We start from the raw sequence: 46,881 nt of genomic DNA, 5'->3' as shown, positions 1-46,881 counted from the left end.
ACAGGACCGTGAAACGACTCCACGCCGATGATAGTGCGGATTGCCCGTGTGAAAGTAGGTAATCGTCAGGCTCCTTACCCAGACCACAGCCCCGCCCCTCAAAAGGCGGGGCTTGGGCGTTTACGGCGCCCCACTTTTACCTTCTCCGGCTGGCTCACCTCCCACGAGCTTGAGGCGGCGAAAAACCTGCTGCTGTCGCCGTCTCGGCGGATAGAGCGTTCCTGTTGGCCCCACCGTACCCGGGTAGCTCAGCCTCAGCTGCAAGTCGCGAGACTTGGACACCTTGGCTGATACAACTGACCTTGCCCGGCGAGTACACCATTCGCAAGTTAGCTAACTCGCCGTTTCTCGGTTGATGCAATCACCGGAATTGATTCCGCGCCGGTTGTCACGACTCACCCGGGACCAACAAACACAGTCCGTTCGAGACGCGTTTGCCTGTGCTCACCATTCGTCCGCAGTGGTCCGTTAAGACGCTGCTGCGTCTCATCACGCAGGATAATGACAGGCGCCCGCACATTTTGATGAGCGCCACCCGCACCCAACCTCCTCACTCCGCAGCCAAAAATCTCTGCGCCAACCGAACCCAGTAAGTAGACCCGACCGGAAGCAAATCATCGTTGAAGTCATAGCTGGCGTTATGGAGCATACACGGCCCGGCGCCGTGACCCGATTCGCGATGCCCACCGTCCCCGTTGCCGAGAAATGCGTAGCATCCCGGCTTCGCCAGCAACATGAATGAGAAGTCCTCGGCGCCCATCGTCGGCTCGACGGCATCGTCGACGTTTTCGTCGCCGACGATTTCCTTCATCACCAACGCCGCGAACCGTGCTTCCTCGCTGCTGTTGATCGTAGGCGGATAGTTGCGGTGAAACGTGATTTCAACAGAGCAGTCGTACGCCTCGGCCGTGCTTTGGATGATTTTCCGCATCCGGGTTTCGATCAGATCGAGCGTTTCAGTGGTGAAGGTCCGCACCGTGCCGGCAATCCAGGCCTCATCCGGCACGACGTTTACGGCATCGCCGGCATGGATCTGGGTGATCGACAGCACCGCCGTATCGAGTGGCTTCTTGTTACGCGTGATGATGCTTTGCAGGCCATTGGCGATCTGTACCGCGGTGAATACAGGATCGCGGCCATTGTGCGGCAGCGCCGCGTGCGAGCCCACGCCTTTGATTTCGATGCGAAATTCGTTGCTGGAAGCCATGATCGGCCCTTCCGTCACACCGAAATTGCCCGCCGGCATCCCAGGCCAGTTGTGGATACCGAACACGGCATCGACGGGAAAGCGCGTAAACAGCCCATCGTCGATCATGGCCTTCGCGCCCGCGCCGCCTTCCTCGGCCGGCTGAAAAATGAACACGATCGTACCGTCGAAATCGCCTTCCTGCGCCAGATGCCGCGCCGCGCCGAGCAGCATCGCCGTGTGTCCGTCATGCCCGCACGCGTGCATTTTCCCCTCGTTTTTCGAGCGATGTTCGAACGTGTTCAGCTCGTGGATCGGCAGCGCATCCATATCGGCGCGTAGTCCGATCGACTTCGTTCCCGTGCCATGCTTCAGTACGCCAACGACGCCGGTTTTCCCGATGCCTTCATGCACCTCGATTCCCCATCCAGCCAGCGTCTTTGCGACCAATGACGCCGTTTGCGCCTCCTCGTATCGCAATTCCGGATTAGCGTGAATCGTTCGTCGGAGAGTCTGAATTTCGCCGCGTGCGGCTTGGATTTCAGGGATCAGTTTCATGATGGATTGAGAAAGTGGCAGTGAGCTGTGTGATCCGGACAGTCGATTCCGGAGAGATTGATAATTGATTCTACGCCCATCGCTATTTTTGACGGTCGCGTGTCAGATCGGATGAGGGGAACGTAATAGAATCAGGGCCTTCACTCGCGCAATCCCCGCTCGATATCAATATGAACGCTCCCGCTGAATTCGCTCGCGCCGTCTGCCCGCACGATTGTCCCGATACCTGCGCAATGCGCGTGACCGTCGAGAACGGCCGCGCCGTCAAGGTCGTCGGCGACCCGGATCATCCGCCGACACAGGGCGTCCTGTGTACGAAAGTGAGCCGTTACGCGGATCGCGTTCATCATCCGCGCCGGCTGACGACGCCGATGCGCCGCGTCGGCCGCAAAGGCGAAGGACGATTCGAGCCGATCAGCTGGGACGAGGCGTTGCATCTCGCCGCGGAGCGGCTGTCGGAGATCGCGGGCCGCGCGCCCCAGGCGATTGTGCCGTACAGCTACGCCGGCACGATGGGTTTCGTGCAGGGCGACAGTATTGCGCAGCGCTTCTTCCACAAGCTCGGCGCGTCGCAACTCGACCGCACGATCTGCGCAGCGGCGGGCGCTGCGGGTCTCAAATATACGTACGGCGCGAGTCTCGGCATGCTCACCGAGTTTTTTGACGAGAGCGAGGTGATTCTGATCTGGGGTGCGAACCCGATCGCGTCGAATCTGCATTTCTGGACGCGCGCGCAGGAAGCGAAGCGCCGTGGAGCGCGTCTGATCGCCATCGATCCGTACCGCTCGCTTACTGCCGAGAAATGCCACCAGCACGTTGCGCTGAAACCCGGCACGGACGGTGCGCTGGCGCTCGCCATGATGCATGTGCTGATCACGGAAGACATGCTCGATCACGCCTACATCGCCGACCATACGCTCGGCTTCGAGCAATTGAAGGCGCGCGCGCTCGACTATCCGCCTTCGCGCGCCGCTGAAATCTGCGGGATCGATGCGCAGACGATCATCGATCTCGCACGTCTTTACGGCCGCACCAAAAAGGCGGCGATCCGCATGAATTACGGCATGCAGCGCGTGCGCGGCGGCGGCAACGCGGTGCGGGCGATCGCATGTCTTCCGTCGCTGACAGGCGCATGGCGCGAGCGTTCGGGCGGTCTGCTGATGTCGTCGTCGGGCTGGGCGCCAGTCGATTCGCGCGCATTGGCGCGACCCGATCTGATGCCGGGCTGGCCGTCGAACCAACCGCGCATCGTGAACATGAACGCGATCGGCGACGCCTTGTGCAATCCAGGCGACGCCGGGTTTGGCCCGAAGATCGAAGCGATTGTCGTGTACAACTCGAACCCCGTCGCCGTTGCGCCGGATTCGGAGCGCGTTGCAGCGGGCTTCGCGCGCGAAGATCTGTTCACGATCGTCCTCGAGCATTTCCAGACCGACACCGCCGACTACGCCGATTTGCTGCTGCCCGCGACCACGCAGCTCGAACATCTCGACATTCACAAGTCGTACGGGCACACGCACGTGATGGCCAACCTGCCCGCGATACCGCCCGTCGGCGAGGCGCGCCCGAATACGGAGATTTTCCGCGGCATCGCGCGCGCGATGGAGCTCCAGGAACCGGCGCTGTACGAGAGCGATGAGACGGTCGCGTCGTCTGCGTACCGCTGGGACGATCCGATGCTCGACGGCGTCACATGGGAAACCTTGAAGCGCGACGGCTGGGCGAAGCTGAACGTTCCCGATGCGCCATTCGCGAACGGCGGCTTTCGCACGCCCTCAGGCAAATGCGAGTTCTATAGCGAGCGGCTCGCGCAAGCCGACCTCGAACCTGTGCCCGATTACTTGCCGCCTTACGAGTCGGCGGACGGCTCGCCCGAACTGGCCGCGCGCTACCCGCTCGCGATGATTTCGCCGCCGGCGCGCAACTTCCTGAACAGCACATTCGTGAACGTCGAAAGCCTGCGCGCGACGGAAGGCGAACCGCATCTCGACATTCATCCCGCCGACGCTGCCGAACGCGGCATCCACGACGGCGATCAGGTCCGCATCTTCAACGATCGCGGCTCGATGCAGGCGCGCGCCCGTGTCACCGACAAGGCGCGCGCGGGGCTCGTCGTCGGCCTGTCGATCTGGTGGAAGAAGCTCGCTCCCGACGGCCGAAACGCCAACCAGGTCACGAGCCAGGCGCTGACCGATCTCGGCGGCTCGGCGACTTTCTACGACTGCCTCGTCGAAATCGAGCGAGTCTGAGCCACTTCCGAACGCGCAGCGGCGTTTCCGCTGCGCCACCCCTTTCCCGGTCCCCGGTCGGCGCTTTCGAGTGCCTCGTCTAACTGGGGGCTAACCCCGAATAGTCACGCGTCGGCGCATGCTACGATGCGATTTTTAGCACGACCATTCGAAAATCACGGAGGAGACGCCGTATGGAAAAAGTCTGGCTGAAATCGTATCCGCCCGGCGTGCCCAAAGAGATCGATCCCACCCAGTACGAGTCGATCACAGCGATGCTGGAAGAGAGCTTCCGTGTGAACCGCGCGAAACCGGCATTCGCGTGCATGGGCAAGCAGATCACATATGGCGAACTCGACAGCCTCTCCATTCGGCTTGCCGCATGGTTTCAGTCGAAGGGCATCGCGCGCGGCGCGCGCATCGCGATCATGATGCCCAATGTCCTGCAATATCCTGTCGCCATCGCTGCGATTCTGCGCGCGGGGTATGTCGTCGTGAACGTGAATCCGCTCTACACGCCGCGCGAACTGGAACACCAGCTGAAAGACAGCGGCGCGGAAGCGATCATCCTGCTCGAGAATTTCGCGGTTACGTTGCAGGCGATCGTGCGCAATACGTCGGTCCGGCACATCATCGTGGCGTCGATGGGCGATCTGATGGGCGCAAAGGGTATGCTCGTCAATTTCGTCGTGCGCCGTGTGAAGAAGATGGTGCCGGCCTGGAGTCTTCCCGGGCACGTCCCCTTCAACGACGTTATTTCCGAAGGCTCTCGCAGCCGGTTCACGCCCGTCAAGCAAGGCCCAGATGATGTCGCATTTCTTCAGTACACGGGCGGCACGACGGGCGTCGCGAAGGGCGCGACACTTCTGCATCGCAATCTGGTTGCGAACGTGCTGCAGTCGCACGTATGGCTCGAACCCGCGCGCTCGAAGCGCCCCGACATCGACCAGTTCGTGACCGTCGTCGCGCTGCCGCTTTATCACGTGTTTGCGCTGACCGTGTGCGGTCTGCTGACGATCCGCACGGGCGGTCTCGGCGTGCTCATTCCGAATCCACGCGACATCGCCGGGATGATCAAGTCGCTGCAAGGCTACAAGATCACGACGATCCCGGCCGTCAACACGCTATACAACGCGATGCTCAATCATCCGGACTTTTCGAAGCTGGATTTCTCGAATCTTCTGGTCGCGAACGGCGGCGGGATGGCCGTGCAGGAAGCCGTCGCGAAACGCTGGTTCGAGCGCACGAACGCGCCGATCGTCGAAGGCTATGGCCTGTCGGAGACGTCGCCGTGCGTGACGTGCAATCCGGCGATCGTGACCGAGTACAGCGGCACGATCGGTCTGCCGCTGCCGTCGACGGAAGTGTCGATCCGCGACGACGACGGCAACGAACTCGCCGTCGGCCAGGCGGGCGAGTTGTGCATCCGGGGTCCGCAGGTGATGGCGGGTTACTGGAACCGTCCGGACGAAACGGCGAAGGTGATGACGGCTGACGGCTTCTTCCGCTCGGGCGACATCGCGATCATCGACGAAGACGGCTTCGTGAAAATCGTCGACCGGAAGAAGGACATGATTCTCGTGTCGGGCTTCAACGTCTATCCGAACGAAATCGAGGATGTGGTCGCGAAACATCCGGGCGTTTTCGAAGTGGCGGCAGTCGGTGTGCCGGACCAGCATTCTGGCGAAGCGGTGAAGCTCTTCATCGTGAAGAAAGACGAATCGATCACCGATGCCGACATCTTCGCGTTCTGCAAAGACCAGCTGACGGGATACAAGAGGCCGCGCATCGTCGAATTTCGCAAGGAGCTGCCGAAGAGCAATGTCGGCAAGATCTTGCGCCGCGAGTTGCGCGATGGTCGGGCTTGAGCGCGCGCGGCGCGTGAAGAACCGGAAAAGCGCGTAGGCGGGCTACTGAAAGCAGCCGAGCGCCGAGTGAAAGCACGGCCCAATGGACGCTACGTCATTGGGCCGTTTCCATTTGCGCAGCGGCAAACTCTCGGTTGCCACGACGGTAGCGCACACATCACGAGCAGCACAACAAACGCCGCGCAAATAAAAAAGGGCGCCCGAAGGCGCCCTCGAGGGTACTACGCATTCACAACTTATTAGAACTTGTGGCGGATACCGACGCGAGCCGTGAACTGGTTCTCGTTCGACGAAGCCGACAGGCCGTTGATTGCTGCCACTGCCTTTCCGCCCGTCGAATCGTTGCCCGTAGCGTGCTGGTATACACCGATCAGGTAGACGTCCGTACGCTTCGACAGGAAGTAGTCGACGCCAGCCGAACCCTGGTGGTACTTCGCAGCGTCGCGACCGTTCAAGCTGCTGCCGTGCGTGTAGTCATACGCGGCACCGACCAGCAGAGCAGGCGTGAGCTGGTACTTGAAGTTGAGTTCCGCGTTGTTGAACAATGCCGTCTGACCCGTGAGGCCCGGTGCTGCGAACGACGAGCCGAGGTCGTAGAAGCGGGTGTACGAGTAGGTTGCACCAACCGTCGCTGCGCCGAACGTATATGCACCGCCCGCGCCGATCACCTGATAGGTGTGAGCCGAACCGTAGCCGCTGTAGACCGGCGACGAGACGTTCGAAACCGCCGGGTTGACCGTGCCCGACGTGCTGTTGCCGAAGAACGAAACGTTCGGGTTACGAACGTTCAAATAACCAACGCCCAAGACCAGCGGACCGTTGTTGTAGCCAGCGCCCAACGACCAGACCTGGTTACGCGAGTAGTCGCCCGCAACGCCGCCCAGGCTGTACAAACCGCCGAACGTCAGGCCAGCGTAGTTTACGCTCGTGAACTTGACGGCATTGTTGGTACGGTACGCATTGTTGAAGTTGTCCAGGTCGCCCGGGTGAGCAGCGATGTAGCCGCCCCACTGGTCGCCCGCTTCCAGCGGACCGACGTAGTCGACGACGGAGTCGTACTGGCGACCCAGCGTGACCGTGCCGAACTGGCTGCCCAGGCCGACGTAAGCCTGACGACCGAACAGCAGGCCGCCTTGACCCGCCTTGCCGTTGTTGACGTCGAAGCCGCTTTCGAGCACGAAGATCGCCTTCAGGCCACCGCCGAGGTCTTCCGTGCCGCGCATGCCCCAACGGCTGCCTTGCAGAACGCCGCTCGACAGGTTGTACAGGTGCTTGCCGCCCGAGTTGGTATTGATGTTAAAACCTTCGTCAATAATGCCGTACAGCGTCACGCTGCTTTGCGCATGAGCGACGCCAGCAAACGCGCCCAATGCTGCCAGAGCGAGAAGCGACTTTTTCATCGAAAGATCTCCAAGGATTTGCGAATTATTTTCAAACAAGGCAAATATTTATCTGCGTTGCGGCCTTGCGTAACTTCGTCAAGAAGTTGCACGTAATGTAACAAAGACACCTAAGTGAACAAAGAAAAAGCAGGACGCCCGCCGGACCGCTGTTTCGTTTACGCAACATGGTCTAAAATCGAAAACCGGCCGTCGGAACCACCCTGAAGAATTTTTTGCCGTCAGCCGCAAACCCTTGATGTACAAGGCTCTGCGGAGAGTGGTGCGAGCGCCGCGTCGTGGAGGCCAAGATGCTGATTGATGAGTTGATTACAGAGTTTGATCGGGGTTTACGCTCAATAAACGGGGTGTCGCGGATGTCGCGTCCGCTGCCTGTTCCCCCTGCGTCTGTCGAGCCCGTCGAACTGACTGATGAAGAGCGCGCGCATGCAGCGGGACTCATGCGCGTCAATCATGTCGGTGAGGTGTGCGCACAAGCGCTTTATCAGGCGCAAAAGCTGGCGACGCGCTCGCCAGCGCTCAAGCAGGCATTCGAGCATGCCGCGCGCGAAGAGGAGGACCACCTCGCGTGGACCTATAAGCGCCTCGAAGCGCTCGATTCGCGCCCGAGTCTGCTCAATCCACTCTGGTATGCTGGCGCCCTCGCGATCGGCTTCGCGGCTGGCCGCCTCGGCGATCGGGTGAGTCTCGGCTTCATGGCCGAGACGGAGCGGCAGGTCGAGTTGCACCTCGGCGGCCATCTCACCACGTTGCCGGAAGGCGATCACGAGTCGCGTGCGATCGTCGAGCAGATGCGCGTCGATGAAGTCGCGCACGGCAAGGCCGCGACGGATGCGGGCGGTGCCGAATTGCCGTTCCCGGCGCGTGCGCTGATGCGTGCCGCGTCCAAAATCATGACTCGCACCGCGTACCACGTTTGACCTGATTTAACGCTATTCGCCTGAAGTGGGCGGCGCTCTCGGCGCCGTCCGCAAAATCGCTCCAAATCCTCAGCCGGCCCGCGCCTTTCGTCCTACCAGAACGCTTTCCCGCCACGCTTTTCCTTCGTACTTTTCACGTATCACCTTCACAAGTTTCACTAGCTCATTCATTTATAACGGTTTTTCATTTTGCATGCTGCGTGAGCAAGCGGCGCTAAGTCCTTGTTCTTGCAAACAAAATTCGTCAAAAAACCGTGCGTCTCCCTTGACCCGTGTTGGGGGTTACTCTAAAGTGGGAGACAGTGTGAGAAAGTGTTTTTTTGTGTGATCCCACGCGCTTTCTCCGGTAAATTTCCAGAATCGGGCGGCATCTTTCAGCGCCCCGACAAAAGGGGAGCGAAGTGTTCCAAGGGGCGTCAGCGCTGACACTCGATGCGAAGGGGCGGATGTCCGTCCCGGCTCGCTATCGGGACGCGCTGCAAGGGCAGGCAGAAGGACGGGTGACTGTGACCAAGCACCCGGACGGCTGCCTGTTGCTGTTTCCGCGCCCCGAGTGGGAAGTCTTTCGCGCGAAGATCGCCGCGCTCCCGATGGAAGCCAAGTGGTATCAGCGGATCTTTCTCGGCAGCGCTGCGGATGTCGATATCGATACGGCCGGCCGCGTGTTGATCGCGCCGGAGCTGCGCCAGGCGGCGTCGCTGGAAAAAGACGTGATGTTGTTGGGAATGGGTAATCGCTTCGAACTGTGGGACAAGGAAACGTACATCGCGCAGGAGCAGGCGGCGATGGCGCAGGGCATGCCCGAGTCTCTGAAGAACTTCACATTCTGAACGCAGGTAATCGGAAATGGCGCCTGCGATGGGAAACGAATTGCAGCATCGCACGGTGCTGCTCGAAGAAGCGGTGAATGCGCTCGTCACGCGCGCGGACGGCGTCTATGTGGACGGCACGTTCGGGCGTGGCGGCCATAGCCGCGCGGTGTTGGCGAAGCTGGGTGAGGCGGGGCGTCTGATCGCTTTCGACAAAGACCCGCTCGCGATCGCCACCGCGCAGCAGATCGCCGATCCGCGCTTCGAGATCGTGCATGAAAGCTTCGCATCACTGCGCGACGCGATGAGCGCGCGCGGGGTAGGGCGTGTGTCGGGGGTGTTGCTGGATCTGGGCGTGTCGTCGCCGCAGTTCGACGATCCGGAGCGGGGTTTCAGTTTCCGCGCCGACGGCCCGCTCGACATGCGGATGGACCCGACGCGCGGCGAGTCCGCGGCGGATTGGCTGGCGCGGGCCACGGTGCAGGAAATGACGGAGGTGATACGGGATTATGGGGAAGAACGGTTTGCTTTTCAGATTGCAAAGGCGCTTGCTGCTCGCCGGGCAGAGTCCGACCGTCTTGGGCCTCTCGTCAGCACGGGCGAGCTTGCCCAAATCGTGGCTAACGTCGTCAAAACCCGTGAGAAGGGTAAGGACCCGGCAACCCGCACCTTTCAGGCTATACGGATTCACATCAATCAAGAGCTTGCGGAGCTGCAAGTCGTACTAGAAGCAGCATTGTCGTTGCTGGAGCAAGGGGGGCGGCTGGTCGTGATCAGCTTTCATTCGCTCGAAGACCGGATCGTCAAGCGGTTCATGCAGGCGCAGTCGAGCGCGCCTGCTGTCGACCGCCGCCTGCCGATCCGCGCCGTCGATCTGCCGAGCCCTCCGCTCAAACTGCTAGGCCGCGTATTCGCGAGCGACGCCGAAGTCGCCGCCAACCCGCGCGCCCGTTCCGCCGTGATGCGCGTTGCGGAGCGGATCGCGCCATGAACCGTCTCAACATCTTCCTGCTGATCGTCGTAATGGGTTGTGCGCTTTCCGTCGTCAAGGCGACGAACCAGCAGCGTCAGTTCTTTATCCAGTTGCAGCGCGCCCAATCGCAGGAGCGCCAGCTGCAGCAGGACTATTCGCAGCTTCAATATCAGCAGAGCGCGCTGTCGAAGACTTCGCGCATCGAGCAGATCGCGACCGACTCGCTGAAGATGCAGGGCGCGACCACGGGGCGCACGCAATATCTGACGCTCGACGCCGGTTCGGCGAAGGCCGAGGACGCACCGATTCCCACTTCCGCGCCGGCTTCGGCGCCCGCCACGAACGTTCGTGGAGGCACGCGATGAAGAAATCGTCGAACAAGAACAAGAGCGTCGCGTTCTCGGCGAATCCGATTCTTTCGGTGCGCCTGCCGATGTGGCGCTCGAAGCTCGTCGTGTTCCTGCTCTTCATGGCGTTCGTCGCGCTCGCGGGGCGCGCGTTCTGGATTCAGGGTCCGGGCAACGCGTTCTATCAGAAGCAGGGCGAAAGCCGCTATCAGCGCCGGCTGGAGTTGCCCGCCACGCGCGGCAAGATTCTCGACCGTAACGGCCTCGTGCTCGCGACGAGCCTGCCCGTGCGCGCGATATGGGCGATTCCCGAATCGGTGCCGGACGATCTCGGCGCGGACAAGCTCGCTCAGCTCGCCAAGCTGCTTGACATGACGCAGCCGGAACTGCGCAAGAAGCTGTCGGAAGACAAGACGTTCGTCTACGTGAAGCGCCAGGTGCCGATCGAGGTGGCCGCGAAAGTGGAGGCGCTCAATATTCCCGGCGTCTATCAGCGCACGGAGTACAAGCGGTTTTATCCGGAAGGCGAGATCACCGCTCACCTGATCGGCTTCACGAACGTCGAAGACGAAGGCCAGGAAGGCGTCGAGCTCGGCGACCAGAAGCTGCTCGCGGGCGTGGCGGGGAGCCGCCGCGTGATCAAGGACCGCATGGGCCACATCGTCGAGGACGTGGACGAGCAGGTCGTGCCGCACAACGGTCTGGACGTCGATCTGTCGATCGACAGCAAGATTCAGTACATCGCGTACACGAACCTCAAGGCGGCCGTGCAGAAATTCAAGGCCAAGGCGGGCGCCGCGATGGTGATCGACGTGCGCACGGGCGAAGTGCTCGCGCTCGTCAATTACCCGACGTACAACCCGAATGACCGCTCGCACCTGACGGGCGACCAGCTGCGCAACCGCATCCTCACCGACACGTTCGAGCCGGGCTCGATCATGAAGCCGTTCACGGTTTCGCTCGCGCTCGACCTGCATCGCGTCACGCCGACTACACTGGTTGATACAGGCGGCGGCCGTTTCGTGCTTGACGGCGCGCCGATCACCGATGACTCCGCTTTCGGCGTGCTGACGGTCGGCGGCGTGATCCAGAAGTCGAGCAACATCGGCGCGACGAAGATCGCGATGCAGCTCAAGCCCGAAGAAATGTGGAACATGTACACCAGCATCGGTCTCGGCCAGGCGCCGAAGGTCGGTTTCCCGGGCGCGGCGGCGGGCCGTCTGCGTCCGTGGAAGAGCTGGCGGCGGATCGAGCAGGCGACGATGTCGTACGGCTACGGCCTCTCGGTGTCGCTGTTCCAGCTCGGGCGCGCGTACACGGCGATTGCGCACGACGGCCAGATCATGCCCGTGTCGATCTTCCGCACGCCGAAAGATCAGCCGACGACGGGCCCGCAGGTTTTCTCGCCGACCACCGCGCGTGAAGTGCGCGCGATGCTCGAAACCGTCGTCTCGCCGGGCGGCACGTCGCCGGATGCGGCGGTGCCGGGCTATCGCGTCGGCGGCAAGTCGGGTACGGCGTACAAGCACGTCGGGCGCGGCTACGATCACAGCAAGTACCGTGCGTCGTTCGTCGGCATGGCGCCGATGCCGAATCCGCGCATCGTGGTGGCCGTGTCCGTCGACGAACCGACGGCGGGCAGCCACTTCGGCGGCCAGGTATCGGGCCCCGTGTTCTCGTCGATCGCCGGCGATACGCTGCGCTCGCTGAACGTGCCGCCCGATCAGCCCGTCAAGCAGATGGTCGTATCCGACGACGTGAACGCCGCCACGCCTGCGGCGGCGTCCCAACCGGCAGCGAACGGCGCGAAAAGACTCGCGACGCATGCAGCGCCGAAGAAGTTGACGATTTCAGACAACGCGAAGAACCGCCCCGGAGTAGTTCGATGAGTGCGCTGCGTTCTTCTCATCCGGCGCAACGGCAGATTGCTGACGCGCTTGCCTGGCTGCGCGCACGCGTGCAGCCAGGCGCACATTTGCACGCCGATACCCGCACGATCGCGGCGGGCGACGTGTTTCTCGCCTATGCCGTCGACGGCGCGGACAACCGTCCGTTTATCGACAACGCGATCGAGCGCGGCGCGGCTGCCGTGCTGGTGCAATCGGACGGCTTCGGCGGCAACATCGACGCGGCGACGATGCTCGCCGTGCCCCGCCTGAACGAACTGGCGGGCACGATCGCGAGCGCGTGGTACGGCGACCCGAGCGACGCAATGCGCGTGATCGGCGTGACGGGCACGAACGGCAAGACCTCGTGCACGAACTGGATCTCGGCGGCGCTGACGGCGCTCGGCGAGCCGTGCGCGATCATCGGCACGCTCGGCAGCGGCATGCCGGGCCATCTCGTGCATACCGGATTCACGACGCCCGATGCGCCGCAATTGCAGCGCAGCCTCGCTAATCTGCGCGCCGCGGGCGCGAAAGGCGTCGCGATGGAAGCCTCGTCGCACGCGCTGCATCAGGGGCGCGTGAATGGCACGGCGTTCAGCGTCGGCGTGTTCACGAATCTGACGCAGGACCATCTCGACTATCACGGCACGTTCGAAGCATATGAAGCGGCGAAGGCGCGTCTTTTCGCGTGGCCGGAGCTGAAGGCCGCCGTCATCAACGCCGACGACGAAGCGGGCCGCCGCATGATCGCGAGCACGAAGGGCCGCACGAAGACGATCGCTTATGCGCTCGCGCCGCACGCCGACGTGCAGGCCGATGCGTCGATCGTCGCGTCGAACGTGCGCGCGACCGCGACGGGCACCGCATTTCATATCGCATCGAATTGGGGCGAGACGGAGATCGAGGTCAACACGCTCGGCGCGTTCAACGTGAGCAACCTGCTTGGCGTGCTCGGCGCGCTGCTCGCGTCCGACGTGCCGTTCGATGCAGCCGTTGCGCAACTCGCAAAGCTCGAATCGGTGAACGGCCGGATGGAGCGTCTCGGCGGCCGTTTGCAGAACGACGAACCGCTCGTCGTGATCGACTACGCGCACACGCCCGATGCGCTCGAAAAAACGCTGACGGCATTGCGCCCGATTGCGGATGCGCGCGGCGGCAAGCTGATCTGCATGTTCGGCTGCGGCGGCGACCGTGACGCGACGAAGCGTCCGCTGATGGGCGCGATCGCCGAGCGATGCGCCGACGCCGTCGTCGTGACGAGCGACAACCCGCGCAGCGAAGATCCGCAAAAGATCATCGACCAGATTGCGGCCGGCATGAAGGACGACGCGAAGGCGCGCCGCATCGAAGACCGCGCGAGCGCGATCCTGCAAGCGGTGCGCTGCGCAGCGCGCGAAGACGTCGTCGTGCTGGCGGGCAAGGGTCACGAATCGACGCAGGAAATCATGGGCAAAAAGCGCGCGTTCTCGGATCAGGATCACGCACGGCTCGCGCTCGCGGCCCGCGCGACGCACGCACGTGGAGGTGGCGAATGACCCGGCGAGGTGACGCGATGTTTTCGCTGCGCGAAGCAGCCGCCGTCATTCCGGGCGCAACGGTGACGGGCGACGAATCGGTTTCGTTCGACGGCATCTCGACGGACAGCCGAACGTGCGGTCCCGGCGATCTGTTCGTCGCGCTGAAGGGCGACCGTTTCGACGCGCACGATTTCCTCGCGGATGTCGCCGCGCGCAACGTGAGCGCGGTGCTCGTCACGCGCACGCCGGAGAATTTCAACGTCCCCGCTTTGCGCGTGACAGGCGACACGCGCACGGCATTGGGCGCGCTCGCGAATGGCTGGCGCCGCCGCTTTGCGATGCCGCTCGTCGCGGTGACGGGCAGCAACGGCAAGACGACGGTCAAGGAAATGATCTCGTCGATTTTCGCCGCGGCCGTCGGCGAATCGTCGCGTCTCGCGACAGCGGGCAATTTCAACAACGACGTCGGCTTGCCGCTGACGCTGTTCCGTTTGAGCGAAGCGCACAAGCTCGCCGTCGTCGAACTCGGCATGAATCATCCGGGCGAAACGGCGCTGCTCGGCAAGATCGCCGAGCCGAGCGTCGCGGTCGTCAATAACGCGCAGCGCGAGCATCAGGAATTCATGGCGACCGTCGAGGCCGTCGCGCTCGAACACGCGGCCGTGATTCACGCGTTGAAGCCGGAAGGCGTCGCCGTGTTTCCCGCCAACGACGCTTACGCCAGCATCTGGCGCGTCGCGGCGACGGGCAGCCGCATCATCGATTTCGCGCTGAACACGGCGGAGCACACGACGCAGGCGGCCGTTCAGGGAACGCTCGACGGCAACCAGTTGAGCATCGATACGCCCGAAGGCCACGTCGACGTCACGCTGCAAGTGCTCGGCGCGCACAACGCGCACAACGCGCTCGCGGCGGCAGCGGCGGCGCTCGCATCGGGTGTCGCGCTCGATGCGATCAAGCGCGGTCTCGAAGCGTTCGGCGCAGTGAAGGGCCGCCTCCAGGTGAAGCGCGCGGTGCTCGGCGCGATGTCGGGCGCGACCGTGATCGACGATACGTACAACGCGAATCCCGATTCGATGATCGCCGCCATCGACGTGCTGGCCGCGCGTCCGTCGCCGCGCGTGCTGGTGATGGGCGACATGGGCGAAGTCGGCGACAACGGCCCGGAATTTCATCGCGAAGTCGGCGCGTATGCGAAGGCGCGCGGCATCGATGCGCTGTACGCGCTCGGCGACGCGTCGCGTGACGCGTGTGCCGCTTACGGCGGCGAAGCAAAGCATTTCGACGACGTGCATGCGCTCGTCGCGCAATTGCAGCAGGCCGGATACGGCGCGGCTGCGACGTATCTCGTGAAAGGCTCGCGCTTCATGAAGATGGAACGCGTGGTGGACGCCGTTACGAGTCCACAACCCGCACCGGGCACGGCGCCCGGCGCACACTGAAAGAGAAGGACAGAAGCATGCTACTGGCGCTGGCGCAATGGCTGCAGAACGACGTCGGCTTTTTGCGCGTGTTCAGTTATCTGACGTTTCGTGCTGTCGCGGCGACGATCACCGCGCTGCTGATCGGGCTCGTCTGCGGCCCGTGGGTGATCCGCAAGCTGACGGCGATGAAGGTCGGCCAGGCCGTGCGCAAGGACGGCCCGCAAACGCACCTCGTGAAATCCGGCACGCCGACGATGGGCGGCGTGCTGATCCTGATCGGCATCGCCGTGTCGACGCTGCTGTGGGCCGATCTGACCAACCGCTTCATCTGGATCGTGATGCTCGTCACGTTCGGCTTCGGCGTGATCGGCTGGGTCGACGACTATCGCAAGGTCGTCTACAAGGACCCGCGCGGGATGTCGTCGCGCGAAAAGTATTTCTGGCAGTCGGTGATCGGTCTGTTCGCGGCCGTGTATCTCGCGTTCAGCGTATCGGAAGCGAGCAACGTGCGCGTGTTCGATCTGTTCATGGCGTGGGTGCGCAGCGGTCTGTCGATGGGCCTGCCCGCGCGCGCCGACCTGCTGCTGCCGTTCCTCAAGTCGATGACCTATCCGCTCGGCGTGTGGGGCTTCATCGCGCTCACGTACTTCGTGATCGTCGGTTCGAGCAACGCGGTGAATCTCACCGATGGTCTCGACGGTCTCGTGATCATGCCTGTCGTGCTGGTCGGCTCGTCGCTCGGCGTGTTCGCGTATGTGATGGGCAGCGCCGTCTATTCGAAATACCTGCTGTTTCCGCACATCGCGGGCGCGGGCGAGATGCTGATCTTCTGCTCGGCGATGGGCGGGGCAGGGCTCGCGTTCCTCTGGTTCAACACGCACCCGGCGCAGGTGTTCATGGGCGACGTCGGCGCGCTCGCGCTCGGCGGCGCGCTCGGCACGATCGCGGTGATCGTGCGTCAGGAAATCGTGCTCTTCATCATGGGCGGGATTTTCGTCGCCGAGACGGTGTCGGTGATGTTGCAGGTCACGTGGTTCAAGTTCACGAAGGCACGTTTCGGTGAAGGCCGCCGCATCTTCAAGATGGCGCCGCTGCATCACCACTTCGAATTGTCGGGCTGGAAGGAGACGCAAGTCGTGGTGCGTTTCTGGATCATCACGCTGATGTTGTGCCTGTTCGGTTTGTCCACGCTCAAGCTGCGTTAAGCAGCATTCGAATTCGCACTCAAGGGGAAGCAGTCGATGTTTGGCGAGAAGTTTCGGGATCGGCAAAAGCCGATGGTACTCGTGCTGGGGCTCGGTGAATCGGGCCTCGCGATGGCGCGCTGGTGCGCGCGGCATGGTTGCCGCCTGCGCATCGCCGACACGCGCGAAGTGCCGCCGAACCTGTCCGCGCTCGAAGCGCACGGCATCGCCGGCGATTTCGTCGGCGGGCCGTTTTCGCCCGTGCTGCTGGAAGGCGTCGAACTGGTCGCGATCAGTCCGGGCCTGTCGCCGCTCGCCGCCGATCTCGTGCCGCTGATCGCAGCGGCGCGCGAGCGCGGCATCCCTGTGTGGGGCGAGCTCGAATTTTTCGCGCAGGCATTGAGAACGCTCGGCGAAAGCGGCTACGCGCCGAAGGTGATCGCGATCACGGGGACGAACGGCAAGACCACCACGACGAGCTTGACCGGCCTGTTGTGCGAGCGCGCGGGCAAGAAGGTCGCGGTCGCGGGCAACATCAGCCCGGCCGCGCTCGACAAGCTCACGGAAGCCATCGACAACACCGCGTTGCCCGACGTATGGGTGCTCGAACTGTCGAGCTTCCAGTTGGAGACGGCGCACACGTTCGAGCCTGACGCGGCCGTGATACTGAACATCACGCAGGATCATCTGGACTGGCACGGCGGCCTCGATGCGTATGCGGCGGCGAAGGGCAAGATCTTCGGCAAGAACACGGTGCGCGTGCTCAATCGCGACGACGCGCGCGTGATGGCGCTTGCGCCGTCGGAGCAAGGCGGCGCGCAAGTGGTGACGTTCGGCGTCACGGAGCCTTTGCGCGACGGCGATCTGGGTCTGCTGCGCGATAGCGGCATGATCTGGCTCGTCGAGGCGCAGGACCGCGACGCAGCCGACGAACCCATGCCGACGCGCCGTCGCAAGAGCGAGTCCGCGACGCCGCCCGATATCGCGCCGAAGCGGCTGATGCCCGCTGACGCGCTGCGCATCCGCGGCCTGCACAACGCCACGAATGCGCTCGCCGCATTCGCGCTCGCGCGCGCGATCGGCCTGCCCGGCGCTCCGCTTCTGCACGGCTTGCGCGAGTATCGCGGCGAGCCGCATCGTGTCGAATTGATCGCGTCGATCGACGGCATCGACTATGTGGACGACAGCAAGGGCACGAATGTCGGCGCGACGGTTGCGGCGCTCGACGGTCTCGCTCAACGCGTCGTGTTGATTGCGGGCGGCGACGGCAAGGGCCAGGCATTTGAGCCGCTCGCCGAGCCCGTGACGCGCTGGTGCCGCGCCGTGATGCTGATCGGCCGCGACGCGCCGCAGATTCGCGCCGCGCTCGCGCACACGGGCATCGCGATGACCGACCACGCGACGCTCGAAGAGGCGACGCGCGCAGCCGGCGCCCTCGCGGAACCGGGCGACGCCGTCCTGCTGTCGCCTGCGTGCGCGAGCTTCGACATGTTCAAGGGCTACGCGCATCGCGCCGCGGTATTCCGCAGCGCGGTCGAAGACATCGCTGCCGAACGGGGGACGATGATATGAGCTGGTCGGAACGTTTCGGTTCGCAACTCGGCAAGCAGCGCGGCTCCATAGCGGGCCAGCCAGGCGGCGCGGCTGTGCCGGAACGCACGTCGCGCACGGGCGGGCTGTCGAGCGCCGTCAGCGGCGTGCGTCCGCTGCGCTCGCGGATGCTCGACTACGATCATTCGCTCGTGTGGGTCGTCGTCGCGCTGCTCGGGCTCGGTATCGTGATGGTCTACTCGGCGTCGATCGCGATGCCCGATTCGCCGAAGTACGCGTCGTATCACGACTACGCGTTCCTCATGCGCCAGGTCATCTTCGTCGTCATGGGCACGATCGCGGGCGTGATCGCGTTCCGTGTGCCCATTTCGACGTGGGACAAGTACGCGCCGAAGCTCTTCCTGATCGCGCTCGTCGCGCTCGTGATCGTGCTGATTCCTCACGTCGGCAAGGGCGTGAACGGCGCGCGCCGCTGGATTCCCCTCGGCATCACGAACATGCAGCCGTCGGAAATCATGAAGCTCGCCGTGACGATCTACGCGGCGAACTACACGGTGCGCAAGCAGGAATACATGCACAGCTTCGCGAAGGGCTTTCTGCCGATGGGCTTCGCCGTCGGCGTGGTCGGCATGCTGCTGCTGCTCGAGCCGGACATGGGCGCGTTCATGGTGATCGCGGCGATCGCGATGGGCCTGCTGTTTCTCGGCGGCGTGAACGGCAAGATTTTCGGCGGGCTGGTCGCAACGGCCGTGGGCACTTTCACGCTGCTCGTGTGGGCGTCGCCGTGGCGCCGTGAGCGGATCTTCGCGTACCTCGATCCGTGGGACGACCGCTACGCGCAGGGCAAGGCCTATCAGCTGACGCACTCGCTGATCGCGTTCGGCCGCGGCGAGTGGTTCGGCGTGGGCCTCGGCGGCAGTGTCGAAAAGCTCAACTATCTGCCGGAAGCGCACACCGACTTCATTCTTGCCGTGATCGGCGAGGAACTGGGCTTTGTCGGCGTGCTCGTCGTGATCCTGATGTTCTACTGGATCGTGCGCCGTTCGTTCGAGATCGGCCGTCAGGCGCTCGCGCTCGACCGCACGTTCGCGGGCCTGGTCGCGAAGGGCGTCGGCATCTGGTTCGGCGCGCAGACCTTCATCAACATGGGCGTGAACCTCGGCCTGCTGCCGACCAAAGGTCTCACGCTGCCGCTCGTCAGCTACGGCGGCTCGGGCATCTTGCTGAACTGCATCGCGGTGGCGGTGCTGATGCGGGTCGATTACGAAAATCGTGTGCTGATGCGTGGGGGGAAGGTATGACCCCCATGCAGCAGCGCACGATTTCGGCGAAGGCGCGCAGCGCCGCAGCCAAAACGGACTTGCTCCCATTCATGCTGATGCGTGGGGGGAAGGTATGACCCCCATGCAGCAGCGCACGATTTCGGCGAAGGCGCGCAGCGCCGCAGCCAGAACGGACTTGCTCCCATTCATCCTCATGCGTGGGGGCAAGGTATGACGATGCAACAACGCACGCTGATGGTGATGGCGGGAGGCACCGGGGGCCACGTGTTCCCGGGTCTCGCCGTCGCTCATCTGATGCAGGCGTGGGGCTGGCGTGTCGTGTGGCTCGGCAATCGGTCGGGCATGGAAGCGACGCTCGTCCCGAAGCACGGCATTCCGATGGAGTACGTGCAGTTCGGCGGCCTGCGCGGCAAGGGCATCAAGACCAAGCTGATGCTGCCCGTGAATCTGCTGCGCGCGTGCATGCAGAGCCTTTCGGTGCTGCGTCGCGTGAAGCCGGACGTCGTGCTCGGCATGGGCGGCTACATCACGTTCCCGGCGGGCGTGATGACGGCATTGAGCGGCACGCCGCTCGTGCTGCACGAGCAGAACTCGATCGCGGGTCTCGCGAACAAGGTGCTCGCGAAGCTCGCGAGGCGCGTGCTCGTCGCGTTCCCGAACGCGTTGCCGCATGCCGAGTGGACGGGCAATCCGATTCGCGCGGAACTCGCGCGCACGCCGGCACCCAAAGCACGCTACGCGGCGCGCAGCGGTCCGCTGAACGTGCTGGTCGTGGGCGGCAGTCTGGGCGCGGCCGCGCTGAACGAAACGGTGCCGCGCGCGCTCGCGCAGCTCGCGCCGAACGAGCGGCCGCGCGTCGTGCATCAGGCGGGCGCGAAGCATATCGATGCATTGCGCGCGAACTACGCAGCGGCCGGCATCGCGGCGGGCGACGACGCGCAGCTCGTGCCCTTCATCGACGACATGACGAGCGCCTACGCGAACGCCGATCTCGTGATCTGCCGTTCGGGCGCGATGACGGTCGCGGAGATCGCGGCTGTCGGCGTGGCGGCGTTCTTCGTGCCGTTCCCGTATGCCGTCGACGATCACCAGACAACCAACGCAGCGTTTCTCGCCGATCACGGCGCGGCGCTGCTCGTACAACAGCGCGACCTGACGGCGGAGAAGCTCGCCGACTGGTTGCGCAGCCAGACGCGGGACTCGCTCGCGGACATGGCGGAGCGTTCGCGCTCGCTCGCGAAACCCGATGCAACCGAACAGGTCGCGCAGGTCTGCGCGACGGTTGCCGGCGTGACAACGAGCCTGAGCCCGGAAGGAAAGCAATGAAACATATCGTCAAACACATTCACTTCGTCGGGATCGGCGGCGCGGGCATGAGCGGCATCGCCGAAGTGCTCGTCAATCTCGGCTATCAGGTGAGCGGCTCGGACCTGTCGCGCAACGCGGTGACGGAGCGCCTCGCCGCGCTCGGCGCGCGCATCGCGATCGGCCACGACGCGGAGAACATCGAAGGCGCGAACGCCGTCGTCGTGTCGACGGCCGTGCGCAGCGACAACCCCGAAGTGCTCGCCGCGCGTCATCGCCGCATTCCCATCGTGCCGCGCGCGGTGATGCTCGCGGAACTGATGCGCCTGAAGCAGGGCATCGCGATCGCAGGGACGCACGGCAAGACCACCACGACGTCACTCGTCGCAAGCGTGCTCGCGGCAGGCGGGCTCGACCCGACGTTCGTGATCGGCGGAAGGCTGATCAGCGCGGGCGCGAACGCGCGTCTCGGCACGGGCGATTTCATCGTCGCGGAAGCGGACGAATCGGATGCGTCGTTCCTGAACCTCTTCCCGGTGATCGAGGTCATCACGAACATCGACGCCGATCACATGGACACCTACGGCCACGATTTCGCGCGGCTCAAGCAGGCGTTCATCGAGTTCACGCATCGGCTGCCGTTCTACGGCATTGCGGTGCTGTGCGTCGACGATCCGAACGTGAAGGAAATTCTGCCGTTCGTGTCGAAGCCGATCATCCGCTACGGCTTTGCGCCCGATGCGCAGGTGCGCGCCGTCAACGTCGAAGCGCGCGAAGGCCGGATGCATTTCACAGCGATGCGCGAAGACGCGCCGCCCATCGACATCGTCTTGAACCTGCCTGGCATGCACAACGTGCAGAACGCTTTGGCCGCAATCGCAATTGCGACTGAACTCGAGGTGAAAGATGCCGATATCCAGCGAGCGCTCGCTGATTTCAACGGCGTCGGCCGGCGTTTCCAGCGTTACGGTGAAGTGCCCGTGGCAAGCGGCGGCGCGTACACGCTGGTCGACGATTACGGTCATCACCCCGTCGAAATGGCCGCGACGATCGCGGCGGCGCGCGGCGCGTTTCCCGAGAAGCGTCTCGTGCTCGCGTTCCAGCCGCACCGCTTCACGCGCACGCGCGACTGCTTCGAAGATTTCGTGAAGGTGCTGTCGACGGTCGATGCGCTCGTGCTGACGGAAGTGTACGCAGCAGGCGAGTCGCCCATCGTCGCAGCGGACGGACGTTCGCTCGCGCGCGCGATCCGCGTCGCAGGGAAAGTCGAGCCGGTGTTCGTCGAAACGGTGGATGAAGTGCCGGATGCGCTCGCTGCGATCGTGCGCGACGGCGATGTGGTGATCACGATGGGTGCGGGTTCGATCGGCGCGGTGCCGGGTCGGCTCGCTGAAAACGAAGGTGTGAAATGAGCGGTGTCGATCCCAAATCTTTCGGCAAGGTCGCGGTGCTGATGGGCGGCGTGTCCGCCGAGCGCGAAGTGTCGCTGAATTCCGGCCGTCTCGTGCTGCAAGGGCTGCGCGACGCGGGCGTCGACGCGCATCCGTTCGATCCGTCCGAGCGTCCTCTTGCTGCGTTGAAGGACGAAGGCTTCGTGCGCGCGTTCAACGCGCTGCATGGCGGCTACGGCGAAAACGGCCAGATTCAGGGCGCGCTCGATTTCTACGGCATCCGTTACACGGGCAGCGGCGTGCTGGGCTCGGCGCTCGGTCTCGACAAGTTCCGCACGAAGCTCGTGTGGCAGCAGCTCGGCGTGCCGACGCCGCCGTTCGAAGCAGTGCTGCGCGGCGACGATTACGCCGCGCGTGCGCGGGACATCGTCGCGAAGCTCGGCTTGCCGCTCTTCGTGAAGCCCGCGAGCGAAGGCTCGAGCGTCGCCGTGATCAAGGTGAAGACGGCCGATGCGCTCGCGCCCGCGCTCGAAGAAGCGGCGAAGTTCGACAGGATCGTCGTCGTGGAGAAGAGCATCGAAGGCGGCGGCGAGTACACCGCGTGCATCGCGGGCGATCTCGATCTGCCCGTCATCCGCATCGTGCCCGCCGGCGAGTTCTACGACTATCACGCGAAGTACATCGCCAACGACACACAATATCTGATCCCGTGTGGCATCGCCGCCGAAGAAGAGGCGCGCCTGAAAAAGCTCGCGCGCCGCGCGTTCGACGTGCTCGGCTGCACGGACTGGGGCCGCGCCGACTTCATGCTGGACGGCGACGGCAATCCGTACTTCCTCGAAGTGAACACGGCGCCCGGCATGACGGATCACTCGCTGCCGCCGAAGGCCGCGCGCGCCGTCGGCATCAGCTATCAGGAACTGGTGGTGAAGGTGCTCGCACTGACGCTCAAGGACTGAACAGAGAACTGAAGGAATCGCACGCAGATCATGTGGAACAACGTTCGCCAGCTCAATCTCGCCGCCAGCGCGTTGCACGCGCTGTTGCTGCTCGTGCTGCTGGCGGCGGGCGGCTACTGGCTGATCCAGCGCCCGAACTTCACGCTGCGCGAGATCCGCATCGACGGCGACATCGAGCACATCAATTCGCCGACCGTGCGCGCGAGCGTCGTCGGCCGCTTGAAGGGCAACTTCTTCACCGTCGATCTGGATACGGCGCGCCAGGCGTTCGAGCAGATGCCGTGGGTGCGTCACGCGAGCGTGCGCCGAGTGTGGCCGAATGCGCTCGCCGTCACGCTCGAAGAGTACCAGCCGCTCGGAACATGGGGCACCGATCAGCTGGTGAGCACCGATGGCGAGGTGTTCACCGCGAACCAGGGCGAGCTCGATGAAGAGCTGCCCGCGTTCGAGGGCCCGGATGGGTCCGCGAAAGAAGTCGTCGCGCGTTATCAGGACTTCAAGAAGTGGTTTGCGCCTGTCGGGGCGACGCCGGATGAAGTGACGCTGTCGTCGCGTTTCGCGTGGACGGTGAAGCTGTCGAACGGCATGCAGGTCGAACTGGGACGCGAGCGCAATCAGGACACGCTGTACGACCGCTGCAAGCGGCTCACCGCGGCATGGGGCGCGGTGACGCAACGTTGGGGGAAGGATATCGAATATGCGGACTTGCGTTATCCGAACGGTTTCGCCATTCGTGCAGCAGGCATGCGCTTCATTACGGAACCCGAAAAGGGCAAGAAGTAACAGGACATCACACGCAATGAGCACGCTATGAGTAAAGACTATAAAGATCTGCTGGTAGCCCTCGACATCGGCACGGCGAAAGTGGTCGCCATCGTCGCCGAGTTGAAGGGCGAAGGTCATTACGAGGTGATCGGACTCGGCCAGAGCGAATCGAAAGGGCTCAAGAAAGGCGTCGTGGTGAACATCGAGGCCACGGTGCAGTCCATTCAACGAGCGCTCGAAGAAGCCGAGCTGATGGCCGACTGCAAGATCACGAACGTATTCACGGGGATCGCCGGCAGCCATATCCGCAGCTTCAACTCGAGCGGCATGGTGGCGATCAAGGAAAAGGAAGTGACGCAGACGGACGTCGCGCGCGTGATCGAGACGGCCAAGGCGATCAACATTCCGACCGATCAGCAGGTGCTGCACATCCTGACGCAGGAATTCATCATCGACGGCCAGGAAGACGTGCGCGAGCCGATCGGCATGAGCGGCATCCGTCTCGAAGTGAAGGTGCACATCGTGACGGGCGCGGTGAGCGCCGCGCAGAACATCGTGAAGTGCGTGCGCCGCTGCGGCCTCGAAGTGAACGATCTGATCCTGCAGCCGCTCGCGTCGTCGCTGGCGGTGCTGACGGAAGACGAAAAGGAACTGGGCGTGGTGCTCGTCGATATCGGCGGCGGCACGACGGACATCGCGATCTTCAGCGAAGGCGCGATCCGCCATACGGCTGTAATCCCCATCGCCGGCGATCAGATCACGAGCGATATCGCGATGGCGCTGCGCACGCCGACGCCGGACGCCGAGGACATCAAGGTGAGCTACGGCATCGCGAAGCAGGCGCTCGCCGATCCGGACGAGATGATCGAAGTGCCGGGGCTCGGCGAGCGCGGTCCGCGCACGCTGTCGCGCCAGGCGCTTGCGGCCGTGGTCGAGCCGCGCGTCGAAGAACTGTTTTCGCTCGTGCAGCAGGTGGTGCGCGAGTCGGGTTACGAAGAACTGCTCAGCTCCGGCGTCGTGCTGACGGGCGGTGCATCGATGATGCCGGGCATGGTCGAGCTGGGCGAGGACATCTTCCTGAAGCCGGTGCGCATCGGCGTGCCCGAGTATGCGGGCGGTCTCGCGGACGTCGTGCGCAATCCGCGCTATTCGACGGCGATGGGTCTGCTCGTCGAAGGACGCTCGCAGCGGATGCGCGGCCGCAAGGTCGCGGTGCAGTCGGGATCGATGGGACAGGTGTTCACGAGGATGAAGGACTGGTTCCTCGGCAACTTCTAACGAATCTGCAGCAAAGGGAAATACGCGCTGGTGCCGGCGGCTGGCGCGCGACAGAGGGTTGCCCGATCTTCTGCCGATTAACGGCCGAGTAAGCGGTACTTATTTTCTTGACGGAGGCAACATGGAATTCCAGATGCTGGAAACGGAAACCAACGGCACCATCATCAAGGTGGTGGGCGTGGGTGGTGCAGGCGGCAATGCAGTTGCACACATGATCAATCGCGGCGTGCAAGGCGTCGACTTCATCGTGATGAACACGGATGCGCAGGCGCTGTCGCGCTCGCGCTCGCCGAACGTCATCCAGTTGGGCAACACGGGTCTTGGCGCAGGCGCTAAGCCGGAAATGGGCCGCGCGGCAGCAGAAGAAGCACGTGAGCGCATCGCGGACGCACTGCGTGGCGCGCACATGGTGTTCATCACGGCAGGCATGGGTGGCGGCACGGGCACGGGCGCAGCACCCGTGGTCGCGCAGATCGCGAAGGAAATGGGCATTCTGACGGTTGGCGTCGTCAGCAAGCCGTTCGAGTTCGAAGGCGGCAAGCGCATGCGCGTCGCCGAAGCTGGTTCGCAGCAACTGGAGGATCACGTCGACTCGCTGATCGTCGTCCTGAACGACAAGCTGTTCGAGGTGATGGGCGATGACGCCGAAATGGACAAGTGCTTCCAGTGCGCTGACGACGTGCTCAACAACGCAGTCGCGGGCATCGCCGAAATCATCAACGTCGACGGTCTGGTGAACGTCGACTTCGAAGACGTGAAGACGGTGATGGGCGAGCAGGGCAAGGCGATGATGGGCACGGCGACGGTGGCCGGCGTCGATCGCGCGCGTCTCGCAGCGGAACAGGCTGTTGCAAGCCCGCTGCTGGAAGGCGTCGATCTGTCGGGCGCGCGCGGCGTGCTGGTGAACATCACGTCGAGCCGTTCGCTGCGTCTGTCGGAAACGCGCGAAGTGATGAACACGATCAAGAGTTATGCTGCTGACGACGCGACCGTGATTTTCGGCGCGGTGTACGACGACGCGATGGGCGATGCGCTGCGCGTGACGGTGGTGGCAACGGGTCTGGGCCGCGCTGCGAAGAAGCAGCAATCGGCGCCGATGACGCTGCTGCGCACGGGCACGGACAACCAGCCGGTCGGCGCGGCGCAGCATTATCCGCAGCATCACGCAGCCGCGGCGGATTACGGCTCGCTGGATACGCCGGCAGTGTGGCGCACCTCGCGTGATACGGCGGCTTCGCACGTGCAGGCGCTGCAGGAGAAGGGCGTCGACACGTACGACATCCCGGCCTTCCTGCGCAAGCAGGCAGACTGAGGTTCACGCAGGAGCGGGCTTTCCGCGGCGTAATCATCTGATTTGTGGCTTGATTGCGCGCCGCAGGAATGCACGAGCGTGGCGGGTGGAACGGCAACGAGGCCGCGTTGGGTCGCGCGCGGCATGGACAGGTGCCCTCTTCGCATTGGCGAAGCGGTTCGGGGCACTGTCGCCGGATGAAAACTCCACTGCGGCACGAGTACGTGCGAGCGTGCTCCGCATCGATGCGAAGGAGCGAGCATGATTCAGGTAGGTGAAAAGCTTCCCCAGGCGACCGTTTACGAGTTGATCGAGGACGGGCGCGAGGGCTGCACGATCGGGCCGAACAGCTTCGACGTGCGCGAACAGACAGCGGGCAAGCGCGTGGTGATCTTCGGATTGCCGGGCGCGTTCACGCCGACCTGTTCGGCCAAACACGTGCCGGGTTACGTCGGGCAGGCGGAGAAGCTCCGCGCTGCCGGTATCGACGAGATCTGGTGCGTGTCCGTCAACGACGCGTTCGTCATGGGCGCGTGGGCACGCGATCAGCACACCTCGGGCAAGGTGCGCATGATGGCGGACGGCAGCGCGGCTTTCACCCGGGCTCTCGGTCTGGAGCAGGACTTGTCGGCGCGCGGCATGGGAATCCGTTCCCAGCGCTACGCGATGGTGGTCGACGACGGCGTGGTCAAGACGCTGCACGTCGAGGCACCCGGCAAGTTCGAAGTGAGCGATGCGGCGAGTATTCTCGCGACGTTGAGCCAGGCATGACGCGGCTTTGAAGCTTCGCCGCAACCGCGCAGACCGTGCTTGTTGCGCTGCGGCAACGCTTCTATGACCCCGTTGTGACAGGCCGTAACGCGGGCCGATGACCGGAAACGCCTCCGTTCCGGGCATCGGCCCGTCACGCTTCCCGATTAGGTAACGCAGCGAAACAGATTGAAACGCCAGCGCAACGGCGCTCCGGAAACGATTGGAGTATAATTGGCGCTATGAAATAAAAAGTCCTGATTAGGATTTTTAATCGAATAGAAGATCACCATGTTGAAGCAGCGCACTATCAAACAGATCGTCAAAACGGTTGGCATCGGCTTGCACTCGGGCCGCAAGGTCAACCTGACGCTCCGCCCGGCGGCGCCGGACACGGGCATCGTGTTTTCCCGCGTGGATTTGCCCACGCCGGTGGACATCCCCGCGTCGGCGATGGCGATCGGCGATACGCGGCTTGCATCGGTGTTGCAGAAAGACGGCGCGCGCGTGTCGACGATCGAGCACCTGATGTCCGCGTGCGCGGGCTTGGGTATCGACAACCTCTACGTCGACGTCACCGCTGAAGAAATCCCCATCATGGACGGCAGCGCGGCATCGTTCGTGTTCCTGATCCAGTCGGCGGGCATCGAAGAGCAGAACGCGGCAAAGAAATTCATCAAGGTCACGAAGCCGGTCGAAATTCGCGACGGCGACAAGTTCGCGCGTCTCGATCCGTACTTCGGCTTCAAGCTGAAGTTCACGATCGACTTCCGCCATCCCGCCGTCGACAAGACGGGCCAGGCGCTCGAAGTAGACTTCGCGAACACGTCGTATGTGCGTGAGATCGCGCGTGCCCGTACGTTCGGCTTTGCGCACGAAGTGGAAATGATGCGCGAGCTCGGCTTGGCGCGCGGCGGCAGCATGGACAACGCGATCGTGCTCGACGAGTACCGCATTCTGAACAACGACGGCCTGCGTTATGACGACGAGTTCGTGAAGCACAAGATGCTGGATGCGATCGGCGACCTGTATGTGGTCGGCCATCCGCTGCTTGCTTCGTACGACGCATACAAGTCCGGCCACGGGCTGAACAACGCGCTGCTGCGCGAACTGCTGGCGCACGAAGATTCGTATGAGATCGTCACGTTCGACGATCCGCAGAAGGCGCCGCGCGGTTTCGCGTATGACACGCAGACGGCGTTTGCCTGAGTTCAAGCGCTCGGCTCATCACTGAGCGGCAACGAAAAAGCGGCCTGAAAAGGCCGCTTTTTTCATTCCAACGCGATTCTTCAGCGAATTCATTTCCGGTGCCGGGCGGCCATGCGCGCGAGCGCTGCCTGCAACGGCGACGGTTCCAGCGATTCGCTGAGCTCGTGCAGCGCATCCGCGCCTGCGCGCGACATGCGCGCCTGTTTCTCGCGCGGAAGCTCCTTCGCGGGCTGCGGGCGGACGCGGATTTTCAGCGAATTCACCGGCCAGCCGCGCTGCTGCAGATCCGACAGCAGACGCGGCTCCAGATGCCTCAGTCGCGCCGCGAGCGCATTGTGCGCAGCGAACAACGCGAGCACGCCGTCCTTGATGAAGCCGGGTTCGACGCTCGTCGCCAGATAGTCGGGCAGCAATTCGGTCAGATCGCGCTCCAGCGCGGCGACCTGCTCGACGCCGGCGCGCAGTGCCGCGAACGCGTCGGTGCGGTTGAGCACTTCGGCGACAGCTTGCGGCCTGCGCACGTCGAACGAGCGCGAGCCCAGCTTCGGGCCGGGCTTCAATGACTGCCTTGAAAACGGTGAGAAACGGCTCATTTGAAACTTTGAATGGTAGCGGCGCAGCGTGCGCGCCCATGCCGTGATTGTACCGGTTGTAACATGCGGCAGCGGCGCGCAACGACGTTCGCAGAGGCCGCAGACGCCTGTATCCGCAGTGCTTTCCCCCTGGCCGAACGGCCAATGGTCTTACTGCTGACACAGGCGGACGCGGGGGCGCGTGCTAAAATCCATGATTCGAATTCACTCTTGGACCTAAGCCGCCGAGGCCCAAACGACCGAGGGTTGCAACAAGGTGAAAGGGTGTAAAAACCGGCCTTGCAACCCAGCCGAAGCCGCGACGCAACCACGATCCGATGACCACCGGTTTTCTACAAAAGATTTTTGGCAGCCGCAATCAACGGCTCGTCAAGCAATATCAAAAGACCGTCGCGGCGATCAATGCGCTCGAACCGCAGATCGAGCAATTGACGGACGATCAACTGCGCGCGAAAACGACGGAATTCCGGCAACGCGTCGGCAGTGGCGAGTCGCTCGACAAGCTGCTGCCCGAAGCGTTCGCGGTTTGCCGTGAGGCGAGCAAGCGCGTGCTGAAGATGCGGCACTTCGACGTGCAGCTGATCGGCGGCATGGTCCTGCACTACGGCAAGATCGCGGAAATGCGCACGGGCGAAGGCAAGACGCTCGTCGCGACGCTCGCGGCCTACCTGAATGCGCTGTCCGGACGCGGCGTGCACGTCGTGACGGTGAACGACTACCTCGCGCAGCGCGACGCCGAGTGGATGGGGCGCCTCTATAACTTCCTCGGCCTGTCGGTGGGTATCAACCTGTCGCAGATGGATCATGGCCTGAAGCAGGAAGCGTACGCCGCGGACATCACCTACGGCACGAACAACGAGTTCGGCTTCGACTACCTGCGCGACAACATGGTCTACGAGACCGATGCACGCGTGCAGCGGGCGCTGAACTTCGCGATCGTCGACGAAGTGGACTCGATTCTCATCGACGAAGCCCGCACGCCGCTCATCATCTCCGGCCAGGCCGAAGACCACACCGAGCTTTACGTGCGCATGAACGCGCTGCCGCCGCTGCTCGAACGCCAGATCGGCGAAGAGAAGGCGGACGGCACGGGCGTCGAGAAGCCGGGCGACTACACGCTGGACGAAAAGGCGCGCCAGGTGTTCCTGACGGAATCGGGCCACGAAAAGGCCGAGCGGCTGCTCGCCGAGTGGGGCCTGATCGGCGAAGGCGAGAGCCTCTACGCGCCGCAGAACATCACGCTGATGCACCACGTGTACGCGGCGCTGCGCGCGCACACGCTGTTCTACAAGGACCAGCACTACGTCGTGCAGAACGATGAAGTGGTGATCGTCGACGAGTTCACGGGCCGTCTGATGGCGGGCCGCCGCTGGTCGGACGGTCTGCATCAGGCCGTCGAAGCGAAGGAGCACGTGAAGATTCAGAGCGAGAACCAGACGCTCGCCTCGATCACGTTCCAGAATTATTTCCGCATGTACGCGAAGCTGTCTGGCATGACGGGTACGGCCGACACCGAAGCGTACGAATTCAACGAGATTTACGGCCTCGAAACGGTCGTGATTCCGACCAACCGCCCGCCGAAGCGGATCGACAAGCAGGACCAGATCTACAAGACGGCGATGGAGCGCTACAACGCGGTGATTCGCGATATCCGCGAATGCTATGACCGCAGTCAGCCGGTGCTGGTCGGTACGACATCGATCGAGAACTCGGAACTGCTGTCGCAACTGCTGAACAAAGCAGGCCTGCCGCACGAAGTGCTGAACGCAAAGCAGCACGCGCGCGAAGCGGCGATCGTCGCGGAAGCGGGCCGTCCGAAGCGCATCACGATCGCGACGAACATGGCGGGTCGCGGTACGGACATCGTGCTCGGCGGCAATGCCGAGAAACAGGCCGCGTTCATCGAAGCCGATCTGTCGATCCCCGAAGACGAAAAGGCGGCACGCATCCAGAAGCTGCACGACGAGTGGCAGACGCTGCACGATCAGGTGAAGGCCGCGGGCGGCCTGCATATCGTCGGCACCGAGCGTCACGAATCGCGCCGTATCGACAACCAGCTGCGCGGCCGTGCGGGCCGTCAGGGCGACCCGGGCTCGTCGCGTTTCTATCTGTCGCTCGAAGATCCGCTGCTGCGTATTTTTGCCGGCGACCGCGTGCGCGCGATCATGGACCGCCTGAAGATGCCGGAAGGCGAGGCGATCGAAGCGGGCATCGTCACCCGCTCGATCGAATCGGCGCAACGCAAGGTCGAAGCGCGCAACTTCGATATCCGCAAGCAACTGCTCGAATACGACGACGTGTCGAACGATCAGCGCAAGGTGATCTATCAGCAGCGCAACGAACTGCTCGAAGCGCACGACATCACTGAGACGATCGGCGCGATGCGTCACGGCGTGGTCGGCGACATCGTCCATCAGTTCGTGCCGGCGGGCAGCATCGAAGAGCAGTGGGACGTGCCTGAACTGGAAGAAGTGCTGCGCAATGACTGGCAGCTCGATCTTGCGATTCAGGAGATGATCAACGAATCGCAGTCGATCGACGCCAGCGAGATCCTCGAAGCGGTGACGGCCGCCGCAGACGAGGCCTACGAGTCGAAGGTCGAGCAGGTGGGCCGCGAATCGTTCAGCGCGTTCGAGCGCTCGGTCATGCTGCAGACGCTCGACCGCAGCTGGCGCGAACATCTCGCCGCGCTCGATCATCTGCGTCAGGGCATTCACCTGCGCGGCTATGCGCAGAAGAACCCGAAGCAGGAATACAAGCGCGAAGCGTTCGAACTGTTCGCCGCGATGCTCGACTCGGTGAAGCTCGAAGTCACGCGCATCGTGATGAACGTGCAGATCCAGTCGCCGGAACAGCTGGAGCAGGCCGCCGAACAGTACGAAGAGCAGGGCAGCCATCTGGAGAACATCGAGTTCCGTCATGCCGATTACGCGGAAGGCGGCGCTGCTGTCGCCGCGGCGCCTGTCGCGGCAAACGCGGCAGCATCGATGATCGGCGACGCCATGGCGCACAGCCACAGCGCAGCAGCGGCGCCGCTTTCCGGCGCCGTGCCGAAAGTCGGCCGCAACGATCCATGCCCGTGCGGCAGCGGCAAGAAGTACAAGCAGTGCCACGGCAAGATCGCGTGACACACGGAGCGGCGCGCATCATGCGCGCCGCGTCGTTTGAAGCGTGCATTGCTGGTGATTTCGCGGTGGCGCGGCTCCATCCGGCGCCATCACCCTTGATCCCCGATGCCGGCGCCCGCCGGCATTTCAGTCTCGACAGGTCGCAACCATGGCTGTCAATTTCCCCTCGATCGATCCCGCTCAACTCCATCCCGTCGCCGGCGTCACGCTAGGCTGGGCAGAGGCGAACATCCGCAAGCCGAATCGCAAGGACGTGCTCGTGATTTCCGTCGACGAAGGCGCGACGGTCGCGGGCGTGTTCACGTCGAACCGTTTCTGCGCGGCGCCCGTCACCGTATGCCGCGAGCACCTCGAGCGCGTGCGCGCGGGCGGCAAGGGCATTCGCGCACTGGTCGTCAACACGGGCAATGCGAACGCGGGCACGGGCGAGCCGGGCATGGCGCACGCGCGCGAGACGTGCGATGAACTGGCGCGCCTCGCGGACATCGCGCCGGAACAGGTGCTGCCGTTCTCGACGGGCGTGATCCTGGAGCCGCTGCCCATCGACCGTCTGAAGGCCGGGCTGCCTGCCGCGCTCGCGAACCGCCAGGCTGCGCACTGGTACGATGCCGCGCAGGCCATCATGACCACCGACACGTTGCCCAAAGCGGTATCGCGCCAGGTGACGATCGACGGCCACACGGTCACGTTGACGGGCATCAGCAAAGGCGCCGGCATGATCAAGCCGAACATGGCGACGATGCTCGGCTTCCTCGCCTTCGACGCGAACGTCGCGCAGCAGGTGCTCGATGAACTGGTGAAGCATGTCGCCGACCGCTCGTTCAACTGCATCACGATCGACGGCGATACGTCGACAAACGATTCGTTCATCCTGATCGCTTCGGGCAAGTCGAGCCTGCCCGCGATCACGTCGACGGATTCGCCCGCGTACGCCGCGTTGCGCGATGCCGTCACGGAAACGGCGCAGACGCTCGCGCAACTGATCGTGCGCGACGGCGAGGGCGCGACGAAGTTCATGACGGTGCAGGTAGAAGGCGGTTCGAGCGTGGCCGAGTGCCGTCAGATCGCGTATGCGATCGGCCATTCGCCGCTCGTGAAGACCGCGTTCTACGCGTCGGACCCGAACCTTGGGCGCATTCTGGCCGCCATCGGCTATGCGGGCGTGACGGATCTCGACGTCGGCAAGATCGACCTGTACCTGGACGATGTGCTCGTCGCGAAAGCGGGCGGCCGCAATCCGGAGTACAAAGAGGAGGACGGTCAGCGCGTGATGAAGAAGGCCGAAATTCTGATTCGCGTCGTGCTGGGCCGTGGCGATGCGCAGGCGACGATCTGGACGTGCGACCTGTCGCACGACTACGTGAGCATCAACGCCGACTACCGTTCGTGACTTGCGCGCGATATGCGCGTGATTGGCTCCTGATTCCAGATTCGTCCCGATCTCACCACATGGATAAACTCGAACAATTCCTGACTCGCGCCGAAGCCGTGCTGGTGCGGCTCGAAGCGATGCTTCCGCCCGCCGCGCCCGATGTCGACTGGTCCGCAGCCGTTGCATTCCGCTGGCGCAAGCGCCAGGGGCGCGGCTATCTGCAGCCGGTGCCTGCCATTTCGTCGATCTCGCTGGACGACCTGCAGAACATCGATCGTCAAAAGAATCTGATCGAGCAGAACACGAAGCAGTTCGTGAGCCGGCAGCCCGCCAACAACGTGTTGCTCACGGGCGCGCGCGGCACGGGCAAGTCGTCGCTGATCAAGGCGTGTCTGAATGCGCACTCGAAGGACGGTCTGCGTCTGATCGAAGTCGACAAGGACGACCTGCACGACCTGGGCGATATCGTCGATCTGATTTCCGCGCGTCCCGAGCGCTTCATTGTGTTCTGCGACGATCTGTCGTTCGAGGAAGGCGAGTCGGGCTACAAGGCGCTGAAGGTGGCGCTCGACGGATCGGTGGCCGCGCAGTCGGACAACGTGCTGATCTACGCGACGTCGAACCGCCGCCATCTGCTGCCCGAGTACATGAGCGACAACGAGACGTACAAGCACATGCCCGACGGCGAGATCCATCCGGGCGAAGTGGTCGAGGAAAAGATCTCGCTGTCGGAGCGTTTCGGCCTGTGGGTCAGCTTCTATCCGTTCAAGCAGGACGACTATCTGTCGATCGTCGCGCACTGGCTGCATCACTTTGGCTGCAACGATGCCGATGTCGAAGCGGCGCGCGGCGATGCGCTGATCTGGGCACTGGAGCGCGGGTCGCGTTCGGGGCGCGTCGCGTGGCAGTTCGCGCGCGACTGGTCGGGCCGGCGGGCGCCAGCATGAGCGACCCGGTGCAAAACGGCATGCAAAACGGCGCGCAGAACGCGAGCGAACTGAACGCTGCCGGCCGACCGGTCACGGAAGTGGCCGTCGGCGTGCTGGTTCAGCCCGATGGCCGCTATCTGCTCGCGCAACGGCCCGCCGGCAAGCCTTACGAGGGCTACTGGGAATTTCCGGGCGGCAAGCTGGAGCCGGGCGAATCGGTCGAAGCCGCGCTTGCGCGCGAGTTGCACGAAGAACTCGGCATCGACGTGCAGTCGAGCCACCGTTGGCACGTGCTCGAACACGACTATCCGCATGCGTACGTGCGTCTCTATTTCTGCAAGGTGACGGCGTGGGACGGCGAGCCGCATGGGCGCGAAGGTCAGGCGTTCGCGTGGCAGGCGTTGCCGGCCCAGGTGTCGCCGCTATTGCCGGCGACGATTCCCGTGCTGGAGTGGCTGGCTGCGGAGTGAGAGAAGGGCGCAGCCGCAGCACGCGGCTTGCGCCTCGATGATCGCGCGCGGCGCTCGTTGTGCTTCAGTGCGAGCGATTTTCGCCGGGCGTGTCGTCGGTGGTCGGTTCGTCGTCGGTGCCGCCGATCTTGTACTTTTCGGCAGCCCACGCGCCGAGATCGATCTGCTTGCAGCGCTCGGAACAGAACGGACGGAAGCGGTTCTCAGGAGTCCAGCGGACATCCTTTCCGCAGGTTGGGCATTTGACTACAGTGGTCATTCGGTCAGGCGTTCAATCTAAACGGTGAAGCTTCATAAATGAGGCGCTTTGCCTCAGATTAAAGACTGCACAGCGTCAACTGGAACGGCACGTCGACATCGACGGCGCGCGGACGCAAGTCACCATCCTGCACCGTGAAGCGCACCCACAGCATGTACTTGTTGGCGCTCGCCTCCGGAATCACCCGCAATTCGGGTGCCACGCGCACCTGCATCAACTGATACGTGCGGCCCGACAGCATCTGCTGGTAGCTGCCCTGCATCGCCATCACTTTCGACGCCTGCCCCGATTCGCGCGCAAGCCGCAGCACGATGGAGGCGGCGTCGCGCAGCGGCAAAAGCGGCATGACCCACTTGGCGATGTCCTGGCGGCGTTGATCAGGATGCGTCTGCTGCCACGCGTAATACGACGGAAGATCGAACTTGCAGGTGCCGCCGGGGATGATCGCGCGGCTGCGGATGCTGGCGAGCCACTCGTTGTCCGCAAGATGCTGGCCAGTCTTGCCTTGCATTTGCGTAAGCCCGGCGAGAGTCTGCTCGATTTCGCCGAGGACGGCTTCGAGCGCGTTCTGCTCGATGCCGGGATTGCCGCGAAACGGCGCGAGCGTTTGACGTTGCCGCTCCAGTTCCTTCATCAGATCGGACTTCAGATCCGCGCGGCCCGCGACTTCGGAGATTTCGAACAGCGTAGTCAGCGCGACATGATGTTCCCTGGCGTCTTCCTGAGTCAGAAAGAACGTGAAGCGCTCGAACAGATCTTCGAGGCGCAGCAGCGTCCGGATTCGCTCGTTGAAGGGATACTCGTAAAGAATCAAGCGGGCTCGCCTCGGGCGTGGTCGGTGACGGAATTGCAGGACATTCTAATGCCGTGAGACTACCCTAGCAATCACACACTATTTCCGCGAGCTTCTGTCAATTTTTGCGCTGTATCATGCGCATTCGTTGCGTGCTCGCGCCGTTCCCGACAACATGCGCCCGCTTTACAGACGGTGAACAGAATCGCTTACGGCTCATGCGGCCGCGAGTGAAAGATACATGCGATGAAGCCGATCGACATCAAGGTCGAGCGCTTCGAGCGATGCGCCGTCATTGACGATCACGTCGTCGGCTGCGGCGAGGCGTGCTTCGCGCGTGGCCTGGCGCGCGATGATCGCCAGCACCTGTTCGCGCGTGAACGCATTGCGGCGCATGACGCGAGCGATCTGCGTCTCGACGCTGCAGTCGACGGTCAGCACGCGGTCCACGCGTGTCTTCCAATTGCCCGATTCGACGAGCAGCGGCACCACCATGATCACGTAGGGGCCTAGCGCCTGTTGACGCTCGCGTTCCGTCTCGGCGCGAATCAGCGGATGCGTAATGGCTTCGAGACGTTTGCGCGCATTCTCGTCGCTGAAGACGAGCGCGCGCATGCGGGCGCGATCGAGCGAGCCATCGGATGCGACGAACGATGCGCCGAACTCGGCGGCAATGGCGGGCATCGCGGGCCCACCGGGCGCGGTGACGCGATGCGCGATCAAGTCGGTATCGACGAGCGTCACGCCGCGCTTCGCAAACAGATCGGCGACAGTGGATTTGCCGCTGCCGATGCCGCCCGTCAATCCAACAGCAAACATGCGTCAGCCTCCGAAAGCGATATAAAGCGGCGTGCCGAGAAAGAGCGTAATGGCGCCGGCTGCCGCGAGAAACGGGCCGAACGGCAGCGGTTCCTCGAAGCGCATGCGGCCGATCCATGTCGCGACCAGTCCGATGACGGCGCCCGCCACGGCCGCGATCAGAATGATCTGCGGCAGCGCAGCCCATCCAAGCCAGGCGCCGAGCGCGGCGAGCAGCTTGAAGTCGCCGTAACCCATGCCTTCGATGCCGCGCACGAGCCTGAACACCCAATGCACGCACCACAGCACAAGATAGCCGGCGATCGCGCCGATCACCGCGTCGTGCAGGCTCGCGAACACCGAATTGAAGTTGACGATAAAGCCCGCCCACAGCAACGGCAAGGTCATCGAGTCGGGCAGCAGATGCGTGTCGATGTCGATTGCGCTCATTGCGAGCAGCGCGGCGCAAAGTCCGTATGCCGCGAGCGCCGTGCCCGTCGGGCCGAACGAGACGAACGCGCCGAGCGCCAGCGCCGCGCTCGACAGTTCGAGCAGCGGATAGCGGAAGCTCACACGGCGTTTGCATTGAGAGCAACGGCCGCGCAGCATCAGATAGCTGAGCACGGGAATGTTCTCCCACGCGCGCAGCACGTGGCCGCAATGAGGACAGGCGCTGCGCGGCAGCCAGAGGTTGTAGCGTGCGGGCAGGCCGTCGTCGTCGAATGAATGGCCTGTTGCTTCGCTCACTTCGGCGCGCCATGCGCGCTCGAGCATGATCGGCAAGCGATGCACGACGACATTCAGGAAACTGCCGATCACCAGGCCGAACACGATGACGAACGCAATCTGCGCGAGAGCGGGCAGCGTGCCGAAGGCCACGCCGAGGCTGTCCGCGAAACGGGTGAGCGGGCTGCTGAAGGATAGGTCTGACACGGGCGTGAGCGTGGTCGGCATGGTCGATTGGGTGGATTCGGCTGCGATGCTACTACACCACGTTGCCAAGTTGGATGATGGGAAGATACATCGCGATCACGAGCCCGCCGACGAGTCCGCCCAACACGACGATCACGAGCGGTTCGCACAGGCTCGCGAGCCCCGCGATCTTTTCGTCGACCTGTCGATCGCTCAGCGACGCGACGTCGAGCAGCATTGTGTCCAGCGTGCCCGATTCCTCTGCGATGGCGACGGGCTGCACGATGTCTTCGGGAAAGCATCGCGCTTCACGCATCGCAGGCGCGAGCCGCACGCCGCGACGAAGCTGAGCCGAGATCGCGATGGTCGCGCGATCGAACCAGGCGTTGCCCGTCGCGTGCGTGAGCGAATCGAATGCGTCAGCGAGGGGCGTCCCCGCCGACAGCAGTGTGCCGAGCACGCGGCTCCAGCGCGCGGCGCAGAGCGTCGCGAGCAGCGAGCCGGCGATGGGCAGACGCAGCATCGCGCGCGAGAACTGCAGCCGGGCCGCCTCCGAGCGGCTCAGCAGGTGACGCATGGCGAGCGCGAGCACGCATACGATCGAAGCGAGCGGCGCGCTCCAGCGGCCGGCCGCCGCCGACATCGCGAGCACCAGTTGCGTCGGCGCGGGCAGCTTCGCGCCGAAGCCATCGAAGATCTGCTTGAACGTCGGAACGACCCACACGAGCAGCGCAGCCGTAATCGCGATGGCAAGCAGCAGGATCGCGACGGGATAGGTGAGCGCGGCACGCACTTTGGCCCGTTGTGCGGCGGCGCGCTCGCGGTCGTCGGCGAGCCGCGCGAGCACGACAGGCAGCGCGCCCGACGCTTCGCCTACTTCGACCAACTGACGATACAGTGCGCCGAACTGCACCGGATGACGGGCGAGCGCCGCCGAGAAGCCGAGTCCTGCCGTGATATCGCGAGCGAGCGCATTGACGATGCGCGGCATGCCTTTGGCCCGTTCGCTGTCTTTCGATGCATTCGCCAGTAGTTCGAGCGACGACGCAAGCGGCAGGCCCGCACGCAGCAGGCTCGACAGCTGGCGCGTGAACAGCGTGACGTCGGCGGCGCGCGCGTTGGGCTGCGGCGCTGCGCCGCGCACGCTCCATTCGACGCCATAGAGCGCGTCCTGCTTCAGCATTGAGCGAGCAGTGACAAGGTCTGGCGCGATCACGGTACCGCGCCGGCGCACGCCTTGCGTCGAGCGCGCGCCATGCGAAACGCTGCTCGTGGATTGTCGTTGCCGTCATGCGACCTCCGTCGCGCTCAGGGCTTCGGCGAGGCTCGTCGTGCCGTCGAATGCGCGAGCCAGTGCCGCGTCGCGTAGCGTCTGGACCTGTTCGGCGCGCGCCTGTCGCGCGATCTCGTGTGTGCCGGCGCGTGCGACGATCAGCTCCCGCATCGCGTCCGAAACGGGCATCACCTGATGGATGCCGACGCGTCCACGAAAGCCGATGCCGTGGCAGGCTTCGCATCCTCGTGGGGCATAGGGATGCCACTGCGCGGTTTCCACGTCGGGCACACCCGCTGCGCGCAACGACGCGGGCGTTTCCATCGATGGCTCCCTGCATGCGACGCACAGGCGCCGCACGAGCCGCTGCGCGGTCACGAGACGCAATGCGGCCGCGAGATTGTATGGCTCGACGCCAATGTCGATCAGGCGCGCGATGGCCGCCGGCGCGTCGTTCGTGTGCAGCGTCGACAAAACCAGGTGGCCCGTCTGAGCCGCCTTCACGGCAACATCGGCCGTTTCTTCGTCGCGGATTTCGCCGACCATGATCACGTCCGGGTCCTGGCGCAGAAAAGCACGTAACGCGACGGCAAACGTGAGGCCCGCCTTCTCGCGAACGCTGACCTGATTGATGCCCGCAAGCTGGATTTCCGCCGGATCTTCGACCGAGCAGAGATTGCGGGACTCGGCGTTCAGCAGTTGCAGGAAGCAGTACAGCGACATCGTCTTGCCGCTGCCCGTCGGTCCCGTGACGAGCACAAGCCCATGCGGCGCGCGTATCGAGCAGTCGACGATGTCGCGCTGAGCGGGCGCAAGGCCAAGCGAGTCGAGCGACAGATCGGCTGGCAGCGCGTCGAGCCTGCGCAGCACGAGCTTTTCGCCGAACAGCGTGGGCAGCGAATTGACGCGATAGTCCTCGACCCGGCCCGCAGCGACGGGCAGCCGCAAGCGGCCATCCTGCGGCACGCGCCGCTCGGCGATATCCATGCGAGCCAGCACTTTCACGCGCGTGATGAACGCGTCGCGCAGATGCGCGGGCGGCCGTGCGATCTCATGCAGCACGCCATCGACGCGCAGACGCATCCGCCAGCCGTGCTCCCTCGGTTCGATATGCAGATCGGATGCGTTGAGGCGCGCGGCTTCGAGAAGCGTATCGGCGAGCAGGCGGACGGCTGGTGGGCTGTCCGCGTCGGTCGTAGCGGGTGGTTGCCGGCTCGCGGCCACCTTGAGCGGAGGCGAAGCCGGATGGGAAGAAGTGCGCATCGAAAACCGGCTGGGAGCCGCCTGTAGAACATGACGGCTTCATCATCGGAGTTCGTGCGCCTGGCCGCTATTCGGCCGAATGGCCAGGGGTGCTATCCGCGGCTTACGAGCCGCTTGATCTTGGAGCCCGGCGGGGGACCGGGGCGAAAAATCTTAACTGTTCTGATCGCCTGGTCGTCGCTGCGCATCACTTCGAGTTTGATGTCCGCGATCTTCACGCAGACGTCGCCTTCCGGTATCTCTTCGAGAATTTCTAGGATCAGTCCGTTGAGGGTTTTCGGGCCATCCGTCGGCAGACGCAATTGCAGCCAGCGGTTCAGTTCGCGCAGCGGCATGCTGCCCGCGACGATGCACTCGCCTTCCTCGTTCCAGCCGCCGCGCGAACTCGCGCTGCGCGGCACGGACGTCGTGAATTCGCCGATCAGTTCCTCGATGATGTCCTCGGGCGTCACGAGTCCTTGCAACTCACCGTATTCGTCGACGACGAGCGCAATCCGATGACGGCTTTCCTGAAAATACTGGAGCTGCTGAAAGACGGGCGTGCCCGTCGGCACGAAGTACGGCTCGGCGAGCAGTTCGCGCAGCGTGTCGCGCTCCAGTTCCTGGTTGTGCAACGCGGAGAGCGTCTTGCGCACATGAAGCACGCCGAGCACGCGGTCGAAGTCGCCCTGATAGACGATCAGCTTGTTGTGATAGCACGTTTCGAGCTGATGCAGGATCTGCTCGAATGGCGCGTCGAAATCGAGCGCCTCGATGCGGCGGCGGGGAATCATCACGTCGTCGACGGTGATGTTTTCGAGGTCGAACAGGTTCAGCAGAATGCTGCGGTGCTTGGTCGGCATGAAGCTGCCGGACTCGAGCACGATGGTGCGCAGTTCCTCCGTCGACAGCCGCTGTTCGTGCGCGCTTTTCGTGTTGATGTGCAGCACGCGCAGGATGCTGTTGGCGAACAGGTTGACGAACCAGATCAGCGGCTTGGACACGCGCATCAGCGGCGCGATCAGCAGGCTGGCCGGCAACGCGATCTTTTCGGGAAACGTCGCGCCGACGATCTTCGGCGTGATTTCGGCGAACACGATGATGAGAAACGCGACGATACCCGTCGCAATCGACAGCACGAGACTATTGCTGCCGAACGTGTGCAACGCGATCGACGTGGTGAGCACCGGGATGATCGTGTTGAACAGGTTGTTGCCGATCAGCACGGCGCTCAGCAATTCATCGGTGCGCGCGAGCAGGCCCTGCGTAGTTTTCGCACCGAGCGCGCCCTTGCTGGCGAGGTGCTTCAGACGATGACGATTGATCGCCATCATCGCGGTCTCGCTAATGGAGAAGAAGCTGGAGCAGATAAGAAGCAGGACGACGGCGCCTATTTGCGCCCATAAGGGAAGTTGTTCCACGCGACGTGAATAAGAGAAGGGGAGGGATGGGGAGAATATAGCAGAGGGGCCGGACGGCTCTCATCGGCCGGATAGCCAAGTCGGCTTGCTGTCCACTCAGGTGATTGGCAAAGCGACGGACGAAAAAAAACCGCGCAATGCGCGGTTTTTTCAAAATCTGGTCGGGGTGAGAGGATTCGAACCTCCGGCCTCTACGTCCCGAACGTAGCGCTCTACCAGGCTAAGCTACACCCCGATTTGGTCACTCGATTCAGACTGATCCGATGCTTCAGTCTCGTTCAAGACTGTCTCGTCGTCGAGTAAGAACATAATTCTAGCAGGCTTTCTTTGTAAATGGAACTGGGAAACGAGGAAATTGCTGCTGCCGCCGCTTGCGCTTCCTGCTTTGCGCATTCGAGCGTGTGATCGAGCGCGCCCGAGCGCGTGATCGCGTCGAAAATCTCGTCGAAGCGGTCGGTGCCGCCTTGCTCGATTGCCTCGCGCGCGAGTGCGGCCTGCTCCGCCGTGCCACGCTCGATCAGATAGATCAGCGGCAGCGTCGGCTTGCCTTCGCGCAGATCGTCGCCGGCGTTCTTGCCCATCGACTCGGGCGTGCCCGTGTAGTCGAGCCAGTCGTCCATGATCTGGAACGCCGTGCCGATGCGGCGGCCGAATTCGGCTGCGGCGGCCTCCGTGGTCGCGTCCACGCCCGACAGCACGGCGCCCAGCTGTGCGGCCGCTTCGAACAGCTTGGCCGTCTTATAGCGGATCACCTGCATGTAGCGCGCTTCGTCGACGTCGGCGTCATGCATGTTCAGGAGCTGCAGCACTTCGCCCTCGGAAATAATGTTGGTCGCTTCTGAAAGAATCTCCATCACGCGCATCTTGCCCACGCCGACCATCATCTGAAACGAGCGCGAATACAGAAAGTCGCCGACCAGCACGCTCGCCGCGTTGCCGAACAGCGCGTTCGCCGTCTGACGCCCGCGGCGCAGATCGGATTCGTCGACGACGTCGTCGTGCAGCAGCGTTGCCGTGTGGATGAACTCGACGACGGCCGCCAGTTCGTGCCGATGCCCCGTCCTGTCGCCGAGCGCGCGCGCCACGAGCAGGAGCAGCGCGGGGCGCAGGCGCTTGCCTCCGGCACTGATGATGTACTCGGAGATCTGGTTGATCAGCATCACCTCGGACGCCAGACGGTGCCGGATGACGCGATTCACCTGCTGCATGTCTTCGACGATCGGAGCGAGCAGATTGGCTGCGTTAGGGGTAGGAGTGGCGGTTGACGACATGGTGACGAATTCGGGTAGTGCCGCGAATTATAAGGCGAACTGCGCTATTTCAGCGCCGTACACCCTGTGATCGTGGCCGTTTTGGCATTGGCATGTCGCGTTTGTCGCGCGTCGGACGGCTTGGCGCGGCCGTTGTCAACTACTTTTGACCGCGCAGCTAACTCTATGTATAATCGAGGGTTTCCGCGCGTGGTGCGTCGGGAAAATGAATCCAGAGTGAGGTTTTCAATGTACGCGGTCATAAAAACCGGCGGCAAGCAGTATAAGGTTGCTGTCGGCGAAAAACTTAAAGTAGAACAGATACCGGCAGACATTGACGCTGAAATCACGCTCGACCAGGTTCTCGCAGTGGGCGAAGGCGAATCGATTAAATTCGGTACGCCGCTGGTCAGTGGGGCTTCCGTCAAGGCTACCGTTGTGTCGCACGGTCGTCACGCCAAAGTGACCATCTTCAAGATGCGTCGCCGGAAGCACTACCAAAAGCATGGCGGCCACCGCCAGAACTACACCGAACTGCGCATCGACGCGATCAACGCGTAAGCGCATCGGGCAAGGAGTAATCACATGGCACACAAAAAGGCAGGCGGCTCTTCCCGGAACGGCCGCGACTCCGAGTCGAAGCGCCTCGGCGTGAAGGTTTTCGGCGGTCAGGCGATCCTGGCTGGCGGCATCATCGTGCGTCAGCGCGGTACGCGCATGCACGCTGGTGAAAACGTCGGCATCGGCAAGGATCACACGCTGTTCGCACTGGTCGACGGCCACGTCAAGTTTACGACGAAGGGCGCCGCCAAGAAGCACATGGTCAACGTCGTCCCGGCTGTCTGAGATTAAATCAGGCACGGGCTTCAGGACCGGAAAAAGGCCCCGCGAAGTTTGCGGGGCCTTTTTGTTTGCGGATTCCGTTTGCGGGTCTCCTTTGAGAGTTTTCGTTTGCGGACCCGCATCGTCACGGCATTTCATTGTCGCGATCAGACAAGAATCAAGGTCAATCTGGCCGAATGGCCAATGGTGCGCGCGCGCAACGCGCGGCAAAATAGCAATGCACACGGGACGGAGTAACGCATGAAGTTCATTGACGAAGCGAGGATCGAAGTCATCGCCGGCGACGGAGGAGATGGCAGCGCGTCGATGCGCCGCGAGAAATTCGTCCCGTTCGGCGGTCCGGACGGCGGCGACGGCGGCCGCGGCGGCAGTGTCTATGCAGTCGCAGACCGTAACATCAACACGCTGATCGACTACCGCTATGCGAAAAAGCATCAGGCGCGCAACGGCGAGAACGGCCGCGGCTCGGACTGCTACGGCAAGGGCGGCGACGACATCACGCTGCGCATGCCCGTCGGCACGATCATCGCCGATATGGCCACGGGCGAGGTCATCGCCGACCTCACCGAGCACAACCAGACCGTGCTGGTCGCACAGGGCGGCGCGGGCGGGCTCGGCAATCTGCACTTCAAGTCGAGCACGAACCGCGCGCCGCGTCAGAAGACGGACGGCAAGCCGGGCGAGCGCCGCATGCTGCGTCTGGAACTGAAGGTGCTCGCGGACGTCGGCTTGCTGGGCATGCCGAACGCGGGCAAGTCGACGTTCATTTCGTCGGTGTCGAACGCGAAGCCGAAAATTGCGGACTATCCGTTCACGACGCTCGCGCCGAATCTCGGCGTCGTTCGCGTCGGGCCGAGCCGCAGCTTCGTGATCGCCGACATTCCCGGGCTGATCGAAGGCGCGGCGGAAGGCGCGGGCCTGGGCCACCAGTTCCTGCGGCACTTGCAGCGCACCGGCCTGCTGTTGCACATCGTCGATCTCGCGCCGTTCGACGAAACCGTCGATCCCGTCGCGGAAGCAAAGGCGATCGTCAACGAACTGCGCAAATACGACGAGGAGTTGTACGGCAAGCCGCGCTGGCTCGTGCTGAACAAGCTCGACATGGTCGCGGAAGAAGAGCGGGAGCCGCGCGTCGCCCGCTTTATCAAAGACTTCGAGTGGGACGGTCCCGTTTTCGAAATTTCGGCGCTGACGGGCCAGGGCTGCGAGAACCTTTGCTACGCGGTCTACGACTACCTCGCCGCGCACTCCGATGCGCACCGTGCCGCCGAAGCGGAAGATCTGGCCGCCGACGTGCGTTTCCGCGACCAGCAGGCGGGCAGCACGGGGGCATCGGCCGAGCCGCAGGAGTAAGCGGCCGTAACCTGGATGCCGGCGCACTCCCAGCACGCGCCGGCCTTACGAATCATCTTGGAGACCGCCCACAATGCGTTCCGTTATCGCAGATTCCAGGCGATTGGTGGTGAAAGTCGGGTCGAGCCTCGTCACGAACGACGGGCGCGGACTCGATCATGCAGCAATCGGTCGCTGGGCCGCCCAGATTGCGGCGCTGCGCGCGCAGGGCAAGGAAGTCGTGCTCGTCAGTTCCGGCGCAATCGCCGAGGGCATGCAGCGTCTTGGCTGGACGAAGCGCCCGCGCGAAATCGACGAGTTGCAGGCGGCCGCCGCCGTCGGGCAGATGGGGCTCGCTCAGGTCTACGAAAGCCGCTTCGCCGAGCATTCGATCCGCACCGCCCAGATCCTTTTGACGCACGCCGATCTGGCCGATCGCGAACGGTATCTGAATGCGCGCTCGACGCTGCTGACGCTGCTGCGGCTTGGCGTCGTGCCGATCATCAACGAGAACGACACGGTCGTCACCGACGAGATCAAGTTCGGTGACAACGATACGCTCGGCGCGCTGGTCGCGAACCTGATCGAAGGTGACGCGCTGATCATCCTCACCGACCAGCAAGGTCTCTTCACCGCCGATCCGCGCAAGGATCCGGCCGCGACCCTTGTCCAGCAGGCCGACGCCGGCACGCCGGAGCTGGAGGCGATGGCGGGCGGCGCCGGGTCGAGCATCGGCCGGGGCGGCATGCTGACGAAGATTCTCGCGGCGAAACGCGCGGCGCATAGCGGCGCGAACACGGTGATCGCAAGCGGACGCGAGGCGGACGTGCTCGCGAGGCTGGCGGCGGGCGAGGCGATCGGCACGCAACTCATCGCGCGTACCGCTCGGATGGCGGCGCGCAAGCAGTGGATGGCGGATCACCTGCAGGTGCGCGGACACGTCGTAATCGATGACGGCGCGGTCGAAAAGCTCACCGAGGGCGGCAAGAGCTTGCTGCCGATCGGCGTCGTCGGCGTGCAGGGCGCGTTTGCGCGCGGCGAGGTGATTGCGTGTCTGAACGCATCGGGGCGCGAGGTCGCGCGCGGACTGACGAACTACAGCAGCGCTGAGACGAAGCTGATCCAGCGCCGTCCGAGCGGCGAGATCGAAACGGTGCTGGGCTATATGCTCGAGCCGGAATTGATCCACCGGGATAATCTGGTGCTCATCTAGCAGTCAATCACGCACCTGTCGCTCCGGAAGACAAAAAGCCGCCCCATCGCAAGATGGGACGGCTTTTTTCGGTGCGCCCAGCATGGGCGCAATCTTGTGGGTGCAAGTCCCACCATGAGTTGACCACAGCGAATGAAGCGAAGCGCAACTGCATGAGGGTGACCGAGTGTGGGGAGGAAGCGCGGAGCGAAACCGCGAGCCGATGGACAAGAACCGGATAGAAGGCGGTGCCGATCAGGGCGAGCAGGCTGAAAACTGCAAAGCTCTCGTGGTCAAGGATCAGGCGGCGTAAATCCGGCGGTTGTGCGGTGAAGGATTGCGTTCTTACCTGGGGAGATCTCGCCTCATGCCTGAAAGGGCGACGGTGTCGAGCCGGAGCGAGAAGACAGCAGAGGTCGTAGTAGTCACAGGACAGGCTGAGGAAGCCAAAGCTGGTGGCGAAGGACCAAACGGGAAAGAGTGTCCAGCGACATGTCGATGCAACAGGCCATGCGTCAGACGTCCGCGCAAGCGGAGCGGATCGCAGCGACGCGAGGTGAAGCCACGCGTGAAGCGGTCAGCGACGAAGCCAACTGCCCGCGACCTGAAACCGGGGACACAGGGTCAGCGCTGCTGGAAGCGGCGTTGACGAGAGAGAACCTGCGACAGGCGCTCAGACGGGTGCGGGCCAACAAGGGAGCCGCTGGCGTGGACGGTCTGGACATTGACCAGACGGCGCGCCATCTGGTGACGGCGTGGCCAGTGATCCGCGAGCAATTGTTGTCGGGGACGTACCGGCCCAGTCCGGTGCGACGGGTGACGATCCCGAAGCCGGAGGGAGGCGAGCGCGAACTCGGTATCCCGACGGCGATCTCATAATGCACCTCTCACAGTTGAATGTTGGACTGCTACGGTTGAAGATGCCCTGAATTGCGGATCCAGTTCTGAAGCTGATGCTCTTTCGTGGCGTCCAGGGTGATCCACCACGC

General features: G+C 63.6%; 38 protein-coding genes, 1 tRNA gene and 2 pseudogenes. 29 read left to right on the top strand and 12 right to left on the bottom strand.

Annotation, left to right across the window (positions count from 1 at the left end; all coding sequences use genetic code 11):
• Positions 1 to 550: 550 nt before the first annotated feature.
• Positions 551 to 1,744 carry a M20 aminoacylase family protein gene (locus VSR68_RS40290; RefSeq protein WP_342945035.1) on the bottom strand — a complete coding sequence of 398 codons (1,194 nt, stop codon included), beginning with the start codon at positions 1,742 to 1,744 and terminating at the stop codon, positions 551 to 553.
• A 170-nt stretch (positions 1,745 to 1,914) separates the two neighbouring features.
• Here VSR68_RS40290 and VSR68_RS40285 point away from each other — a divergent pair, with 170 nt between their 5' ends.
• Both VSR68_RS40285 and VSR68_RS40280 read left to right on the top strand, forming a co-directional pair.
• Positions 1,915 to 3,993, top strand: coding sequence for a molybdopterin oxidoreductase family protein (locus VSR68_RS40285; RefSeq protein WP_342945034.1), 2,079 nt, complete (start codon positions 1,915 to 1,917; stop codon positions 3,991 to 3,993).
• A 173-nt stretch (positions 3,994 to 4,166) separates the two neighbouring features.
• Positions 4,167 to 5,840: a long-chain fatty acid--CoA ligase gene (locus VSR68_RS40280; protein ID WP_342945033.1), complete on the top strand. Its 1,674-nt coding sequence runs from the start codon at positions 4,167 to 4,169 to the stop codon at positions 5,838 to 5,840.
• 239 nt (positions 5,841 to 6,079) lie between these two features.
• Here VSR68_RS40280 and VSR68_RS40275 read toward each other — a convergent pair whose 3' ends face one another.
• Positions 6,080 to 7,240 carry a porin gene (locus VSR68_RS40275; RefSeq protein ID WP_342945032.1) on the bottom strand — a complete coding sequence of 387 codons (1,161 nt, stop codon included), beginning with the start codon at positions 7,238 to 7,240 and terminating at the stop codon, positions 6,080 to 6,082.
• A gap of 290 nt (positions 7,241 to 7,530) precedes the next feature.
• Between VSR68_RS40275 and coq7 the strand changes: the two genes are divergently transcribed.
• The 18 genes from coq7 to lpxC all read left to right on the top strand — a co-directional run bounded on the left by coq7 (position 7,531) and on the right by lpxC (position 28,085).
• Positions 7,531 to 8,160, top strand: a complete 630-nt coding sequence (gene coq7 / locus VSR68_RS40270) for a 2-polyprenyl-3-methyl-6-methoxy-1,4-benzoquinone monooxygenase (protein ID WP_342945031.1) — start codon at positions 7,531 to 7,533, stop codon at positions 8,158 to 8,160.
• A gap of 401 nt (positions 8,161 to 8,561) precedes the next feature.
• Positions 8,562 to 8,990 carry a division/cell wall cluster transcriptional repressor MraZ gene (mraZ, locus tag VSR68_RS40265; protein ID WP_087735242.1) on the top strand — a complete coding sequence of 143 codons (429 nt, stop codon included), beginning with the start codon at positions 8,562 to 8,564 and terminating at the stop codon, positions 8,988 to 8,990.
• A 28-nt stretch (positions 8,991 to 9,018) separates the two neighbouring features.
• Positions 9,019 to 9,960, top strand: coding sequence for a 16S rRNA (cytosine(1402)-N(4))-methyltransferase RsmH (gene rsmH, locus VSR68_RS40260; RefSeq protein ID WP_087735254.1), 942 nt, complete (start codon positions 9,019 to 9,021; stop codon positions 9,958 to 9,960).
• Positions 9,957 to 10,307 (top strand): cell division protein FtsL, encoded by a 351-nt coding sequence (gene ftsL / locus VSR68_RS40255; protein ID WP_342935911.1) that lies wholly within the window; start codon positions 9,957 to 9,959, stop codon positions 10,305 to 10,307. Before rsmH ends, ftsL begins: the two co-directional genes overlap by 4 nt.
• Positions 10,304 to 12,178 (top strand): penicillin-binding protein 2, encoded by a 1,875-nt coding sequence (locus VSR68_RS40250; protein ID WP_342945030.1) that lies wholly within the window; start codon positions 10,304 to 10,306, stop codon positions 12,176 to 12,178. The genes ftsL and VSR68_RS40250 overlap by 4 nt, the downstream gene beginning before the upstream one ends.
• Positions 12,175 to 13,713, top strand: coding sequence for a UDP-N-acetylmuramoyl-L-alanyl-D-glutamate--2,6-diaminopimelate ligase (locus VSR68_RS40245; protein ID WP_342945029.1), 1,539 nt, complete (start codon positions 12,175 to 12,177; stop codon positions 13,711 to 13,713). Before VSR68_RS40250 ends, VSR68_RS40245 begins: the two co-directional genes overlap by 4 nt.
• Positions 13,710 to 15,137, top strand: coding sequence for a UDP-N-acetylmuramoyl-tripeptide--D-alanyl-D-alanine ligase (locus VSR68_RS40240; protein ID WP_342945028.1), 1,428 nt, complete (start codon positions 13,710 to 13,712; stop codon positions 15,135 to 15,137). Before VSR68_RS40245 ends, VSR68_RS40240 begins: the two co-directional genes overlap by 4 nt.
• A gap of 17 nt (positions 15,138 to 15,154) precedes the next feature.
• Positions 15,155 to 16,324, top strand: a complete 1,170-nt coding sequence (gene mraY, locus VSR68_RS40235) for a phospho-N-acetylmuramoyl-pentapeptide-transferase (protein WP_087735237.1) — start codon at positions 15,155 to 15,157, stop codon at positions 16,322 to 16,324.
• A gap of 36 nt (positions 16,325 to 16,360) precedes the next feature.
• On the top strand, positions 16,361 to 17,875 hold the full coding sequence (murD, locus tag VSR68_RS40230; RefSeq protein ID WP_342945027.1) for a UDP-N-acetylmuramoyl-L-alanine--D-glutamate ligase: 1,515 nt from the start codon (positions 16,361 to 16,363) through the stop codon (positions 17,873 to 17,875).
• Positions 17,872 to 19,155, top strand: a complete 1,284-nt coding sequence (gene ftsW / locus VSR68_RS40225; protein ID WP_342945026.1) for a putative lipid II flippase FtsW — start codon at positions 17,872 to 17,874, stop codon at positions 19,153 to 19,155. Before murD ends, ftsW begins: the two co-directional genes overlap by 4 nt.
• 192 nt (positions 19,156 to 19,347) lie before the next feature.
• Positions 19,348 to 20,463: an undecaprenyldiphospho-muramoylpentapeptide beta-N-acetylglucosaminyltransferase gene (gene murG, locus VSR68_RS40220; protein ID WP_342945025.1), complete on the top strand. Its 1,116-nt coding sequence runs from the start codon at positions 19,348 to 19,350 to the stop codon at positions 20,461 to 20,463.
• A complete protein-coding gene (gene murC, locus VSR68_RS40215; RefSeq protein ID WP_342945024.1) occupies positions 20,460 to 21,854 on the top strand; it encodes a UDP-N-acetylmuramate--L-alanine ligase in 1,395 nt (464 codons plus the stop codon). Before murG ends, murC begins: the two co-directional genes overlap by 4 nt.
• Positions 21,851 to 22,792: a D-alanine--D-alanine ligase gene (locus tag VSR68_RS40210; protein ID WP_342945023.1), complete on the top strand. Its 942-nt coding sequence runs from the start codon at positions 21,851 to 21,853 to the stop codon at positions 22,790 to 22,792. Before murC ends, VSR68_RS40210 begins: the two co-directional genes overlap by 4 nt.
• Before the next feature lie 30 nt (positions 22,793 to 22,822).
• The gene (locus VSR68_RS40205; RefSeq protein WP_342945022.1) at positions 22,823 to 23,575 is read left to right on the top strand and encodes a cell division protein FtsQ/DivIB; all 753 of its coding nucleotides are present in this window, start codon (positions 22,823 to 22,825) and stop codon (positions 23,573 to 23,575) included.
• A gap of 27 nt (positions 23,576 to 23,602) precedes the next feature.
• The gene (gene ftsA, locus VSR68_RS40200; RefSeq protein ID WP_028371745.1) at positions 23,603 to 24,835 is read left to right on the top strand and encodes a cell division protein FtsA; all 1,233 of its coding nucleotides are present in this window, start codon (positions 23,603 to 23,605) and stop codon (positions 24,833 to 24,835) included.
• Positions 24,836 to 24,956: 121 nt separating this feature from the next.
• Entirely contained in the window at positions 24,957 to 26,147 is a 1,191-nt protein-coding gene (ftsZ, locus tag VSR68_RS40195) for a cell division protein FtsZ (RefSeq protein WP_090868382.1), read from the top strand.
• Between the two features lie 240 nt (positions 26,148 to 26,387).
• Positions 26,388 to 26,897, top strand: coding sequence for a peroxiredoxin (locus tag VSR68_RS40190; RefSeq protein WP_342945021.1), 510 nt, complete (start codon positions 26,388 to 26,390; stop codon positions 26,895 to 26,897).
• Between the two features lie 270 nt (positions 26,898 to 27,167).
• Entirely contained in the window at positions 27,168 to 28,085 is a 918-nt protein-coding gene (gene lpxC / locus VSR68_RS40185) for a UDP-3-O-acyl-N-acetylglucosamine deacetylase (RefSeq protein ID WP_087735228.1), read from the top strand.
• Positions 28,086 to 28,174: 89 nt separating this feature from the next.
• Here the strand turns inward: lpxC and VSR68_RS40180 are convergent, their stop codons facing one another.
• Entirely contained in the window at positions 28,175 to 28,678 is a 504-nt protein-coding gene (locus VSR68_RS40180) for a DciA family protein (RefSeq protein WP_342945020.1), read from the bottom strand.
• Positions 28,679 to 28,995: 317 nt separating this feature from the next.
• Between VSR68_RS40180 and secA the strand changes: the two genes are divergently transcribed.
• The 4 genes from secA (at position 28,996) to VSR68_RS40160 (ending at position 34,577) form a co-directional block, all read left to right on the top strand.
• On the top strand, positions 28,996 to 31,806 hold the full coding sequence (gene secA / locus VSR68_RS40175; protein WP_342945019.1) for a preprotein translocase subunit SecA: 2,811 nt from the start codon (positions 28,996 to 28,998) through the stop codon (positions 31,804 to 31,806).
• Positions 31,807 to 31,954: 148 nt separating this feature from the next.
• A complete protein-coding gene (argJ, locus tag VSR68_RS40170; RefSeq protein WP_342945018.1) occupies positions 31,955 to 33,196 on the top strand; it encodes a bifunctional glutamate N-acetyltransferase/amino-acid acetyltransferase ArgJ in 1,242 nt (413 codons plus the stop codon).
• Positions 33,197 to 33,255: 59 nt separating this feature from the next.
• Entirely contained in the window at positions 33,256 to 34,125 is an 870-nt protein-coding gene (locus VSR68_RS40165) for an ATP-binding protein (RefSeq protein ID WP_342945017.1), read from the top strand.
• Positions 34,122 to 34,577 (top strand): NUDIX domain-containing protein, encoded by a 456-nt coding sequence (locus VSR68_RS40160; protein WP_428983697.1) that lies wholly within the window; start codon positions 34,122 to 34,124, stop codon positions 34,575 to 34,577. The genes VSR68_RS40165 and VSR68_RS40160 overlap by 4 nt, the downstream gene beginning before the upstream one ends.
• A gap of 64 nt (positions 34,578 to 34,641) precedes the next feature.
• Here the strand turns inward: VSR68_RS40160 and yacG are convergent, their stop codons facing one another.
• The 9 genes and pseudogenes from yacG to VSR68_RS40115 all read right to left on the bottom strand — a co-directional run bounded on the left by yacG (position 34,642) and on the right by VSR68_RS40115 (position 42,546).
• Positions 34,642 to 34,836, bottom strand: coding sequence for a DNA gyrase inhibitor YacG (yacG, locus tag VSR68_RS40155; protein ID WP_090868399.1), 195 nt, complete (start codon positions 34,834 to 34,836; stop codon positions 34,642 to 34,644).
• Between the two features lie 58 nt (positions 34,837 to 34,894).
• Positions 34,895 to 35,650 (bottom strand): cell division protein ZapD, encoded by a 756-nt coding sequence (gene zapD, locus VSR68_RS40150; protein WP_342945016.1) that lies wholly within the window; start codon positions 35,648 to 35,650, stop codon positions 34,895 to 34,897.
• 195 nt (positions 35,651 to 35,845) lie between these two features.
• The gene (gene coaE / locus VSR68_RS40145) at positions 35,846 to 36,448 is read right to left on the bottom strand and encodes a dephospho-CoA kinase (RefSeq protein WP_342945015.1); all 603 of its coding nucleotides are present in this window, start codon (positions 36,446 to 36,448) and stop codon (positions 35,846 to 35,848) included.
• Between the two features lie 3 nt (positions 36,449 to 36,451).
• On the bottom strand, positions 36,452 to 37,381 hold the full coding sequence (locus VSR68_RS40140) for an A24 family peptidase (RefSeq protein ID WP_342945014.1): 930 nt from the start codon (positions 37,379 to 37,381) through the stop codon (positions 36,452 to 36,454).
• 31 nt (positions 37,382 to 37,412) lie between these two features.
• Positions 37,413 to 38,631, bottom strand: a pseudogene (locus tag VSR68_RS40135) (type II secretion system F family protein).
• Positions 38,628 to 39,875, bottom strand: a complete 1,248-nt coding sequence (locus VSR68_RS40130; RefSeq protein WP_342945013.1) for a GspE/PulE family protein — start codon at positions 39,873 to 39,875, stop codon at positions 38,628 to 38,630. The pseudogene VSR68_RS40135 and the gene VSR68_RS40130 overlap by 4 nt, the downstream one beginning before the upstream one ends.
• Before the next feature lie 92 nt (positions 39,876 to 39,967).
• Positions 39,968 to 41,275 carry an HlyC/CorC family transporter gene (locus VSR68_RS40125; protein WP_342945012.1) on the bottom strand — a complete coding sequence of 436 codons (1,308 nt, stop codon included), beginning with the start codon at positions 41,273 to 41,275 and terminating at the stop codon, positions 39,968 to 39,970.
• A gap of 158 nt (positions 41,276 to 41,433) precedes the next feature.
• Positions 41,434 to 41,510 (bottom strand) — tRNA-Pro (locus tag VSR68_RS40120).
• Positions 41,511 to 41,553: 43 nt separating this feature from the next.
• On the bottom strand, positions 41,554 to 42,546 hold the full coding sequence (locus tag VSR68_RS40115; protein WP_342945011.1) for a polyprenyl synthetase family protein: 993 nt from the start codon (positions 42,544 to 42,546) through the stop codon (positions 41,554 to 41,556).
• Between the two features lie 228 nt (positions 42,547 to 42,774).
• On the opposite strand from VSR68_RS40115, the gene rplU reads away from it, so the two are divergent.
• The 5 genes and pseudogenes from rplU to VSR68_RS40090 form a co-directional block, all read left to right on the top strand.
• Positions 42,775 to 43,086, top strand: coding sequence for a 50S ribosomal protein L21 (rplU, locus tag VSR68_RS40110; protein ID WP_006025184.1), 312 nt, complete (start codon positions 42,775 to 42,777; stop codon positions 43,084 to 43,086).
• 24 nt (positions 43,087 to 43,110) lie between these two features.
• Positions 43,111 to 43,371 (top strand): 50S ribosomal protein L27, encoded by a 261-nt coding sequence (gene rpmA / locus VSR68_RS40105; RefSeq protein WP_342945010.1) that lies wholly within the window; start codon positions 43,111 to 43,113, stop codon positions 43,369 to 43,371.
• A 237-nt stretch (positions 43,372 to 43,608) separates the two neighbouring features.
• Entirely contained in the window at positions 43,609 to 44,721 is a 1,113-nt protein-coding gene (cgtA, locus tag VSR68_RS40100) for an Obg family GTPase CgtA (RefSeq protein WP_342945009.1), read from the top strand.
• 73 nt (positions 44,722 to 44,794) lie between these two features.
• Positions 44,795 to 45,913, top strand: coding sequence for a glutamate 5-kinase (gene proB / locus VSR68_RS40095; protein ID WP_342945008.1), 1,119 nt, complete (start codon positions 44,795 to 44,797; stop codon positions 45,911 to 45,913).
• 471 nt (positions 45,914 to 46,384) lie between these two features.
• Positions 46,385 to 46,759 (top strand): annotated as a pseudogene (locus VSR68_RS40090) (group II intron reverse transcriptase/maturase); the annotation flags it as partial.
• Between the last annotated feature and the right edge of the window lie 122 nt (positions 46,760 to 46,881).

Source organism: Paraburkholderia phymatum, assembly GCF_038900715.1.
Classification (GTDB): domain Bacteria; phylum Pseudomonadota; class Gammaproteobacteria; order Burkholderiales; family Burkholderiaceae; genus Paraburkholderia; species Paraburkholderia phymatum_A.
Note: the sequence above shows the minus strand (reverse complement) of the source record. Positions and strands in the feature narration are given on the sequence as shown.

Coding starts and splice junctions, on each gene's coding strand:
- VSR68_RS40290 (WP_342945035.1), bottom strand. CDS start 1,744: ATGAAACTGATCCCTGAAATCCAAGCCGCACGCGGCGAAATTCAGACT.
- VSR68_RS40285 (WP_342945034.1), top strand. CDS start 1,915: ATGAACGCTCCCGCTGAATTCGCTCGCGCCGTCTGCCCGCACGATTGT.
- VSR68_RS40280 (WP_342945033.1), top strand. CDS start 4,167: ATGGAAAAAGTCTGGCTGAAATCGTATCCGCCCGGCGTGCCCAAAGAG.
- VSR68_RS40275 (WP_342945032.1), bottom strand. CDS start 7,240: ATGAAAAAGTCGCTTCTCGCTCTGGCAGCATTGGGCGCGTTTGCTGGC.
- coq7 (WP_342945031.1), top strand. CDS start 7,531: ATGCTGATTGATGAGTTGATTACAGAGTTTGATCGGGGTTTACGCTCA.
- rsmH (WP_087735254.1), top strand. CDS start 9,019: ATGGGAAACGAATTGCAGCATCGCACGGTGCTGCTCGAAGAAGCGGTG.
- ftsL (WP_342935911.1), top strand. CDS start 9,957: ATGAACCGTCTCAACATCTTCCTGCTGATCGTCGTAATGGGTTGTGCG.
- VSR68_RS40250 (WP_342945030.1), top strand. CDS start 10,304: ATGAAGAAATCGTCGAACAAGAACAAGAGCGTCGCGTTCTCGGCGAAT.
- VSR68_RS40245 (WP_342945029.1), top strand. CDS start 12,175: ATGAGTGCGCTGCGTTCTTCTCATCCGGCGCAACGGCAGATTGCTGAC.
- VSR68_RS40240 (WP_342945028.1), top strand. CDS start 13,710: ATGACCCGGCGAGGTGACGCGATGTTTTCGCTGCGCGAAGCAGCCGCC.
- mraY (WP_087735237.1), top strand. CDS start 15,155: ATGCTACTGGCGCTGGCGCAATGGCTGCAGAACGACGTCGGCTTTTTG.
- murD (WP_342945027.1), top strand. CDS start 16,361: ATGTTTGGCGAGAAGTTTCGGGATCGGCAAAAGCCGATGGTACTCGTG.
- ftsW (WP_342945026.1), top strand. CDS start 17,872: ATGAGCTGGTCGGAACGTTTCGGTTCGCAACTCGGCAAGCAGCGCGGC.
- murG (WP_342945025.1), top strand. CDS start 19,348: ATGACGATGCAACAACGCACGCTGATGGTGATGGCGGGAGGCACCGGG.
- murC (WP_342945024.1), top strand. CDS start 20,460: ATGAAACATATCGTCAAACACATTCACTTCGTCGGGATCGGCGGCGCG.
- VSR68_RS40210 (WP_342945023.1), top strand. CDS start 21,851: ATGAGCGGTGTCGATCCCAAATCTTTCGGCAAGGTCGCGGTGCTGATG.
- VSR68_RS40205 (WP_342945022.1), top strand. CDS start 22,823: ATGTGGAACAACGTTCGCCAGCTCAATCTCGCCGCCAGCGCGTTGCAC.
- ftsA (WP_028371745.1), top strand. CDS start 23,603: ATGAGTAAAGACTATAAAGATCTGCTGGTAGCCCTCGACATCGGCACG.
- ftsZ (WP_090868382.1), top strand. CDS start 24,957: ATGGAATTCCAGATGCTGGAAACGGAAACCAACGGCACCATCATCAAG.
- VSR68_RS40190 (WP_342945021.1), top strand. CDS start 26,388: ATGATTCAGGTAGGTGAAAAGCTTCCCCAGGCGACCGTTTACGAGTTG.
- lpxC (WP_087735228.1), top strand. CDS start 27,168: ATGTTGAAGCAGCGCACTATCAAACAGATCGTCAAAACGGTTGGCATC.
- VSR68_RS40180 (WP_342945020.1), bottom strand. CDS start 28,678: ATGAGCCGTTTCTCACCGTTTTCAAGGCAGTCATTGAAGCCCGGCCCG.
- secA (WP_342945019.1), top strand. CDS start 28,996: ATGACCACCGGTTTTCTACAAAAGATTTTTGGCAGCCGCAATCAACGG.
- argJ (WP_342945018.1), top strand. CDS start 31,955: ATGGCTGTCAATTTCCCCTCGATCGATCCCGCTCAACTCCATCCCGTC.
- VSR68_RS40165 (WP_342945017.1), top strand. CDS start 33,256: ATGGATAAACTCGAACAATTCCTGACTCGCGCCGAAGCCGTGCTGGTG.
- VSR68_RS40160 (WP_428983697.1), top strand. CDS start 34,122: ATGAGCGACCCGGTGCAAAACGGCATGCAAAACGGCGCGCAGAACGCG.
- yacG (WP_090868399.1), bottom strand. CDS start 34,836: ATGACCACTGTAGTCAAATGCCCAACCTGCGGAAAGGATGTCCGCTGG.
- coaE (WP_342945015.1), bottom strand. CDS start 36,448: ATGTTTGCTGTTGGATTGACGGGCGGCATCGGCAGCGGCAAATCCACT.
- VSR68_RS40140 (WP_342945014.1), bottom strand. CDS start 37,381: ATGCCGACCACGCTCACGCCCGTGTCAGACCTATCCTTCAGCAGCCCG.
- VSR68_RS40130 (WP_342945013.1), bottom strand. CDS start 39,875: ATGCGCACTTCTTCCCATCCGGCTTCGCCTCCGCTCAAGGTGGCCGCG.
- VSR68_RS40115 (WP_342945011.1), bottom strand. CDS start 42,546: ATGTCGTCAACCGCCACTCCTACCCCTAACGCAGCCAATCTGCTCGCT.
- rplU (WP_006025184.1), top strand. CDS start 42,775: ATGTACGCGGTCATAAAAACCGGCGGCAAGCAGTATAAGGTTGCTGTC.
- rpmA (WP_342945010.1), top strand. CDS start 43,111: ATGGCACACAAAAAGGCAGGCGGCTCTTCCCGGAACGGCCGCGACTCC.
- cgtA (WP_342945009.1), top strand. CDS start 43,609: ATGAAGTTCATTGACGAAGCGAGGATCGAAGTCATCGCCGGCGACGGA.
- proB (WP_342945008.1), top strand. CDS start 44,795: ATGCGTTCCGTTATCGCAGATTCCAGGCGATTGGTGGTGAAAGTCGGG.